Genomic DNA, 53,548 nt, shown 5'->3' with positions numbered 1-53,548 from the left:
AACCTTCCTCGCCATCGGCGCGGTCACCGGTGGCCGGCTGACCGTCGAGACCGATATGGGCCCGCAGCTGACCCTGATCCTCCGCCAGTTCGGCAAGCTCGGGCTGGAGTTCGAGGTCGAGGAGGGCAAGGTCACGGCCACCGGCTGGACCCGCAAGGTCACCGAGCCCTACACCGCCGAGATGCTGCCCAAGATCGAGGCGGCGCCCTGGCCGTATTTCCCGGCCGACCTGTTGCCGCACGCCATCGGCATTTCGGTGGGCTGTACCGGCGACATCCTGTTCTGGAACAAGGTCTATGAGGGGGCGCTCGGCTGGAGCGCTGAGCTCCTGAAGTTCGGCGCCCGCGTGCACCTCTCCGACCCGCATCGCCTCGTGGTGTTCGGCGGCAACCCGCTGCGCCCGGCAACGGTCGAGGCGCCCTACATCATCCGCGTCGTCGTGGCGCTGCTGCTGGCGGCGATCCAGATCCCCGGCGAGTCGCGCATCAAGAATGCCGACCCGATCCGTCGCGCTTACCCGCACTTCGTCGAAAAGCTGACCAAGCTTGGCGCCAAGGTGCGCTGGGAGTAGGGGCGCGACGCGTCCACGAAAGTCATTGTGGAGACCGCACGTGGGATATCTGCTCGGCCTGGTCACGCTGGTGCTTGTATTCAGGTGGGTGCGGGGCCTGGTCGTTTATTTTCTTCGCCGCGATGAGTATGGAAACATCATCAAGACGAAGATGTTCTACGGCGAGGAGGGCGGGACCAAAGAGGTCGGCATAAAGAACCAGCTGTTCTTTTCGTATCCCCTTGGGATCCTGATTGCTGGTTTTCTGACCTACGCGGCGTTCTTCTGGCAGAAGTGAAGGACCTCAAGCGGCCGTGCGCTTGGGGTGGCTCGGGCGAACCCGCGCCGGTCAGTCCGGCTTCGCCATCCAGCGGATGATCCAGGTCGCCGGGTAGAACCAGCTCATCCCCATCACGGCGAAGAAGCCGATGAGCAGCCACCACACCGCGGCGCCCAGGAAGCTCATGTAGATCCACATGCCGAGCACCGACCAGACCAGCAGCGAGCCGAGGATCAGGACGGTGCCGAGGAGTTTGCGGGTGGACTGGGTCATGGCATCATAGCTTCCGATGCGGCATCGCGGCCATTGTAAGGGGGCGCTGCCGGGAGTAGTTCGGGGCCGAAAGGAACCCATCTTGGCTCTCAGCGCAACCGAACAATCCGTCACACCATCAACGCCGGCCACCGACCGGCTGCGGCCAGTTCGCCTCTGGCTCTATGGCATGGCGCTGCTGGTCTTGATCATGGTGGTGGTCGGCGGCGCGACGCGGTTGACCGAATCCGGCTTGTCGATCACCTCTTGGAAGCCGATTTCGGGCACCATCCCGCCGCTCAGCGCTGCCGACTGGCAGGCCGAATTCGACGCCTATAAGCAGATCCCGCAAGGCGTGCAGAATGCCTGGATGGGGATCGAGGACTTCAAGTCGATCTTCTGGTGGGAGTGGGCGCACCGCTTCCTCGGTCGCGTCATCGGCTTCGCCTTCGCCATCCCGTTCGTGGTGTTCCTGTTCCAGCGCCGTTTCAACTGGAGCCTTGCGGCGCCGCTCGCCGGGCTCTTCGTGCTCGGCGGCTTCCAGGGCTTTCTCGGCTGGTGGATGGTCTCGTCCGGCCTGTCGGAACTGACTTCGGTGTCGCAATACCGGCTGGCCGCCCATCTGGGCGCCGCCTCGCTGCTGTTCATCGCACTGATCTGGGTGGCGCGCCGGCTCGAACCCGCCAAGCCCGCCAGTCCCGCCGGCTGGCCGGTCTGGGGGCTGCTGGCGCTGATCCTCATCCAGATCGTCGCCGGCGCCTTCGTTGCCGGGCTCGATGCCGGCATGGGCTATAACACCTGGCCGCTGATGGATGGGGCGCTGATCCCGCGCGGCCTCGATGTCGTCGAGCCGTTCTGGAAGAACTTGTTTGAGAACACCCTCACCGTGCAGTTCATCCACCGGATGATCGCCTATGCTGTGGTGCTCTATGTCGGCTGGCTGCTGTGGCGCCAGTCGAAGCGCGGCGGTTTTGGCGGCGTGCATGGCTGGCTGCCGCGCATCTCGCTGCTGATCCTGCTGCAGGTCGGGCTCGGCATTGCCACGCTCCTCAGCATGGTGCCGATCTCGCTGGCGCTCGGCCACCAGGCCCTGGCCTTCATGTTGGCCGGGCTGGTGACGGCCTATCTGGCGGATACGACGGCGCGAAGGGCCTAGCAGCGGCGCTGCCCCATACTCGCTGTCATCCCCGCGAAAGCGGGGAACTCCGTTCGCGATCGTGCCTCACACGAGAAAACAGAGGTTCCCGCTTTCGCGGGAATGATCCGGTGGGGACGGGTGGCGTTTTGGCAGGTGGCGATGTCGTTTGATTTCAATGACTTAGTATGTGGTATCATAATACCAACTGCGCAAGTAATTGAAATTGAAGGGTAAAATCTTTCCGCTTGACGCTTCCCGGTCGCGTCCGTATATCCGCGCCACGAATACGGGGCAGGGGTCACTCTGCCTGCTTTCAAGGAAAACGAGATGAGCACCTACACGGCGAAGCCGGACGAGATCCAGAAGAAGTGGATCCTGATCGACGCCAAGGATCTGGTGGTTGGCCGTGTCGCCTCCATCATCGCCATGCGTCTGCGCGGCAAGCACCTGCCGACCTACACCCCGCACATGGATACCGGCGACCACGTCGTCGTGATCAATGCCGACAAGGTGAAGCTGACCGGCAAGAAGCTCGATCAGCGCCGGTTCTTCTGGCACACCGGGCATCCGGGCGGCATCAAGGACCGGACCCAGCGTCAGCTGCTCGAGGGCCGTTTCCCCGAGCGCGTGCTCGAGAACGCCGTCCGCCGGATGATCCCGGAAGGCCCGCTCGGCCGCAAGCAGTACGGCAACCTGCGCGTCTATGCCGGTGAGACCCACCCGCATGAGGCCCAGGCGCCCGTGAAGCTCGACGTCGCTTCGTTCAACTCCAAGAATGTGAGGGCCAAGTAATGGCCGAGACCATCAATTCGCTCGAAGACCTGGGCGCTGCCAACGTCGTCGCTGTTGCTGCCGATGCTCCCGTGCACGTGCAGAAGCTCGACGCGCAGGGCCGTGCCTATGCCACCGGCAAGCGCAAGAACGCTATCGCCCGCGTCTGGATCAAGCCGGGTGCCGGCAAGATCACCGTCAACGGCAAGGAGTTCAACGCCTTCTTCGCCCGTCCGGTGCTCCAGATGGTGCTGCAGCAGCCGATCGTCGCCGCCTCGCGCGTCGACCAGTACGACGTTATCGCCACCGTTTCGGGCGGCGGTCTGTCGGGCCAGGCTGGCGCCGTCCGTCACGGCATCTCCAAGGCTCTGACCTATTTCGAGCCCGAGCTTCGCGGTGTGCTGAAGGCTGGCGGTTTCCTCACTCGCGACAGCCGCGTGGTCGAGCGTAAGAAGTACGGCAAGGCCAAGGCCCGTCGTTCCTTCCAGTTCTCCAAGCGCTAACGCTTCGAGTTCACCGAGTTTCGGAAAGGCCCGCTTCGGCGGGCCTTTCCTTTTACAGGTGGTTGATCGGACTCTCACCCGTTCATGAAGAAGCGGAGGGTTGCGGCCGCTCTTACCCCGCGATACCCATTGCCCGCCTTCAGACGAGCAGCCAATGCCGCAGCCCAAGACCGTTCTCATCGTCACCGATGCCTGGCACCCGCAGATCAACGGGGTGGTGCGCTCGATCGAGCTGGTGATCAAGGAAATGGAGAAGCGCGGCATCGCGGTAAAGCTCCTGACTCCGAACGAGTTCAAGACCTTCCCGATGCCCGGCTATGGCGAGATCCGCCTGAGCCGGACGCTGATGAAGCCGGTCTATGCGCGGATCGAGGCCGCGGCGCCCGACGCCATCCACATCGCCACCGAGGGGCCGCTCGGCATCATGGCGCGCCGCTGGTGCCGGAAGCACCGGTTCGCGTTCTCGACCGCCTATCACACGCAGTTCCCAGAATACCTGCGGGCCCGGTTGCCGGTGCCGCTGCGCTGGAGCTACCGCTTCCTGCGCTGGTTCCACGGCGCGGCAAAATACTGCCTCGTCGGCACGCCGCACCTGAAAACGCTGCTCGAGCAGCGCGGCTTCACCAACGCGGTGATCTGGCAGAAGGGCGTCGATACTGAACTGTTCAACCCGGCGCGGCGCGAGCCGCTCGCCTATGAAGGGCCGGTATTCCTCTATGTCGGCCGCGTCGCAGTGGAAAAGAACATCGAGGCGTTCGTCTCGCTCGACCTGCCCGGCACCAAGCTGGTGGTGGGGGGAGGGCCGAGCCTCGAGAAGCTGAAGGCCGAATACCCCGACGTGGTGTTCGTCGGCCCCAAACAGGGCGAGGAGCTGGCGAGGCTCTTCGCCTCGGCGGACGTGTTCGTGTTTCCGTCCAAGACCGACACCTTTGGCCTGGTGCTGCTCGAGGCCCTCGCCAGCGGCACCCCGGTGGCGGCCTTCCCGGTGACCGGGCCGATCGACGTAATCGGCGATGCCCCGGTCGGCGTGCTCGACCACGACCTCAAGGCCGCGGCGCTCAAGGCGCTCGACGTGTCCCGCGATGGCTGCCGCGACTATGCCGAGCAGTTCTCCTGGGCGGCCAGCACCGACCAGTTCCTGCAGTATCTGCCGGTGAAGGGCGACGCTCGTTCGTCTTGACTCTAATTAGAGTGTTTTCTAAATAAGGCTCATCGCAACGCGAGCGGGTCTTATGGGTATCAACGCCGTCTTCGAAGCGCTGTCGCACCCGGTGCGCCGGGAAATCCTCCAGCTCCTCAGGGGCGGGCCGATGTCTGCCGGCGCGCTGGCGGAGCACTTCACGCTGAGTAAGCCTACGCTCTCCGTGCACTTCGCCAAACTGAAAGAGGCCGAGCTCGTTGCCGTCGAGCGACAGGGCACCAGCCTCATCTATCACCTCAACATGTCCATTCTCGAAGAGGCTCTCTCGGGCCTAATGAGCTTTAAGGAGTCCAAGTCATGAGCCCGCTGTTCACCCCGATCCGCATCGCGCTGCTCGTCGCTCTCGTCGCGGCCTTCGCTGCGGGCCTGGCGTTGGTCCCAGCCGGCACGATGCTGCCGGTTCATTGGGGCGTCGGCGGCGAGGCGGATGGGTTCCTGCCGCGCGAGTGGGCACTGCTCATGCCGCTGCTGATGGTGCTATTCGTCTGGGCGATCTTCTTTGTCGTCGCCCGGGTCGCCAAGCCATCCGATGCCGCCGCCGGACGGCACCCCGCCGGCGTGGTGATCACCGCGCTGATTGGCCTCGCCCTGGTGATCGAAGCCGTGACGGTGCTGATCGGCATCGGCGTCGCGGTCAGCATGGTGCAGGTGCTCGGGCTTGCGCTCGGCGTGCTGTTGGTGGTTCTCGGCAACGCCATGCCGAAGTCCCAACCCAACAGCTTCGCGGGCATCCGCCTGCCGACCACATTGGGCGACGCCGCCAACTGGCAGGCCACCCACCGTCTCACCGGGCTGCTCTGCATCATCGCCGGACTCGTGCTGATCGTTTCAGCGGCGCTGCTCCCTCCGTCAGTCCTGATCTGGTGGCTGCTCGGCTGCGTCTTCGCGCCAGTCCTGATCGGCGTCGTGTACTCATTGGCCTACGCCAGACGACAGCGGGCTTGACCATCGGCCGTTGTCGCCACTAAAGCTCCGTAATCCTCGCTCAGGGTTTGGACATGACTCAGGGAGTAGCAGCGCCAATCGCAGCCGCCGGCTTTGTAGCCGCAGCGGTCGCGCGCGCTAGCGCCGCCGCTCGCTAGCTCTCCCCGAGCGCCGCCATGCGGCTGGGGAGAGCGGAACCTACCGAGCCTGGCGATCGTGATCGCCGCTTAACCGAGTCAAAACCATAATTCCGCGATAATCGGCGCCTCACTGAAGGCGCCGCGGCATCAGGGAGCGCTTCCAGGAAAAGTTGCAGACTTTTCCGGTTCGGAAGCGTGACAAGTCCTCTACTGCGTCGCGGGTCCACCGAGGTTCCAATGAACGAAGATTTCCACCGCATCCGCCGCCTTCCGCCCTACGTCTTCGCCCATATCGATCCGATCAAGGCCAAACTCCGCGCCAACGGCGTCGATATCATCGACCTCGGCATGGGCAACCCGGATATGCCGACCCCGCAGCACATCGTCGACAAGCTCAAGGAGACGGTGAAGGATCCGCGCACCCACCGCTATTCCTCGTCCAAGGGTATCCCCGGGCTCAGGAAGGCCCAGGCGAGTTACTACGGCCGCCGCTTCGGTGTGAAGGTGAATCCCGACACCCAGGTGGTCGCGACGCTCGGCTCCAAGGAAGGTTTCGCCAATATGGCTGCGGCGATCACCGCGCCGGGCGACGTGGTGCTCGTGCCCAACCCGACCTATCCGATCCATGCCTTTGGCTTCATCATGAGCGGCGGCGTCGTCCGCTCCATGCCGGCCGAGCCGGACGAGAATTTCATGCGGGCCCTCGATCGCGCCGTGCGGCACTCGATCCCCAAGCCGATCGCGCTGATCCTCAACTACCCGGCCAACCCGACCGCCTATACGGCGTCGCTGGATTTCTACAAGGAAGTGGTCAAGTACTGCCGCGAGCACTCGATCTTCATCCTCTCCGATCTCGCCTATTCCGAGATCTATTTCGATGACGAAGTGCCGCCCTCGGTGCTGCAGGTGGAAGGCGCGATGGACATCACGGTGGAGTTCACCTCGATGTCCAAGACCTACTCGATGCCCGGCTGGCGCGTCGGCTTTGCCGTCGGCAACGAACGGCTGATCGCGGCGCTGACCCGTGTGAAGTCGTATCTCGACTATGGCGCCTTCACCCCGATCCAGGTCGCCGCCGCGTCGGCCCTCAACGGCCCGGACAGCGTCATCGAGGATGTGCGCACCGTCTATCGCGACCGTCGCGATGTGATGGTCGAGAGTTTTGGTCGGGCCGGCTGGCACATCCCGTCGCCCAAGGCGACGATGTTTGCGTGGGCCCCAATCCCCGATCAGTTCGCCCATCTCGGTTCGCTCGAGTTTGCCAAACTGCTGATCCAGGAAACCGGCGTCGCCGTCGCCCCGGGCGTCGGCTTCGGCGAGTATGGCGACCAGTACATCCGCCTCGCTTTGGTCGAGAACGAGCAGCGCATCCGGCAGGCGGCGCGCAACATCAAGAAGTTCCTGCAGAGCCAGCCGAGCCACGGCAACGTCGTGCCCATCACCGTGGCGAAGTAGGGCGGTCAGATCAGAGTTTGCAACGGCCCGGTCAATGACCGGGCCGTTTGCCTTTGTGAACGCCACCATAGCTCCCCTCACTCGGCGTCATCCCCGCGGGGTGTGGCGAACGCCCGAATCCCCTTGCTCCAATAACATGACTGTAGTTATCAGCTTTCAGCTTGGAGGCCATGTCATGTTCCGTCGACTTCTTGTTGCGCTCGCCCTGCTGTTCGCCGCCGCTCCGGCGCTGGCGCAGTCCTTTCCGGTCACCGTCAAGCACGCCTTCGGAGAGACGGTGATCGAGAAGGCGCCCGAGCGGATCGTTACCTGGGGCTGGGGTAACCATGATGCTTTGCTGGCACTGGGGGTGGTCCCCGTGGCCATGCCGTTCTCCACCTATGGCGGCGGCGATAATGGCTTCCATCCCTGGGTGGAAGAGAAGCTGAGGCAGCTCGGCGCGGCGACGCCGGTCCAGCTCGCGGACAGCTCGGACATCCCGTTCGAGCAGATCGCCGCCCAGAAGCCGGATGTGATCATCGCGGTGTTCTCGGGCATCAGCGCCGAGCAGTATGCCCGTCTGAGCCAGATCGCGCCGACCGTCGCCTATCCGGATCAGCCGTGGAGCACGCCGTGGCAGGACGTGACCAGAATCATCGGTCAGATCGTCGGCAAGCCGGCGGAGGCCGAACAGCTGGTCGGCGATACGTTGAGTTTCGTTGCCGACGAGGCGGCGAAATATCCCGAAATCGCCGGCACCAGCTTTGCCGGGGTCAACGACTTCGACGGCTCGATCGCCGTCTATGACGCGCTCGATGCGCGCATGAAGTTCCTCACCGATATCGGCCTGGTGCTGGCGCCCAGCGTCTCCGAGCTCTCACCCAAGGACGGCTCGTTCTATTACCCGCTGAGCTACGAGCTGTTCGACCAGCTCAAGAGCGACATCCTCATCACCTACTACGAGACCCAGGCCGCTTCGGACGAGTTCTTCGCAAAGCCCTACGCGCAGAGCCAGCCGCAGTATCAGAAGGGCGCTTTCGCCTCGCTGGTCGGCGTCGAATATGTGGCCGCTGTTTCGCCGCCAAGTGCGCTGTCGCTGCGCTGGGGCTTTCCGCATTACGCCGAAATCATCGCTGCGGCCGCCCGCAACGCCAGGAAGTGAGATCTCGCATGAAGCTGGTCCTCCACGCCATCGCGGCGCTGTTCCTCGCGCTGCTCGCTTCGCCCGCGCTCTCGCAGAGCTTTCCCGTCACCATCAAGCACGCGCTGGGCGAGACGGTGATCCCGGCCGCGCCACAACGCATTGTGACGCTCGGCTGGTCTTCGACCGATGCCGCCATCGCGCTCGGCACCGTGCCGGTCGGCTTCCCAAGCTTCCGCTCGGCCGGCTTCGACAAGGACATCGTGCCCTGGGTGGAGGAGGGCATCGCCAAGGCCGGTGGCGCCACGCCCGTGACCTTCGACGATAGCGCCGGTGCACCGATCGAAAAGATCGCCGCGTTGAAACCCAACCTGATCCTTGCGGTCTACTCGGGCATCAGCGAGGACGAGTACAAGCTCCTGAGCCAGATCGCTCCGGTTGTGGCTTACCCCGAGCATCCCTGGACGGCGACCTGGCAGCAGGTGATCACCATCTCCGGCGCGGCGATGGGCAAGCCTGCCGAAGCGACGGCGCTGGTCGCCGAGCTCGAGACCTTCATCAGGGCCGAGGCGGCTAAGTACCCAGCGCTGTCAGGCAAGAGTGCCGTGACGCTGATCGACTATAACGGCGCTGCTGCCATCCATTCGGCCGATGACGCGCGCGCCAAGCTGCTGGCGCTGGCCGGGCTGGTGATCCCGCCCAAGCCCCAGGCTGCCGGTGCCGACGAGGGCTTCTGGTATCCGCTGAGCTACGAGAATTTCGACCAGATCCCGGCCGACATCCTGATCGGCTTCTTCAACTCACCCGAGCTGGCTGACGAGTTCTTTGCCCGTCCCTATATCGCAGCCGCTCCGCAGGTGAAGAGCGGCGCCTATGTGAAGATGGACGACCGCATCCTCAACATGTCGGTGATCTCCTCGAGCGCCCTGTCGATCAAATGGGGCATGCCGCGCTACTTCGAAAAGCTCGCCGCGGCGGCCGAGCACGTCGGGAAGTAGTAGCGTTCAAGTAGACCACGGGTTGATCAGTTCAACGCCGCAGCCCTCGAAGTCGCCGTCCCGCGTTGCGACAGCGGCACCACGCGACAAGGCGATGGCCGCGATTTGGGCATCAAGGGGGAGGATGGGGCGCCCAATTCGCACCCTGCCTGCGACGATGCCAGCATAACTTGCCGCGTCTGCCTCGGTGAACGGCAGAACTCGCTCCGCGAAGCGTTCGAGAATTGCCGCCACGAGCTGGGTCAATGCGGCTTTTCGCTTGCCGTCGGCTAGACGTTCGACGCCGAACAGCAGCTCCGCTTTGGTCACGGCCGTGGTCGCAAGGCTCTGGCGAGGTTGTGCATCCATCCAGGCAACGACCCGTGGGTCCGCCTCAACCCTTATCAATTCGGACAGCACATTGGTGTCGAGGATGATCACTCGTCGAAGATATCCGGCAGTGGGCGCGCCGGCCCGCGAGGCGGGAGATCGAGCTCAATGCCGCCAGTTGCTTCCACAAGCTTGCGAATTTCGCTGCCGAGGCCGCCCTCTGTTCTCCCGGGCGCGTCCAGCTCCCGACGAAGGATGACTCTCGCTTCTTCTTCCATCGACCGATTGTTGGCTGCAGCCCTCCGTCGCAGCCGACCCTTGAGATCGTCATCGAGCTTGCGAATGGTGAGTGAACTCATAACAAGCGCTCCGATGCATTCATTGCATGCAATGCTATCACTCCGTGCCCTCGCCATCAATCCTATTGACGGATAGGGTCTTTCCTATCCATAGCTCTCGCACCAATTCCGAGAGCTGTTCTATGTCCGATATCCAGTCGTTCCGCCAATCCGTCGAAGCCTTCATTGCGGCGCGCGGTTGGACCCCGACCCGGTTCGGACGGACCATCGCCGGCGACCCGCTATTTGTGTTCGACCTCAGGGAAGGGCGCGAGCCGCGCTCGGATACCCGGACCCGGATTCTCAAGTCGATGCAGGACCACGCGGACGCTGCGCTCGAGGCGCCGCTGCGTATCGGCGTTGCCGGCCTCGGCAATGTCGGCGCGACGCTGGTCCGCATCATCCAGAAGGATGCCGAGGAGCTGACCCGCAAGCTCGGTCGCAAGATCACCGTCACCGCCGTTTGCGCCCGCTCGCGCAGCCGCGACCGCGGCATCGATGCGAGCAATCTCGAGTGGTTCGACGATCCGGTGGCGCTGGCAAAATCCGACAGCATCGACCTGTTCGTCGAGTTGATCGGCGGCGAGGACGGGCCGGCTTTGGCCGCCGTGAAAGCCGCGCTGGAGATCGGCCGGCCGGTCGTCACCGCCAACAAGGCGCTGCTGGCCCGGCATGGTGTGAACCTCGCCAGGGCGGCCGAGGAATCGGGCGCCCAGCTCGGCTTCGAAGCGGCGGTGGCCGGCGGCATCCCCGTCATCAAGACGCTGCGCGAGGGCCTCGGCTCGGCCCGCATCGCTCGCGTCTATGGCATCATGAACGGGACCTGCAACTACATCCTGACCCGCATGGGCAACGAGGGTATCAGCTTCGCCGAGTGCCTCGCCGATGCGCAGAAGCTGGGCTATGCCGAGGCCGATCCGAGCTTCGACGTCGACGGTTTCGACACCGCGCACAAGCTAGCTATTCTCGCCTCGCTCTGCTTCGGCTGCGAGATCGCGCCGGACGAGATTTTCGTCGAGGGCATCACCAGCATCAGCCAGGCTGATATCAAGGTGGCCGGCGATCTGGGCTACAAGATCAAGCTGCTCGGCATCGCCCAGCGCTCGGCCGACGGCATCGATCAGCGCGTGCACCCGACGCTGGTGCCCAAGACCTCGGCGGTGGCCGGTGTCGATGGGGTGCTGAACGCGGTGGCGCTCGAAACCGACCATGTGCACGAGCTGCTGCTCGCCGGCCCGGGCGCCGGCGGCCCGCCGACGGCGTCCTCGGTGCTCTCGGATATCCTCGACATCGCCCGCGGCACGCGGGTGCCGCCGCTCGGCGTACCAGTGGCGGAGCTGACGCCCTATCGGCGCGCCCCGATCCGCGAGCACGAGGGCGGCTATTACATCCGACTAAATGTCAGGGACGTGCCCGGCGCGTTTGCCGCTATTGCTACCCGCATGGGTGCCGCCGGTATTTCTCTCGAAAGCGTCATCCAGCGTCCGGATTTGCGTGTTAGCGAGCCGGGCGTGACGGGGACCGAGTCCCGCACGGTGGTGCTGCTCACGCACTCCACCATGGAGCAGACCGTCCGCGATGCCCTCCAGGCGATCAAGGGCGACGGCTTCATCGTCGGCGATCCGCAGATGATCCGGATCGAGCAACTCTAGGAGCGCTTTCAGGAAAAGTTGCAGACTTTTCCACCTCGAAAGCGCGACACATCAATGCCCAGGAGCATTTCACCGCTTCAACGAAGCGGTAAAGTGTCCGGGAGCCCTCCCGGCGTTGCGGTTCGGGATGGCGACCGCATAGGCCACGTAATGCCCCGTGCGGCGGGGCAGGGAGTGTTCATGAAGCTCAGCAAGTCCGATACCGACCGGCAGGCGGCCATCGACCGTTCGCTCACCCTCGAACTGGTGCGTGTCACCGAAGCGGCGGCGCTCGCCGCCGCCACCTGGCGCGGCAAGGGCGACGAGAAGGCGGCCGATGCCGCCGCCGTCGAAGCGATGCGCGGCGAGATGGGGAACGTCCACATCCATGGCCGGATCGTCATCGGTGAGGGCGAGCGCGACGAGGCGCCGATGCTGTTCATCGGCGAGGAAGTGGGCGCCGGCGACGGCCCGGAGGTCGATATCGCCGTCGATCCGCTCGAAGGCACGACGCTGTGCGCCAAGAACCAGCCGGATTCGATCTGCGTACTGGCAATGGCCGAGCGCGGCGGGCTGCTGAACGCCCCAGACGTCTACATGCACAAGATCGCCATCGGCGCCGGCTACCCCGCGGGCCTCGTCGACCTCGATGCGGGCGCTACCGTCAACGTCAAGGCGCTGGCCAAGGCCAAGGGCGTACCGGTGAACGAGATCACCGCCTGCGTGCTGGATCGACCGCGCCATGCTGCGCTGATCGATGACCTGCGCACCGCCGGCGTCGCCATCAAACTGATCTCGGACGGCGACATCGCCGGCATCATCCACGCGGTGAACACTGAAGATACCGGCATCGATATCTATCTCGGCTCCGGCGGCGCCCCTGAGGGGGTCCTGGCCGCGGCGGCGCTGCGCTGCATCGGCGGCCAGATGCAGGGCAAGCTGATCCTCGATACTGATGAGAAGCGCGCCCGCGCGCTGAAAATGGGCATCACCGATCCGAACCGGAAATACCGCACCGACGAGCTGGCTTCCGGCGACGTGCTGTTCGCCGCCACCGGCGTCACCGACGGCACCCTGTTGAGCGGCGTGCGCTACGGCAAGAATACGGTTCGCACCAATACCGTGGTGATGCGCTCCTGGAGCCAGACGGTCCGCTGGATCACCGCGGAGCATCACCGCTAGCTTGATTGGGCATAGCGCTTGTGGCGTTCTGCCCGTTCGAGGAGGGCGCTATGGCGAGCAAAGGTGACGTGCAGGTCGAAGCGCTGATGGCGGCGCTCGACCATCCGCTGAAGCCCGAAATCGAAGCGCTGCGTACAACCATCAAGTCCGCAGCACCCGAGTTGGGTGAGCGGGTCAAGTGGAATGCGCCCAGTTACTATCTCGGCCCGCACGACATGGCGGCGTTCAACCTGCGTCAGAGCAGCTTCGTGCAACTGGTGCTGGTGTTCCCGGGAGGCCTGATGATCGAGGATCGGCGCGGGCTGCTCGAGGGCGACTACAAGGATCGGCGCCTGTTGCGGTTCGACTCGATGGCCGGTGTCGAGCACAAGCGGCCGGCGCTGCAGGCAGTGGTCAGGCAGTGGGTGGCGCTGGTTTCGGCGTTACCCTGAAATGAAAACGGGCCGCCCACTGGGCGGCCCGCTCGCATTCGGTAATCGGAAGCTTACGCTTCCTGGATGGCGCTGATCAGCCAGCGGCTGCCGTTCTGGCGCTGGAAGGTCCAGACCTCGGTGGTCTCGGTGACCCGATCGTCGCCGGAGACGATCTCACCGGTGCCGCGGTTACGGGTGACGTCGCGGCTCTCGTAGCGCATCGCCACGCTCGCGTAGTCGGTGCCGTCTTCGCGCCAGGCTTCGGCCACGTCGCCGGCGAGAAGGTTCACATCGAAGACCTCGTTGCGCAGGCCCTTGGAGGCGTTCTCGCCCAGTTCCTCGGCAAGGTAGCCCATCACTTCGGGCGTGGTGATCCGGCGGAGCGCCGCATAGTCCTCGCGCGAGTAGGCGTCCTGCATCTCCTTGAGCTGGCTCTCGAAAGTGCCGAGGTCCTGGTCGGTGATGCCGACCTCATCGCGCCGGCCGGCACGCTGCGAAGCTGCCGAGCGCGGGCCGCGCGGAGCCGCAGCGCCACCGCCGCCACCATAGGTGCGGGCCGTGTTCTGTGCCTCGTAGTTCAACGGGCCGCCGGCCATGGCCGGGCGCTGCTGCCGGCGCCTGAGGAAGAAGCTGACGATAAGGCCGATGATCGCCACCTGCACCAAGAGGGCAAGCATGCCGCCGAAACCGCCGAAGCCGAACCCGAACAGCATGCCGAACAGACCGGAGAACAGGAAGCCGCCGAGCAGCGCGCCGCCAAAACCGCCGAACAGGCTGGGGCGGGCCGGTGTCGTGGCATTACCCACGGTATTCCGCGTCGTGCTGTTGGTCATCGTGTTCTGCACCGGCGCCGTGGTGTTCGGCGACACCTGGGTAGACGGCACGCTCCGCTCGGTACGGATGCCGCGGCTGCCAAAGCTGCCGCCGCGCCGCGCTTCTGCGGTATCGACCGCAACCAGCGAGAAGGCCATGATCAGAGTGGCAAGGAGGGCCGAAAAGCGGAAGCCCTTCGAAGCGAACATTGTGGTTCCCCATGTAAAACGTTGGGGTTGATATGGGGACCTTTGCCACCCGGCGCTAGACCTTTCGTCGCCCGCTTGTCCGTTTTTCATCGGTTCGCCGTCCGGCCCCTTGGCTGCCGCCCTGATCCCGGCGGGAAAACCGCCATGGCACCCTCGACTATCACTTGCTTTCTGCTTACCTCGCGGGGTGATGGACGAGCCGCGCCCCAACTTCCTCGACGTATCGAATTCCGCCTTGGGCCGCGCCTGGGTGGATCGGCTCGATCCGGCGGCAGCGCGGACTGCCGCGGCCATCGGCCAGCGCACCAACCTTTCGGAGATCCTCGCCCGCATCGTCGCCGGGCGCGGGGTCGGCGTCGATGCCGCCGAGATCTATCTGCAGCCGACCATCCGCGAGCTGATGCCCGACCCCTCGACGCTCGCCGGCATGGATGCTTTGGCCGAGCGGCTGGCCAGTGCCATCACCGACAACGAGCCGGTGGCGCTGTTCGGCGACTATGACGTAGACGGCGCCTGCTCCTGCGCGCTGATGGCCCGCTACCTCCGGCATTTCGGGCTCGACCCCCAGGTGCATATCCCCGACCGCATCTTCGAGGGTTATGGTCCCAACACCACCGCGATCGACAAGCTGGTCGACGGCGGCGCCAAGCTGCTGATTACGCTCGACTGCGGCACCACCAGCGATGGCCCGATCGCCCATGCCCGCGAACGTGGCCTCGACGTACTGGTGATCGACCATCACTTGTCCGACGCCGAGCTGCCGCGGGCCAATGCACTGGTCAACCCCAACCGCCCCGATGACATCTCCGGCCTCGGCTACCTCTGCGCGGCCGGCGTCACCTTCATGGTGCTGGTGGCGACCAACCGGCTGCTGAAGCAACGCGGCGACACGGGCCTGCCCAACCTGATGACGATGATCGACCTCGTGGCGCTGGCGACGGTCTGCGATGTCGTGCCGCTGAAGGGGCTGAACCGCGCATTCGTGGCGCGCGGCCTCGAGGTGGCGCGCACCGGTTCCAACCGCGGCATCGGTGCCCTGGCGCTGGCGGCGCGGCTTTCCGGTCCGCTCAATGCGTATCATCTCGGCTACCTGATCGGACCACGCATCAATGCCGGCGGCCGCATCGGCGATGCGGCGCTCGGCACCAGGTTGCTGTCGCTCGACGACGAGCAACAGGCGCTGATGATCGCGGCGCAGCTCAACGAACTGAACTCGGAGCGCCAGCGCATCGAAGTCGAGGCGGTGGAGGAGGCGGCGCGCGCCGCCGAGGCCGAGATCGGCGGCGGCGAGGGGCCGCCCGTGCTGGTGCTGGCCTCGGCCAACTGGCACCCCGGCGTGGTCGGTCTGATCGCGGCGCGGCTGCGCGAGCGCTTCGAACGCCCGACCTTCGCCATCGCGCTGGCCCCCGACGGCACCGGCACCGGCTCGGGCCGCTCGATGCCGGGTGTCGACCTTGGTAGCGCCGTGATCGAGGCGGTAGAGCTGGGTCTCGCGGTGAAGGGCGGCGGGCACGCCATGGCGGCTGGCGTGACACTGAAGCCGGGGCAGCTCGGGCCGTTCCGTGCCCGCGTCACCGACCGGCTGGGCAACAGCGTCAGCGCGGCGCGGGCGCTCACCGCGCTCGAGATCGATGCGGCGATGACGGCGCGGGGCGCCAACCCGCAATTCGTGCATGAGATCGAGCGGGCAGGGCCGTTCGGCGCCGGCAACCCACAGCCGGTGTTTGCCTTTCCGGCGCACAAGGCGAAGTTCGCCGAGATCGTCGGCGCCGGTGGGCATGTAAAGTTCACCTTGACCGCCGACGATGGTGCGCGACTCAAGGCCATTGCCTTCCGCGCCGCCACTACCGCGCTCGGCGAAGCGTTGCTGAGCGCCGGCAACGACACCCCGCTGCACATGGCGGGGACGCTGTCGATCGACCATTGGCAAGGCCGCGAAGAAGCGCAGTTCCGCCTGCTGGATGCGGCGCGACCGGGCGGTCGCTAGCCGCTCGAGCGGGTGCTCTAAGGGTTGAAAGTCATGCTTGCATATCCACTTATGACGACTAAAGTGCTGCCCTAATTCACGGGGAGCCCCGTTGCTCGGTCGCGTCTTTGCGGCCCCGCTGCGGCGCTGGTTTGGCCGCTCGGCGGAGCGGACTTAGTCTGGAATGTTGCGTCATGGATAAGCTTGCGGTTGAAACGAGGGCAGCGTCGCCCACGCCGTGGACCCATCTGCTCTCGACCGTTGCGGCCTTTCTCGGCAAGCGGCTGATCGGCCGCCCCAAGCACGGCGCGGTCACCATCACCTTCCCGAATGGCAAGACCCGCACCTTCGGCGACCCGTCGACCGGGGTGCATGCGCAACTGACGCTGCACAACTTCAAGGTGCTGCAGAAGACCCTGCAGCGCGGCACCGTTGGCTTCGCCCAGGCCTATATCGACGGCGACGTCGAGATCGAGGACCTGACGGCGCTGTTCCGCTATTTCCTGCAGAACCGTGACGTGCTCGATAGCGGCGAGAACTCCTGGTACGGCCGGGCCGCCCAGGACTTCACCTACCACCTGAGTCGGCACAACTCGAAAGAGGGGTCCAAGAAGAACATCTCCGAGCATTACGACCTCGGCAACGACTTCTATGCCGAGTGGCTCGACCCTTCGATGACCTATTCCTCGGCCCTGTTCACCTCCGACGAGCAGTCGCTCACCGATGCGCAGCACACCAAGTACCGCCGCGTCGCCGAGCTGGCTGGCGTCAAGGCAGGGCACCGCGTGCTGGAGATCGGCTGTGGTTGGGGCGGCTTTGCCGAGACCGCTGCCAAGGACTTCGGCGCCGAAGTCTACGGCATCACGCTCTCGGCCGAGCAGCTGAAATATGCCAACGAGCGGCTTGAGCGGCAGGGGCTCGACCAGCTCGCCACCATGCATTTCGAAGATTATCGCGATACCCGCGGCGATTTCGACCACGTCGCCTCGATCGAAATGATCGAAGCCGTCGGCGAAGAGCACTGGCCGAGCTACTTCAAGACCGTGCACGATCGGCTGAAGCCGGGCGGCACCGCGGCGATCCAGGCGATCACCATCGGCGAGCAGGATTTCCACGATTATCGGGCGCGTCCGGATTTCATCCAGCGCTTCATCTTCCCCGGCGGCATGCTGCTGACCAAGACCGCCATGCAGGAGCAGGGCGACAAGGTCGGGCTCATCCTCGAGAATGTCGAGACCTTCCGGCTGAGCTATGCCAGGACGCTGAAGCTTTGGCGCGAGCGCTTCCTCGACCGCTGGAACGACATCAAGAAGCTCGGCTACACCGAGGAATTCCGCCGCAAGTGGGTGTATTACCTCAGCTATTGCGAAGCGGGCTTCTTCGAAGGCTCGATCGACGTCGGCATCTACCAGTACCGGCGGCCGGCCTGAGTAGCTGAAGCGCGATGAAGCCGAGCTGAACAGCTCGGCTTGGATCGGTTCAAAAACCTCCCCCTACGGTGCGTTGTCACCATAGGGAGATGGAGATGGACCGGTTCACCGAATTCGACGCCTGGAGCGTCGGCCACAACTACGAGCAGTATATGGGGCGCTGGAGCCGGCAGCTGGCCGGGCGGTTCCTCGATTGGCTGGAGCCGCCGCGCGGCGCCGATTGGCTCGACATCGGCTGCGGCACCGGCGCCCTCACCGGCGCCATCCTTGAACGGGCGGCCCCGCGCTCGATCCTCGCACTCGATCCGTCAGCGGATTTCGTCGCTTACGCCCGCAGAGCCGTCGGCGATGACCGCGCCAGCTTCATCGTTGGCGACGCCACGGCGTTGCCGGCGACCGCCAGCGTCGATGTCGCTGCTGCAGCGCTGGTTCTCAACTTCGTCCCGGACCGGGTGGCGGCGCTGCGCCAGACGCAGCGAGTGCTGAAACCGGGCGGCATGCTGGCCTTCTACGTCTGGGACTATCCCCGCGGCGGCATGGAAATGATCGACGTGTTCTGGAAGGCCGCGGCAGAAATCGACCCGCACGCCGCCGCGCTCGATGAAGCGTTGCGCTTCCCGTTCTGCACCGACGCTGGGCTGGCGGCGCTGTGCCGCGATGCCGGTCTCGCCGCGCCCGATATCGAGACCATCGAAATCGACACCGAGTTCGCCGACTTCGAGGCCTTCTGGCACCCGTTCACGCTCGGGGCAGGGCCGGCCCCCGGCTATTGCACGAAGCTGCCGGCTGAAGCGCGAGAAGCCTTGCGGCAGCGCCTGGCGAAACGGCTCGGCAACGGGCCGATCCGCCTCGCTGCGCGGGCCTGGGCGGTGAAGGCCCGGCGATAGCGGCAGTGTCAGATGCCGATACCGCCGACCGGCTCGGTTGCGGCGATCGTCTCGAACTTGGCGATCAGCAGCCGGCCGCGCGAGATCGCGTCCTTTACCTGCGGCAATGCCAGCGAAGCGCGATGTGCTTCGCTGCTTTCCCAGACCTCGGTGACATAGATGGCATCGGCGTCATCAGTGGCTTTGGCAACGACGTAGCTGATGCATCCGGCCATGGTGCCGCCCGGCGTCAGGATGGCGATGAGCTCGTCGCGCTTGCCCGGCGCTGTGGTGATCCGGCCGATCAGTCCGTACATCAGCCGCTTCCCACCAGCGTATCCCGATAGAACTTCAGTACCGCATCCGCGTTGACGCCGACCGCGATGCGCTGGCTTGGCCGGCCGTCCCACGCGCCGGGCGGATAGTTCCGTCCATCCGGCTTGATGATGGTCTGCCCGATGGCGATGCCCTCGGTGACCACCCGGATCGCACCCGTCTCCATTTGGTAGAACTCGGGATGCAGCGCCAGCGCCACGGCGCTCGAATCGTGCACATAGAAGCCGTCGAGCCCGGCGCTCTCGCGGTGGAAGTTCTGGTAGAACGCCGAGATGGCGCGAACGAACGCCCCATCCTCGCCGGCGGCGGCTGCGAGTTCGGCCACGTAGGTTCCCGTCATCACTGTCGCCTGCGTCACGTCGAGTCCGGCAATGGCGATCGGCCACGCCGCACCGAACACGATGTCGGCGGCATCCGGATCGCCCCAGATATTGGCCTCGGCCACCGGGGTGACGTTGCCGGTATGGCCGTTGCGGCCGAAGGCGCCACCCATCACCACCACCTGCCTGACCAGCCCGACGATCTCCGGCGCCTCGCGCATGGCGCGCTCGAGATTGGTCATCCGTCCCACCGCGATGATGGTGACCTCGCCTGGGTTGGCCTTCACCAGGTCGATGATCAGCTGATGCGCCGGGCGTGGATCGGCGGCGGCGGTGATATCAGGCAGGTCGATATCGCCCAGCCCGTTCATGCCGTGGACGAAGGTCGGTGGCGCATCCGGCTCGCCCACCAGCGGTGCGCCCGCACCCCCGGCCACCGGCGCGGAGAAACCGAGTTTCTGCTTCAGATACAGGGCGTTGCGCGTCGTCGTCGCGATGTCGGCATTGCCGAACACGGTGGTGACGCCAATAAGCTCAATCCGCTTGTGGCGGGCGAGGAGCAGCAGGGCCATGGCGTCGTCGACGCCCGGGTCGGTATCGTAGATGACTCTGAGTGTTTGCATGCCCGCCATCATGCATGCCCGCGCCCGCCGCGCCAGTCTCGCCACCACGCTGCCCAATACTCTGGCAGCTCTGCCGCATCATGTAAGGCCGTGGGCAGTTGCGGCTCAGCCCGCGCTCGTTAGTTACGAGCGCCAAGTGTTCGGCGCGTTCGAGGACAAGGTCTCGCGCGCCCCTAAGCTTGCATTCGTGAAATTGGGCGCATCTTTGCATAAAATATCCGGCGCCTAGTGCTCTCGTCCCGACGACGCACTTGTGCGAAACTCATTCCAGATGGCAGAACGCCAGCGGAATCGGTGATAACGGTTCCGTGAACAGCAGGGGTGACCTCTCGATGGCCAAGGCGCTCTACCTCGTGATCCAGAGCCGCGATAACTGGTGGGTCGATTTCGAGGGCAAGGCGCACGGCCCGTTCCCCTCCCGCTCCAACGCCGCCCTCGAAGCCCAGTCGCTGGCCCGTTTCCAGGCCCATAGCGGTCGCGAGGCCGAAGTGCTGGTTCCCGACGAGCAGGGCCGCTACTGGGTCGTCTGGTCGAGCCTCTCGGATAACGGCCGGACCTTCAGCCCGTATCGGGTGGCGAGTTAGGCCTGTCTCGAGCGCTTGGCTACCCCTCACCCTAACCCTCTCCCCAGAGGGGAGAGGGGACGTGTGTGGCACGGCCGGTGAGCCCATCGCCCCCTCTCCCCTCTGGGGAGAGGGGCGCCAAGCACGCTGCGCCAACCCCTACTTGATCAGCTTCCGCGGCACCTTGCGCACGAAGATCTCCTCGTGTCCGTCCTCATGCGCCCGGGTCATCCGGTGGACGCCGTCGAGGATCAGCCAGCGGCCCTTCAGCCGGGTGATCTCGATCGGGAACACCAGGCTCGCCGCCCGCACCCGCCGATATTCCCTGTCATAGCGATAGGGCGAACGCAGCACCTGGCGGGGCGTCAGCGCATAGCGGTGCCCGTCGAGTTCCCACAGCGGCACATCGAGGTGCCAGAGCAGCTTGTCGATCGGAAACGCTTCGGACGGCAGGTCCAGCGCCCACAGCGCCTCGACGTTCCAATCGAAGGCGTACCAGTACTCTTCGATGGCCGGCGGCAGCTCGATCACGTCCCGGTCTCGCGTGTTGGCGGCTAAGCCATAGCACCGATTGGTGAAACCCGCATGACTCACGGTCGTGAGCCGGAAACATGACTTGACTAATCAGCATAGCGCGCTGATAGGTGACCCGAACAATCAACATATCTGGGTCCCCGCCAATGTCCCTCAAGACGCTTGCCGCAACTGCTTTTGCGACACTCCTGCTCTCGGTGCCCGGCGCCGCTTTCGCAGAGGCTTGGACCTATGCCGATGGTTCAGGCACCACGGTGACTGTGGACCACGTGCCGACGCGCATCATCGCTAGCCAGGACGCGGCTGCCGGCTTGATCCCGCTCGGCATTCGTCCGGTAGGCATCTATGCCGACAGCGCTATCGCCGATGCCAAGGCGCTCGAAGGGCTTGACCTCACCGGCGTCGAGATCATCGGCGAGGCTTGGGGCGAGGTCAGCATCGAGAAGGCCGCGGCCCTGAAGCCGGACCTGATCGTCGGCGAGTGGTGGCCGCTCGACAATACCTGGAGCGGTGGGGCCGACGTGGTCAACGCCTTGAAGCCGCTGGCGCCGATCACTGGCCCGAAGCAGGGCGCTTCGATCGTCACCCTGATCGAGGATTACGAGAAGCTGGCCGCGAGCCTTGGCGCCGATCTCGCGGTTCCTGAGGTTGCCGCCGACAAGGCCGCTTTCGAGACCGCGCGTGACAAGTTCAAGGCGGCCGTTGCCACGAAACCCGATCTCTCGGCCCTTGCGGTCTGGGCCGGCACTGACGCGCTCTATGTTGCCGCCACCGAAGGTTCGTCCGAGCTGATGGATTTTGCCTCGTGGGGTCTCAAGCTGATCGACCCGGTAATTGCCGATGACCGCGGCTACTGGGAGACGCTGAGCTGGGAGAACATCGACAAGTACCAGCCCGACCTGATCCTCGTCGACAACCGCTCCAAGATCACCATGGAGACCGCCAAGGCCCAGGCCACCTGGACCACGCTGCGCGCCGCCGCGGCAGGGCAGGTGGCCGACTGGCCGGCGTTCTGGCTGCGCAATTACGCCGCCTATGCCACGGAGCTCGATAAGCTCAGCGCCGCCATCGCCGCTGCCGACGTCAGCATCGGCGACTAGAGTATGTCGCCGGGCGGCACATCGGCGGGCCTGCCGCCGGCAGCCCGCGCCGGCGGCTTCGTGCTGCTGGCGCTGGCGCTCGTCGTCGTGCTGGCGCTCTCGATCACCGTCGGCGCCCGACCGATCGCGCTCAGCGACATCTGGAACGCGCTGACGGCGTTCGACGCGACGCAGACCAACCACAAGATCATTCTCGACCTGCGCCTGCCACGCACCCTGGTCGGCCTCCTGGTCGGCGCGGCGCTCGGGCTCTCCGGCGCGATCCTCCAGGGCGCGACCCGCAACCCACTGGCTGACCCCGGCATCCTCGGCATCAATGCCGGCGCAACGCTCTGCGTGGTGCTCGGCATCTCGGTGTTCGGCATCACCCAGCTCTCCGGCTATGTCTGGCTGACCTTCCTCGGGGCAGGGGCGGCGATGCTGGTAGTCTACCTTGTCGCCTCGCTCGGCCGCGAAGGCGCGACCCCGGTGAAGCTGGCGCTGGCCGGCGCCGCAGTCACCGCCGCGCTGACCTCGGTCACATCAGCCATTCTCATCACCAATGTCCAAACCCTCGACCAGATCCGCTTCTGGCAGGTTGGGGCACTGACCGGCCGCACCACCGACATCCTGCTGCAGGTGGCGCCGTTCATCCTTGCCGGTATCGTCCTGGCGCTGCTCACCTCGCGCATCCTCGATGGCCTGGCGCTGGGCGATGATGTGGCCCGCGGTCTCGGCCTCAAGGTGCAGCGCGGTCGCGCCATGGTCGGCTTCGCCGCGGTGATCCTCGCCGGCGCCGCCACTGCTGCCGCCGGACCGATCGCCTTTGTCGGCCTCACTGTGCCGCATCTCGCCCGTGCCTTCACCGGCCCGAACTACCGCTGGATCCTGCCCTACTCGATGCTGCTGGCTCCCATCCTGCTGCTCGGCGCCGACATTGTCGGCCGCATTATCGTGCCGCCGGGCGAGCTGCAGGTCGGCATCGTTACGGCGGCGCTCGGGGCGCCATTCTTCATTGCGCTGGTGCGGCGCAGGAAGCTGGCCGAGCTGTGAGCGCCGCCTCGAGCTTTGCCCCGGTCGGCGCCGTCGTCGCGGTGCGCAGGCGCCTGCAGCGCCGCTATGGCCTCGTCGTGCTCGGACTGGCGCTGCTGTCGCTGGCGGTGGCCAGCCTTTCGATGTCGATCGGCGACTACCCGCTGCCGCTTGCCGACGTGGTGCGCTCGCTGCTCTCGCCCTTCACCGGCAATGCCGATGCGGCGAACGATTTCATCGTCCTCGGCGTGCGCTTGCCGCGCGTCATGGCCGGGCTGCTGTCGGGGGCGGCGTTCGGGCTCTCCGGCATCATCTTCCAGACCATCCTCCGCAACCCGCTCGCCAGCCCCGACATCGTCGGCATCACCACTGGGGCGAGCGCCGCGGCGGTGCTGGCGATCATCATCTTCAAGTGGTCGGGGCTCGGCGTCTCGGTGATGGCCTGCGGCGGCGCGGTACTGACGGCCCTGCTGATCTACGGGCTCGCCTGGCGCAACGGCGTCACGCCCTACCGGCTGGTGCTGATCGGCATCGGCATGGCGGCGCTGGCCGGGGCGGTGGTGTCGTATCTCTTCACCCGCGCCCGCATCATGGAAGTGCAGGAAGCGCTGAGCTGGCTCACCGGCAGCCTCAACGGCTCGACCTTCGAGAACCTCACCCCGCTCGCCATCGCGCTCCTTGTTCTGGCGCCGCTGGCGGCGCTGCTGTCGCGTTCGCTGCGCACGCTGCAGATGGGCGACGACGCGGCGCGGGCGCTCGGCACCCGGGTCGAGTTCTCCCGCCTCGGCCTGATCCTCGTGGCGGTGCTGCTCGCTGCTTTCGCCACGGCCGCCGTCGGCCCGGTATCGTTCGTCGCCTTCATCGCCGGGCCGATCGCCCGGCGCCTGCTCGGCCCGTCCGGCAATGCGCTGCTGCCGGCGGCGCTGGTCGGCGGGCTCGTCACCAACGCCGCCGATTTCGTCGCCCAGCACATGCTCGGCCGCAACCAGTTGCCGGTCGGCGTCGTCACCGGCGCGCTCGGCGCCGTGTTCCTCATCTACCTGCTTGCCGCCGCCCATCGTTCGGGCCGCGGCGGCTGATCGGAGGCCCAAGATGACAGTGAACCACCAGCTCTCGGCCGCCGACCTGACCCTCGGCTATGGCGATCGTACTATCGTCGACAAGCTGAGCATCGACATCCCACCCGGCAAATTCACCGTCATCGTCGGCGCCAATGCCTGCGGCAAGTCCACCTTGCTGCGCGGCCTGGCGCGGCTGCTGACCCCGAGCGCCGGCACGGTCTATCTCGATGGACGCGCCATCCACCAGATGCCGACCCGCGAGGTCGCGACGCTGCTCGGCGTCCTGCCGCAGACCCCGGTAGCGCCCGACGGCATCACCGTTGCGGACCTCGTCGGCCGCGGCCGCTATCCGCACCAGGGCTGGTTCCGCCACTGGGTCGCCGCCGATGACGCAGCGGTCGCCACGGCGCTGCAGGCCACCGATACGCTCGATCTCGCCGGTCGCGCCGTCGATGAACTCTCCGGCGGCCAGCGCCAGCGCGTCTGGATCGCCATGGCGCTGGCGCAGGAAACCGAACTGCTGCTGCTCGACGAGCCGACCACCTTCCTCGATATCAACCACCAGGTCGAAGTGCTGGACCTCCTGACCGACCTGGTGCAGCAGCGCGGCCGCACCGTGGTTGCCGTGCTGCACGACCTCAACCTCGCCTGTCGCTACGCCGACCACATCGTCGCCATGCGCGACGGCAAGATCGCGGCCTCCGGCCCGCCGGCCGAAGTGGTGACGGCAGCGCTGGTGAAGTCGGTATTCGGCATGGACGCCGAAGTGTGTGACGACCCGGTGTCGCACACCCCGATGATCGTGCCGGTCGGTCGGCACCGGGTGAAGCCGCGGCTGAAGGCGGCGGCGGAGTAGGGTGGGGGCCGCAGCGTGGGGCCACCCCCACCCTCATTCCCTCCCCACAAGGGGGAGGGAGGCAGATCGAGTTCGCTGCATCCTCAGTTGGCGTCTCCCTCCCCTTGATGGGGAGGGATCAAGGGTGGGGTGGGGCTGCGTCAGCCGGACGTTCAGCTAGTCCTGGCGCTCGTCGCGCCGGGCGAGGAACTCGCGCACAGCGTCCCAGAACAGTGGTTTGTTGACGGCCTCGTGGCCGACATTGGCGATGATGGAAAGCTCGCCGGCGCCGAGGTGCCGGTAAAGCCGGTTGGCTTCCTCAGCGCCACCAAGGTGGTCGCGGTCGCCCATGATCACCAGCGTCGGCGCCGAGATCGAGGCCAGCTGGCGCTCGCTGTAATTGGGCAGGGTGAGCCACAGCTCGGAGATCTGGCTGAGAAACGCCTTCCAGTAATCCGGACCATAGTGATGCATGTGCGTCACCTTGATCTGCTCGAAATACGGACCGTACTCGGCCGCGACGCGATCGAAATCGACCTTGCCCGGCGCCGGAAACCCCCAGCCGTGCAGCCCCTCCAGATAGGCCTCGGTCGGCCGGCTGATCGTGCCGCCCAGCACCAGCGCTCCCGCCTTGCCCGGATGCCGGAGCCCGAATTCCAGCGCCGTCTGCCCGCCATCGCTATAGCCGATGATCAGCGGTTTCCTGAGACCGAGCGTTGCGATGAAGCCGGCGACATCGTCGGCGAACTGCGCGTAGCTCATCTTCTGGGCGGGGTTGTTGGTCCTGCCGTGTCCGCGGGTATCGAGCGCGAAGACGCGATAGCGGTCGGCCAGCCGCGGCATCGCCGCGCCCCAGGAGTCGGCGGTCGCCGTGCCCCCGTGCAGCAGCAGCAGCGGCTGCCCGCGGCCTTCCTCGAGGTAGTGCACCTCGAGGTCGCCGATCATCACGCTATGCGATTTGGCGCTCATTGCTCGTCGAGCCACTTTCCCATCAGGTCGATGATGTAGTTGGTGCCCGCCTCGCGATCGGCCATCTTGTCGAGCCCGTCGAGGAAGGCGCCGTCTTCCTTCACCACCATGCGGGTGCCGGCGGCATCCGGGAAGAACTCGACGGTCGCCAGCGACACCGAAATGCGCGCGCCGTTCTTCAGCATCTCGTAGGTGTAGATGATGCGGTTGTCCGGCACGAGGTCGCGATAGGTGACGTCGAACACATAGGTGTCGCCGCCCATCTCAGCCTCGTTGAACTCGCGGCCGCCGACGCGGAAGTCGAACACGTCCTTCGGCTTGTCCGGGCTCGGCGAGCCGAACCACTGGCGCTTGAACTCGGGATTGGACCAGGCGGAGTACACCTTGCTCGGAGCATGCTTGTACTTGCGTTCGACGGTGAAGCTGCCGTGGGCGATGGAACGTTCGGTCATTTGGGTTTCCTCTGTCTAGGCTTGGTTGATGACATTGAATTCGAGGTGGGTGACGCCGGGCGAAGCCGTGACCACCCGGGTACGGGCGAGCTCGATCTGAGCATCGCCAAGTCTGTCGAACAGGCGCGTACCGCCGCCAAGCAGCACACTGACCACCTGGACGCGGATTACGTCGGCGAGGCCGGCGCGCAGCACCTGCTGAGCGGCGGAAGCGCCCATCACCACCACGTCCTTGTCGCCTGCCGCCTCGCAGGCCTGCCGCACGGCGCTCTCCACTCCGTCTGTGACGAAGCGGAAGCTGGCGCTTTTCATCTGCTGTTCGGGCTTGGGGTTGTGGGTGAGGACGAACGACGGCACCGGGTAGGGCGTGTCGTTCCAGTGCTGCAGCCCCACATCATAGGTGCGACGGCCGACGATCGTTGCGCCGACCGTGCTGAAAGCCAGATCGATCTCGGCCGCGTCCTGGGCCTCGGTGCTGCTGTAGCTGCCATCGCCGGCCTTGGTGCCGCTGCCGGCGAACATCCATTGGTGCAGGCGCTCGCCGCCCACCCCCATGCCATCTCGAACCGAGACGTTCGGGCCGGCCACATAGCCATCGAGCGACATCGAAAAACTCAACACGACTTTGGCCATTCGATCCTCCTGGGCAAAGCTCGCCCGTTGCCGGAAACGCTGTCTCCGGCCGATTGTCTCAGTTCTGTCGTCCATGACGCGCTTGTGGGGCGCTACTTCACCGGCTTGTCCGGGCCGCTGGGCAGCGCGTCGAGGAACGCCCCCAGCCGATCCAGCCGGTGCTCCCAGCCGATGCGTCGATCATTGATCCACTTCTCGGCCATGCTGAGCGCTCCCGTGTCGATGGTGCAGGTCCGCACCCGTCCCACCTTCTGCGTCGTCACCAGCCCGCTCTGTTCCAGCACTTGCAGGTGCTGCACGATGGCGGGCAGGCTCATCTTGAACGGCTCGGCCAGCTCGCTGACCGATGCGGATCCCCGGCTCAGTCGTTCGATCATTCGCCGCCTGGTCGGGTCGGCCAATGCCTGGAACATGAGATCGAGGGGCTCTGTCTCTTGGTTAAGCATGATCTTAAGTATCTTGACGCAGTGGCGCTGTCAATACCTAAGTCAATGCTTAAGTGTCTAGTTGGCTGAGATGCTGACGGCCTGAACGGTCCAGGCGCTGGGCGGCTGGTCATCGATACGCTTGACCGAAATCAGCTTGGGCGGTCCGCTCAACTGGCCAAAGTAACTGGCAAAAGCCGAGTCCGCCGCGTCGCGACCGATACCGATCCGCATGATGCCGTCGATGGGGCAGAGCCGCGTGGCGTCGAACAGGTACCAGCGATCGCCGAGATAGGCCTCGAACACGGCGTGGAAATCCTGCGGGATCAGATCGAGCGCATAGGCCGAGACAAATCGGGCAGGGATGCCCAGCGCCCGGGCGAAGGTGATGCCTAGATGCGCGAAGTCACGGCACACGCCGGCCCGCAGCGTAAAAGTGTCGTAGGCCGAGGTGCTGACGTCGCTGGAACCTTCGAGATAGTCGACGTTCTCGAAAATCCAGTTGCAGATCGCCGTCACCTTTTCGTGGCCGTTGGCGATGTCGCCGAATGTGCGCCAGGCGAACCGCCCGAGTTTGTCGGACTGGCAGTAGCGCGATGGCGACAGGTGGCCGAACACGTCGAATGGCAGTGCCGCGACGGGTACCTGTGCGATCTGGCCGGGGTCGCCGACGAACGGCATCGTTTCGATATCAGCCGTGTAGCTGATCTGGTGTTGGCCGAAAGGTAGCACCATGCGGCGATAGCGATTGCCCGTCTCCGGCACCACATGCGAGTCGGTCGGCACGCCGCTCGAGATGCTGAACCGTTCGGCAAGAATATTCTGGCCGGCATTGCGCTGCGCCTCGATATTAAGGATCAGCGTCGTATCGGTCGCCACATCGTATTGCAGGCTGCAGTTCACGGAAAACTTCATCGCACCACCCAGTTGTATGCGCCTCAATTCGGGGCAGGTCGGGAAGTTCCGCGGAACCGCCGCGACAGTTCGACTGTTCTGACCAGGGGAACAAAAGCGGAAGCGGCGATGACTGTTCTGAGAGTACGCCACACCACGACGTACAGCTACGCACGGCCAGTGCGCTTTGGCCAGCACCGGGTGCTGTTCCGCCCGCGCGATAGCCACGACCAGCGGCTGCTGAGCTCAGCGATCACCGTGTCTCCGGACGCAGAGATCCACTGGATCCACGACGTGTTCGGCAACTGCATCACCGTCGCGGAGTTCGGCGAGGCGGCCAGCGAGCTGCGCTTCGAGACCGATATCATGCTGGACCACACGCCACTGACTGTGCCGCGGTTCAAGACTGAGGAGCGGGCCAAGTCGTGGCCGTTCGAGTATGACGCCGAGACGCTGCCCGACCTTGCTCCCTACATGCGGCCGCACCATCCGGCGCCGGAAGTCGAGGCGTTTGCCAGAAAGTTCGCCCATTCCGGCGTGGCGATGGAGACCGGACACCTGCTGATGACCATGACCGCCGGCATCCGGGAGAGTTTCAGGTACTCCCGCCGCACCGACCCTGGCACGCAGCTGCCGCTGCAGACGCTGACCACTGGCACCGGCACCTGCCGCGACTTCGCACTGATGATGATCGAAGCTTGCCGCAGCCTCGGTTTCGCCGCGCGTTTCGTTACCGGCTACATCTATGTGCCGTCGCGGGATACGGGCATGGCCATGCGTGGCGGTGGCGCCACCCATGCCTGGGTACAGGTTTTCCTCCCCGGCGCCGGCTGGGTCGAGTTCGACCCGACCAACGGCATCATCGGCAACAAGGATCTGATCCGGGTTGGCGTCGCGCGGGAGCCGAGGCAGGCCAAACCGCTCAGCGGCAGCTTCATCGGCGACCGTGCGGATTATCTCGGCATGGACGTACAGGTGAACGTCACTGCCGATGGTGGGCGTCACAAAGTGCAGGTCGAGGCTGAGGCAGCGGGGCGGCGGCTGCGCGAGGCCAATGCAGCGAGCCTTGCCGGACAGAATTAGCCTTCCGGACCATTGCGCAGGCGGACCAAGTCGTTACACCTCGGGGCCGCAACAATCGGACTTCGGGAGAGCACGAGAATGGCCGGCAGCGTCAGGTGGGGGATATTGGCAACCGGCTGGATTGCCGAGCAGTTCGTGAAGGACCTGAACCAGCACGGCCATAAGGTGACCGCAGTCGGCTCGCGTAACCATCAGAGCGCCGACAAATTCGCCGCCGAGTTCGGCGTCCCCAAGGCGCATGGCAGTTACGAGGCGCTCTGCGCCGACCCCGATGTCGACGCCATCTATGTCGCGACGCCGCACCCGATGCATGCCGACAACGCCAGGCTGGCGCTCAACCACGGCAAGCACGTGCTGATCGAGAAGGCCTTTACCGTCAACGCCCGTGAGGCACAGGAAATCGTCGATCTCGGCGCCGGCAAGGGCCTCGTCGTGCTCGAAGCCATGTGGACCCGCTTCCTGCCGCATATGCTGCGCATCCGCGAGATCGTCCGCTCGGGCGTCTTGGGCGAGATCCGCTCGGTGGTCGCCGACCATACGCAGGACCTGTCGGATGACCCCAAGCACCGGCTCAACGCGCTGGAGCTCGGCGGTGGAGCGCTGCTCGACCTCGGTATCTACCCGATCTCATTCACCTTCGACGTGCTCGGCGCGCCCAAAACCATCGCCGCCACCGCGCGGCTCAAACAGACCGGCGCCGACGGCACCGTCGCGACCATGTTCACCTATGAGTCCGGCGCTATCGCGCTGACGCTGTCCGGCAGCGACACGGCCGGGCGCAACATCGCCATTATCCACGGCACCGAGGGTCGCATCGAGATCGACAAGGTCTGGTACACCCCCACCAGCTTCCGCCGCTACGACGCCGGCAACAGCGTGGTCGAGGAGTATGTCTCGAAGGTCGAGGGCCGTGGCATGCAATACCAGGCTGCCGAACTCGAACGCCTCGTCGCCGAAAAGCAGACCGCCGGCACCATCCTCTCACCCTCGGAGAGCGTCGCCATCATGGCCTGCCTCGACACCATCCGGCAGCAGATCGGGCTGAAATACCCGACCGAGTGATCCGCCTTTCCCTGTTCGATCTCATATTCGGAGGAAACTGATGAAGTATCGCTATCTCGGCCGCAGTGGCCTGTTGGTCTCGCGCCTTTGCTTGGGCACCATGACGTTCGGCAATTCGCAGTGGGGCTGCGACCAGGAGACCTCGAGCGCCATCGTCAAACGCTTCGTCGAAGGCGGCGGCAACTTCATCGATACCGCCAACGGCTATTCCGGCGGCGCATCGGAGACCATGCTCGGCGTGGCGCTGAAAGATCACAGCCGCGACCAGCTGGTGATCGCCACCAAATGCTGGTTCCCAGCCGACCCGGCAGTGACCTCGCGCGGGCTGAGCCGCAAGCACATCGTCGAGGCCTGCGAGAAGAGCCTGAAGCGGCTCGATACCGACTATATCGACCTCTACCAGTTCCACGGGCCCGACCCCTACACCCCGATCGAAGAGAGCCTCCGCGCCGCCGACGACCTGATCCGCGCCGGCAAGGTCCGCTATCTCGGCTGCTCGAACTTTTATGGCTGGCAGATCGCCAAGACCAACGGCGTCGCTGCCCTCAAGGGTTATGAGCCGCTGGTTTCGGCGCAGCACCTCTACAACCTCGTCCGCCGCGACATCGAGCGCGAGATCCTGCCGGCCTGCGACGATCAGGGCCTCGGCATGATCTGCTGGAGCCCGCTCGCCGCCGGCATGCTCACCGGCAAGTACCGCGGCGAGGATAAGCCCGACGAGAAATCCCGCATCGGCCAGCAGGCGGCGATCACCCTGCCGCGCTACTGGTTCGAGGATTCGCTGAAGATGATCGACAAGGTCGTCGAAGTGGCCGGCCGCCTCGGCCGCACCCCGAGCCAGGTGGCGCTGAGCTGGCTGCTTGGTGACACGAGGGTCACCGCCGCCATCATCGGCGCCCGCCGCGTCGACCAGGTCGCCGAAAACCTCGACGCCGGCGATTTCGACTTGCCGGTGGAGGTGCGTCAGGAACTGACCGACGCCATGCCGCTGAAGCTCGGCTACCCCTACGAATGGATGGACACCAATCTGCCGGGCACGTTCGGCAAGGCCGAGCTGGAGCCCACGCACACGCAGCGGCTGCCCTAATCCTCCCCCGCCACGCGGGGGAGGATCACTGAGAGGCCGGCGCCCTAGTTCCAGTCCGGCTCCCCGGCAAACCGGTGCCCGCTGATCCAGTCCTGATCCAACTCCACCCCCAACCCCGGCGCCATCGACACCTGCATCTTGCCGTCCCTGACCTGCAGCGGATTGGGCGACGCCCAGGCGAGACTGTCCGCCCGCCGGGTGCACTCGATGCGCGGACAGTTGAACACCGACGCCGCCAGCTGCTGGCTCGCCGCATTCATCAGCAGCCCGCTGACATTGTGCAGCGTGATCGGTGTGCGATAGAGCGCCGCGAGGTCGGCGATCTTTTTGGTGCCGGTGATGCCGCCCGAGCTGATGATGTCGGGCTGCAGGCAATCGACCGCCTGGTGCTGGAGGAACGGCAGCGCCCCCTCCGGCAGTTCGATATTCTCGCCGGTCATGATCGGGATGTTGGTCGAACGCCTGAGCGCCAGCCAGTTCTCCGAAAAGCCCGGCTGCAGCGGATCTTCGTAGTAGATCGGCTTGATCGCCTCCACCGCCTCGGCCACCGCGATGGCGCTTGGCGCGTCGAGCTCGTTGTGGCAGTGGACGATGATGTCGATCTCGTCGCCGAGGTGCTCGCGCGCCAGCTCGTAGGATCGTCCGATCTTGCGGATATCGCCGGGCGACAGGCTCGGCGCGTATTCTTGCATCGGTATGCCGATAGCGTCGTGAATATCGACCTTGAAGGTCTTGAAGCCGTGTGGATCGGACTTCAGGTCGGCGGCCGCTTCGGCCCAGGCGCCGGCATCGGTCAAATCGAAATGCGGGCAGTGCGAATAGAGTTCGAGCTCGGTGCGGAATGCGCCGCCGAGCAGCTTGTGCACCGGCTGGTTGAGCAGTTTCCCGGCGAGATCCCAGAGCGCCATGTCTAGCCCCGAGCAGATCATGATGTGCGCCGGGCGCTGCCGGTAGGCGTAGAACAGGTTGTGGTGGTGCACCCCGATATCGAGCGGATCCTTGCCGATCAGCTGAAGATGCGGCAGCCGTGCACCGCCCTCGGCGTGGGTGAGCAGCGCCGCCCGCACCAGGTCGCCATCGAGGTCGCCGCATTCGCCATAGCCGGAAATGCCGGCATCGGTGTCGATGCGGATCAGGCAGAAGCCGCTGTCGAGCCGCAACGCCTTGATCGCGGTGATCCGCGCCTGTCCGCGATCCCCCTCCGACAGATGACCCACAGCCGACATCGAATACTCCCCTCTGTTTGCCGCTCTCTATAGCGGGGAGGGGCGGGGCGGCAAAGGCCGTCAGATGCCTCGCGCACCGCGTTCCGGGATATCGAGTCCCAGATGCGAGCGCAGCGTCGTGCCCTCGTATTCGGTGCGGAACAGCCCGCGCTGCTGCAGGATCGGCACCACATCCGAAAAGAACAGCCCGGAGCCTTCGGGGTGGTAGGTCGGCATCACCACATAGCCGTCGCAGGCGTCCGCCAGAAAGCGCTCAGCCATCTGGTTGGCGATCTGCTCCGGGCTGCCGGTCAGCGTCCAGTGCCCATCCGAGCGACCGGTGAGTTTTACCAGCTCGCGCAGCGTCCACCCGTCATTGAGAGTGAGATCGGCAAAGATCTTGTAGCGGCTCTGCCGACCCTGCACCGCCGACACATCCGGCAGCGCCTCGCGCGGGATCGGTTTGTCGAGATCGAAGCCGGACAGGTCGACGCCGGGGATATAGCTGTTGAGCTTCCTCAGCGACGCCTTGATGTCGATGAACTCGCCCAGCTCCCGCTCCGTAGCTTTTGCCTCCGCCTCGGTCGCCCCGATGATCGGGGTGATGCCGAGCAGCAGCTTCACCCGGCGCGGATCGCGGCCGGCGGCGCTGACGCGGGCCCGCATGTCGCGGGCGAATTCGAGGCTGTCCTCCAGCGTCTGCTGCGCCGTGAACACCCCCTCGGCCGTCTCGGCGGCAAAACCGCGGCCGATCGGCGAGGCGCCGGCCTGGAACAGCACCGGCCAACCCTGCGGCGGGCGCTGGATATTGAGCGGCCCGGCCACGTCGAAGAACTTGCCGTGGAAATCGGTCGGCCGGATGTCGGCGATGTCGCCGAACTGCCCGCTGGCCCGGTCGATCTTCAGCGTTTGCTGGTCCCAGCTGTCCCATAGGCGCTTGGCAATCTCGACGAACTCGGCCGCCTGGGCATAGCGCACATCCTGGTCGGGCAGGGGCGTTGCACCATAGTTCTTCTCGCCAGTGGCCGAGGTGACGATGTTCCAGCCGGCGCGGCCGCCCGAAACGCGATCGAGCGAGGCGAACTGCCGGGCCACCGTATAGGGCTCGGAGAAGCTGGTCGAAACGCTCGACACCAGTCCGACCCGGCTGGTGAAGGCCGCGAGATACGAGGTCAGCACCACCGGCTCGAAGGCGTTGAGAACCGGGTTTACCCCGAGCGCCTTGGGGTCGAGCGAGGGGATATCGGCAAAAAAGATCGCGTCGATCTTGGCCGCCTCGGCTGCCTGCGCGAACGCCACGTAGAAGCCCGGCGTATTGGCGAGCTCGATATTGCTCCCCGCTCGGCGCCAGGCGCCCTGCTGGTTGCCGCCGCCCGAAACGAGCACGGCGATGTTCATCTTGTCATGGCCGGAGGGCCGGGCGCTGGGCATCATCGAGGTCCTGGTGGAAATGGCTTGGGCGCCGGCTGCTGCCGGCGCCCGCATGCGGATCGATCCGGCGATCAGCTCTTCGGCTTGGGTTGCACCCAGTTCGAGGCGTTCTGGCCGATATTGACGCCCGGCGCCTCGAGGTTGAGGTCGGAGATGTTGTAGGCGGTGAGGATCTCGGCGTACTTGCCGTTGTCGAACAGGATCTGCAGCGCCGCCTCGATGGCGCTGGCGAGCTCGGTGTTCCCCTTGTCGACGATGAAGCCGATATAGAGGTCGCCCAGTTCCGGCGCCGGCACGAGGATCTGGCCCGGGTTCAGCCCAGCCGCCTCACGAAAGCGCCCCACGGCGGTGGCCGAGATATCGGCGCGCGGCAAGCGGCCCGACTGGATCGCCTGGTCCTTGGCGGTGGCATCGGGGAACTCGATGAAGTTGGCCGGCTTCAGCCCCTTGCTCTCGCACTGCGACAGCGCCTTGAAGATGATGTTGGTGGTGCCCTGCACCACGCCGAGATCGCGCCCGCAGAGGTCGAACACCGTCTTGATGCTGTCCTTGTCGGCTTCGTCGATCAGCAACTGGAAGGTGAGCCGGGTGTGGTCGATGAAATCCACCTGCTCGCGGCGCAGGTCGTTGTCGCCGAGATCGCCCAGCGACACATCCGAGCGGCCTGACTTCACCCCGGCGATCAGCTGCTGGAACGGCGCTTCGGTATAGACCGGTTTCACCCCGAGGATTTCGGTCACCGCGTTGAACAGCTCGATCTCGTAGCCGGTGAACTCGGTGGTGCCTTCCTTGAAGAACGAGTGCGGCGCGTAGACGGTCGAGGCGCCGACGTTGAGCACCCCGGCATCGCGGTACTTGGCCGGCAGCAGGGCGCGGGCCGCCTCGGCTGCGGCATCCTGGGCGACGGCCTGAGCGGCGAACAGCGGCGCCGCCACGGCGAGCGTCAGGCCGGCGGCGCGTAGCCCCTTGGTTACGAGTGATGAGAGCTTGGTCACAGTCAGTCTCTTTCTTGCATGATGGGCGTTTGCCCGGTTGTTCAGGCGCGGTCGCGCCGGCCCTCGGCCGGAGCGAACCTGAAATGATCCTTGAGGAACTCGGCGGTGCGCGGCTGGCGCGGCCGGCTGAAGATCTCGCTTGCCGGTCCGTCCTCGATGATGCGGCCGGCATCCATCACCGCGATCCGGTCGCCTGCCTCCTCGGCAAAGCGCATCTCGTGGGTGACGACCACCATGGTCATGCCGTCGCTGGCGAGGGCCTGCATCACCCCCAGCACCTCGCCCACCAGTTCGGGGTCGAGCGCACTGGTCGCCTCGTCGAACAGCATTACCCTGGGGGTCATCGCCAGCGCCCGCGCGATGGCGGCGCGTTGCTGCTGCCCGCCCGAGAGCTGGCTGGGGTAGCTGTCGTGTTTGTCGGCGAGCCCGACCCGCGACAGCAGGTCGGTCGCGCTGCGTGTGGCGCTGGCACGGCTCGCGCCGAGCACCTGTACCGGCCCCTCGATGACGTTCTCGAGCACCGTGCGGTGCGAAAACAGGTTCACATGTTGCGACACCAGCCCGACCCGGCTGCGGAATGCTGCAGCCTCCCGCCCGGTCCACGGCTTCAGCACGCCGTTGCGCTCGGTATAGCCGACCCGCGTCTCGTCCAGCACCACGGCGCCGCTGTCGAAATCGGTGAGCGCATTGAGGCAGCGGAGCAGGGTGCTCTTGCCCGAGCCGGAGGGCCCGATGATGCAGCGCACTTCGCCCTGCCGGACATCGAGATTGACCCCGTCCAGCACCCGGTTGGCCCCGTAGCTTTTGGTAACGTTACGCACACGGATCAGGGCCGGCGCTTCCGTCGCGACGCGTAGGTCGGGAGGAGCGTAGTTCATCGCGCCACCCCGGCCGCAAAACGCCGCTCCAGGAGGCCCTGGACGATGGTGAAGATGATGGTCAGCACCAGGTACCAGATGCTGGCGACGATCAGCAGCGGGATCACCTGGTAGTTGCTGGCATAGATTCCCTGCGCTCGGGTCATCAGGTCGCCGACGCCCACCACCGAGACCAGTGAGGTGGCCTTCAACAGGTTGATCATGTCGTTGCCGAGCGGCGGGATGATCGATTTGGCCGCCTGCGGCGCGATCACCCGGCGGAACGCCTTGGCCCGCGTCATCCCCAGCGCGATCGCTGCTTCGACCTGGCCCGGCTGCACCGACAGCAGCCCGCCGCGAATGATCTCGCCCATATAGGCGGCCTGATTCAAGCCGATGGCGATGAGGCACGCCACCAGCGGGCTCAGGAGCACATTGGTATCGCCATAGAGCCCGATATCGGTGAACGGGATGCCGAAGCCGAGCTCAGGAAAGAAGGTGCCGAGATTGTACCAGATGAGGATTTGCACCAGGAGCGGCACCGCCCGGAACAATCCGAGATAGCCCACCGCGATGGTCTTGATCAGCGGGTTGGCCGACATCCGCATCAGCGCAATCACCAGCCCGCCGACGAGCCCGATGACAGCGGACAGGAAGGTGATCAGCAGCGTCGTGACGAGGCCCTGCAGGATGATCGGCGCGGTCAGGAACTTGCCGATCGAATCCCAGCGCATCGCCGGGTTTGTGGCCACTACCGATACCGCATAGGCGGCGATCAGCCCCGCCACAGCCCAGACGAGGCCGCTCCGCACCCGATGCCAGTGGCCCGAACGCGGACGCTCCACCGGTCGATCCTCGAGCGGCACACTGCCCCGTTCGGCGATATCGAGCGTCAGTTGCGTCAAGCCCAGCCCCCGCTGCATCCGGGAAGGATACAGTGTTGATTAAATCGACTGGATTAGTAGTCTATGTGTTGGAACCGGTCGAGGAACTCCGGCAGCGCGCCGGTCGCAGGCGACGAAAAAACCTGCCCTCGGAGAACGTTAGCTTAGGACGGACGTTTCAATCGGGACGTTTTGCGTCGTGACCAACCCGCAAGGAAGCACGCATGAACGAAGCGCATCCACGCCTCTCCATCCTCATTATCGGCGGTGGCGCCAGCGGCGTGCTGCTCGCCGCGCACCTCCTACGCAGCGCCGCCGATATCCGCGTCACGCTGGTCGAGAAGCGCCCGAGCCTTGGCCGCGGCGTCGCCTATTCGACCCGCCAGCTCGATCACGTGCTGAATGTCGCCGCGCCCGGGATGAGCGCCTATGCCGATGATCCCGACCACTTCTGGCGCTGGCTGCGCGACCGGAAACTCGTCACCGAAGCCGAACGCTTCGTCTTCGTGCCGCGCCGCCACTACGGCAGCTATCTCGCCGACGTGCTGGCCGAAGTCGAAGCCACGGCGCCCGGCCGGCTCCACATCGTCCACGACGAGTGCATCGACGTCCTGACGACCGGGGCAGGGGTGGAAGCCAGACTTGGAAGCGGCGCCAGCCTGATGGCGCATGCCGCCGTACTGGCGGTGGGGCACGAAACCAACCCGGCCCGCGCCAAGGGCATTGCCGTGCGCGTCGGCTCCGACGCCGATACGCCGCTCGATCCCGATGCCCCCGTATTGCTGCTCGGCTCGGGCCTCTCGATGGTCGATGCCTGGCTGTCGCTGGCCGAAGCCCAGCATCGCGGCCCGATCACCGTGGTCTCCCGTCACGGTCTCCTGCCCAAGGCACACCGCCAGGTGGCGCCGATCCCGCTCGAGGCGGCCGACGTGCCCTTCGGCACCGAGCTCCACTATTTCACCGCCTGGTTCCGCGATTTGGTCGAGGAGGCGGCGGAGCGTGGCGAGGATTGGCGCAGTGTCGTCGATGCGCTCAGGCCGTTCAACCAGCGGATCTGGCAGAACTGGTCGCTCGGCTCCCGCCGCCGCTTCCTCAGCCATGTCCGCCCGTTCTGGAACATCCACCGCCACCGCCTGCCGCCCGACCTGCACACGCGACTGGAACAGGCAGTGGGGGCAGGGCAGGTCCGCCTCGTCGCCGGCACCTACCTCGATATCGAACGGCGCGGCGCCGAGGTTCGCGCCACCGTGCGCCGCAAGGGCGCCAGCAATCTCACCTTCTTCGACGTCATCAGAGTCTACGATTGCGGCGGCATCAGCGTCGACGTCGAGCAATCGAGCAACCCGGCCATCCGCGCCCTTCTCGCCCGCGGCGACATCCGCCCCGACCCGCTCCACATCGGGCTTGAGGTCGACACCGACTGCCGCACCATCGACCGCTTCGGCACGCCATCCGACCGGCTGCTGGCGGTCGGGCCGCTGACCCGCGGCACCTTCTTCGAGATCGAGGCGATTCCGGATATCCGGGTGCAGTGCGCCGAACTGGCAAGACGGGTGCTGGGCGAAGCCGCCGCCCGCGCCTTTGGCTGAGCCTCAGTTCCTCGACGTCTTCTGCGTCCACATGCCGAGCCGATTGGTTACGGCCACAAGGAAGGAAATCGACCACCCGATCATGATGATGCCGCTGAGCCCCTCGAGCGACGCGAAGAGCTGCCAGGGCTCCTCGGTCTGCACCACGCCGCCGCCAATCGTCGTGAACGTCGCTGCCGAAAAATAGAGCGCCGTATGCACCGAGTCGATCGCACCGGTGACGACATAGATCGCCGCGTAGACAGCGATCTGCACAAGGTGCAGCACGAACAGCAGATACACCACGAGCCCCATAATGGTGATCTGCCACGTCTGCGCCATCCCCTCGGGCCGTGCGCTCAGGCGGGTCACCAGCCGCGAGATCATGCTCAATCCGGCAATCTGCATCAGCACTGCCGCCGTGAGGCCCACGGCCAACCAGCCGAGCTGCAGCAGAATGATCGAAGTCACCGAGCCCTCCGGGAGACAGTCGCCGTCAGCGGAAGAATTGAACGGCGGCCACCCACGGTCAAGGGCACCGACGACCTCACCGATCGGGGGAGCGGGAGAACTGCCAGGGACGATAGACTCCCGGCGCGCCATACGGAGCTCTGGACGCTACTTGCGGCCAGACTCACCAGGAGCGGCCATCAGCACTTGTACGCGGTGCGGCACGCACCAGGTGCGCACCAAGGGCAAGCCTTGTGCGGCCGGAACACTAGCTGGTGCTGGCGATGGGGCGTCCTTCCAAGGGGCGTGCGCAGCCGCCCCTCGCAAATCGAGATCAACTACCGATCATCCCGTCGTGATTGCACGAAGCCCCGGAAAATAGGTGGAGATAGGAGTTTCTACTTCGTCTGCGTTTTCGAGCGCGCGACGGATCTGAGAGGAGATCTCGGCCTGATAGGTCGCGATACGCGGCACCAGGCTAAAGATATCTGTCGTATCGATAACGATTGTTCGCATCTGATTGATGTCGAACGGGATGCTATCTGCCTTGCGTATGAGTTGGACGATGGGCAGCCGCATCATGTGTCGAATGGCCAGTTCGTAGAACACATTTGGATTATGATAGGAGAGATCTACAACCACCAGACGTGACCGGACTATGTACTCGATTATCTGCTTCGTGATTACTCCTGGTTTATCGATACCGTCGGCGCGCACTACCGTTAGTTGAAAGGACTGAATCGCGGGTTCAAGAAAAGTTCCAAGGAAGAGGTCGGAATGTTTCCGCTGCTCGCTATCCGGACCGCCTATGGGAGTAATGTAGAAGCAAGTCGAGTCGAATTGCGCATGTTCAGCTGTGACCACCGCGCCGCTTACCCTTGTCGCCGGCGGCCCGAAGCTCGGCTGGTTGGCAGCGGTGGACGACGGTTGCAGCTGATCTAGTGCATGGTCCTTGGATACGATGCGCTCGGCTCCCGAAAGCGTAGCCAGAAGCCCAACGAAGCGGAGGTTGAGAATGAACGTGTCTATTGCCTCCTCAGCGGCCGTGGCGTCTGCGCCAAGTTCCTTCGCGGCATCGATAAGCGCAGCCTTGGCCGGCAATGATCGGCCGACAAACCTCTCGTGGAGCTTGCCGAAGATCTCGATGTCCTCGATCGCTAGCTTGATGCGCGCTCGAAGCTGGTCACGCGGTGAGATACCAGGATCAACGGAGCGCAGGCCATCTGGCGTTAGTTCCAGCATGTCGGCCTGATACCCGCCCTTTATGAGAGCGTACTTGTTGGCGTTGATGATCAACTGTCGGCTGGAACCGCTTTCAGGCGATTTGTCGAGATGATGGAACAAGCTGAGGCGCCTGACTGCCTGTCCGCTGCCGAACTCGAACACCTGTCGTGCAAACTCTAGCGGCTCCTCAAATGGCGCGGCCGGAAAGTTTCTTACCACGCGTCGACGACGGCCGACCTCGGCAGCAACCTTCTCGTTCACCGCTTCTACGTTCTTGCGGACCACGTCGCCGGCCGGTCTTTCAGCATTCTCCGCCTTGCCATCTGCAACTTTCGCGGCTTTAGCCCTTGGCATGTTGTCCCCCATGACTTGGCGTACCTTAACCAGGATACTGTTGTTGCACTAGATGCGGCACCACATAGGCGAGGTCTGCGATCGTCGCCGAATTGTGCTTCATTGGTTTGTCATTTATTACACCGTCGTAGCCGCGCAACGCGGTCGTTCAAAGGAAGCGTCGGTTGTCGAAGAAAAAATCATCCCAGCCGCCCAAACAGGGCGCATTCAAGATTAGCACCCCTCGCGCGCCGGCCCACAAGGTATTGGCAAACAAAAAGGTACACATATTCGTCGATGATCAAAACCTGTTTTGGGGGATCGTCAACTCGGGCGGCGGAAAGGGATTCCGGATCGACATTGGGTTGCTTACGCTTGCCGCTTGTAAGGACACCAATGGACAGGCGCGTTTCATTGAAAGTGCGTATGTTGCTGGCGTCATACCGGATGACGACTACTTCTGGGAAATCTGGAAGCAGCACAATTTCACCGTCAACCGAGGCTTTCTCGGGACGAACAACCGGTCAAAACAAGACGATGCATACCTCATTCGAGACATGACAAAGACCATATGCCGATCGGAGGCGCCTTCGACCATTGTCCTAATCGCGGGGGACGCCGACTATGGCCCTGCGCTTCAGTTTGCTGTCGAGGAAGGGTGGCGTGTTGAGGTCTTTACCACTGGTCGTGGCGTATCAGCGGCACTGGAGCCGTACGTCCACGAGTTCAGGATAATTGACGAGAGCCAAATCAAACTCCAGCGCTGAAGGTATCCCAGCGCGCTTTCCCCGCAACGGCAATCCCAAAGCAACTGAAGCTAGAAGAATTGGCGCGCCCAAGGGGAATCGAACCCCTGTTCCCGCCGTGAGAGGGCGGTGTCCTGACCGCTAGACGATGGGCGCGGAGGAACTCTTTATCGGCGATGAGCGCCGTACCGTCAACCACCAGCCCATGAGGGGAAAGTGGCGCGCCCTAGGGGAGTCGAACCCCTCTCTGCACCGTGAAAGGGTGCCGTCCTAACCGATAGACGAAGGGCGCCGCGGTGGCGTCCGTATAGGGAGGTTCATTCGGGCTGGCAAGGGTGTTTTTCGAAGAAACACGCGCTTATGTCAGCCCCTGTGGAAGCTCAGCAGCCCGAGAAGGTGACGGGCTTCTTCCAGCCGCGCGGCCGGTCGCGCACGTCGACATGGATGAAGCCACGGCCCGGGTAGCAGCCGAGGCCGCCGACCTGCTCGTTGCGCAGGGCGAAGGCGACGAGCTGGCCCTTGCTGACGCCTGGGATGAAGAAATCCACCGCCATACAGCGCATGTGATAGCTCGAATCCTCGCCGCCGCCGATGATGTTGCGGATCGGATCGCGATAGCCGGAGTTGACCACGATCTTCTTGCCGAACCGGCGCTCGAACGAGCTGATCACCGAGCGCAGTTTCGGCGAGATGCAGGAATTGTCGACATCGGTCGACGACAGGAACATGCCGGCCCGCTGCACGTAACCCTTGTAGGAGGCGCCGCCCCCGCCGCCGCCCAGGAAGAAGCAGCCACTCAGCAGCAAGGCGCTTGCGAGCGCCGCAATCAGTCGGATCATTCGTCACTTCCCATGCCGCGCGTCAGGGCGGTAGCAGAACGCCGGCCCTTGCCCGGCCGGCGCTCGCGAGGAAGCTACAAAGTCTTGGCTAACCGCCCGCTAAGCCGATTGGTTACCGGTCGGTTACCCCGAAGGTTTACCAGGCGCCGGTATTCGGCATCGACAGCCACGGCTCGGCGGGGGCGAGGGCGGCGCCTTCCTGCAGGATCTCGACCGAGATGTTGTCGGGCGAGCGGACAAACGCCATGCGGCCGTCGCGGGGCGGGCGGTTGATGGTGTAGCCGAGCTTCTGCATATGGGTGCAGAACTCGTAGATGTTGGCGACCTCGTAGGCGAGGTGACCGAAATTGCGGCCGCCGGTATAGACCTCGGGGTCCCAGTTGTAGGTGAGCTCGACCGGCGTCTCGTGCTGGCCCTTGGCGGCGAGGAAGATCAGCGTGTAGCGGCCCTTCTCGTTCTCGGTGCGACGGATTTCCTCGAGCCCGAGGCCGTCGCGATAGAATTTCAGGCTCGCTTCGATGTCGGTGACCCGCACCATGGTGTGGAGATACTTCACGTCTGGTCCTCCCGGAGAGTGTGCTCGGGTGCGGCCTACAACGGCTGGCCGCCCGCATCAAGTTGGACACTCGTCGACAACACACGGCTCATCGAATACCGAGCTGGAAGCGCCGGTATTGCCGGTCCTCCAAAGCGGTTGCGAAAAACCCCTGACAAAATCGTAAACGCTTCTTAACTTCCCCGGCTGAATCGGACACAGTGCCTCATGTGTGGCGTACCCCGAACAGCGGCGGGGCGAGTACGAAAAGGCTTGAGGCATGGGGGCCAAGTTTAACGCCGACGGTGACGAGCCCGGGTTCCGGTCCGACGAGACCGGCCCGCTCGGACAACACCCGGCATCCGACCACGGCGGCGACGCCAATCTCGATGTCATCGAGGTGGTTGGGTCGATCAAATGGTTCGACGTTTCCAAGGGGTTCGGCTTCATCGTCCCCGACGATGGTCGCCCCGATGTGCTGCTGCATGTGACCTGCCTGAGGCGGGACGGGTACCAGACCGCCTATGAGGGCTCGCGCATCGTCGTCGAGGCGCTGGCGCGCCCGGGTGGGCTGCAGGCTTTCCGCATTCTCTCGATGGACGATTCGACCGCCAAGCACCCGGCGCAGATGCCGGCGCCGCGTACCCATGTCACCGTCGAGCCGACCAGTCGTCTCGAGCGCCTCGAGGTGAAGTGGTTCAACCGCATCCGCGGCTTCGGCTTCCTCTCGGCCGGCGACGGCGCTCCGGACATCTTTGTCCACATGGAGACGCTGCGCCGCTTCGGCATCACCGAACTGCGCCCCGGCCAGCACGTCCTCGTCCGCTACGGCACCGGCCCCAAGGGCCTGATGGTCGCCGAGATCCGTCCCGACGGCTGGGGCGACGCGCCGTCCTCGCACTAATCTCGCGCGCCTCCCCGCGTGGCGTGGAGGCAGCCGTATCATGCGTGGTGGAGGCCGGTTGTCGGGCCGCTATTGCGGCTGGATGAAGCCGTTATGGCTCGAGGCGAACTTCCAGCCTTCGGCGTTGCGCTTCAGCACATAGAGCTTGGTGCCCTCGAGCTCGCCCTCGACCCGTGAGCCATCGGCATGCACGGGCGTAGCCCGCACATTGACCGCGGCGACGTCGTCATCGACGAACAGCACGTGCTCCACTTTGTAGGTGGCGTGCACGTCGCCCAGCGCTGGGGTGAGCACCCGACGGGTGAAGGCGTCGATCTCGTCGCGCCCGGTCAGCCGCACGCCGCCGCCCGTCACCCACACCGCATCGGGCGAGAACAGCGCGATGAAATCGTCGGGGCTGCGGTTGCGCTGCGACGCTTCAACCGCGGCAACAAAGCGGTGGATGGTCTCGATATCGGCAGTCCGCTGGGCATTCATCTGGGTTTCCTTCCATCTGGGATGCCAAGCTTGTCGGACCTCAACCACCGTTGAGGTCAATAGCCTTTCGACGCTGTTCCCTAACGCGTCTCTTACGCTGTTCTCTAACGCGCCTCTTGACGCTGTTCCCGAACCCGGGCCGCTCCGCTAAGCTGTCGCCAGTTCGCACTAACCCCCCAAGATCCCATGAACATCCTCCGGGCCCTGCATGGCGCCTTCATCGCCCTCCTGCTCCTGACGCTCACCGCCTGCGCCTCTGATGACCGGCTGGTCATCGAGTCGCGCAACGGCAACCATCCCTTCACCGTCGAGGTGGTGGATACGCCAGAATCGCGGGCCAAGGGCCTGATGTATCGCGAAGCCCTGGCGCCCGATGCCGGCATGCTGTTCGATTTCAAGGAAAGCCGCGAAGTCAGCTTCTGGATGAGCAACACGCTGATCCCGCTCGACATGGTGTTCATCACCGCCGAGGGGTTGGTGGCCAATATCCACGCCAACGCCCGGCCGCTCGATCTGACCTCGATCCCGTCCGATGGTCCGGTGATGTTCGTGCTGGAAATTCCGGGCGGCCGCGCCAAGGAACTGGGCATCGCCGCCGGCGATCGCGTCGTGCACGATCGCATCAAGAACGGCGCTACAGCCGGCTGATTACCATGCAGTCGAGCACCGCCACGAGGTGGAGGCTGGCGCCGGCGACGACGAAGCCGTGCCATACGGCGTTGTGGAAGGTCAGACGCTCCCACAGGTGGAAGATCAGCCCGACGCTGTAGCAGAGCCCGCCCGCCACCAGGAGCCACAGCGCGACGCCGGGCAGGTGCGAGGCGAGCGCCTGGAACACGAACACACCGCTCCAGCCGATGCCGAGATAGAGCACGATCGCGCCCCGCCCGAAGCGGTGCGGCACGAACAGCTTCAGCGCCATGCCGGTAAGCGCCGCGCCCCAGATCAACAGCCCGATGATGATGCTCGAGGGTGTTGCGCCCAAGAGCACCAGGAACGGCGTATAGGTGCCGGCGATGAACAGGAAGATCGCCGCCTGGTCGAGCCGCGCCAAAGTACGCTTCGCCGGCGAGGCGATCGGGCAGAGGTTGAAGGCAAGCGAAATGCTGAGCACCAGCAGCAGGCTGCCGACATACAGCACCAGCGCCGGCAGCTCGTTCGGCGCCGTCTCGTAGCCGGCAAAGGCCAGCAGCACCGCCCCGAGCGCCACGGCGACGACGATGCCGATGCCATGCACCACCCCGTCCGCGATCAGCTCGGGCAGGGAAAAGGGGCGGCCCCGGGTCCACCAGGTTCGGGCAATGGTCGTCTCGGTCGTCACGGCGCTTCAGGGCTCTCTCACAAGCGCTTTCAGGAAAAGTTGCGGACTCTTCCGGTTCGAAAGCGCGACAAAGGATAACGGCGCAGAGCGCTTCGACTTTTCGTCGAAACGCTCCGAAGCAAATAAGCTGTGACAATCCCGTCATCGGACTGTCACAGTCAACCCATTCCGCACTCCGGCCGCTTGACACGTAACGCAGTTGTTACAACTGTCCGCGCACTCCATTGTTTCGGAAGACGAAATGAGTCTCGCCGACCTCTATTCCGCCCTCGCCGATCCCACCCGTCTCCGGGTGCTCGAGCTGCTGCACGACAAGGCCCGCCCGGTGCATGAGCTGGCGGCCGCCTTCGATATCAGCCGCCCGGCCATCTCCCGGCACCTGAGGGTGCTGAAGGAAGCCGGGCTGGTGCAGGAGGTGAAGCAGGGGCGCGAGAACCTTTACTCGTTCCAGCGCGACGAGCTGAAGCCCGGCATGGCCTGGCTGGAAACGCATCAGAAGAAGCCGGGCAGGGCGAGGAAGGCTGCGGTGGCGGTAGCTGTCGCCCCCGAAGCTCCAGAAACCGTCGAAGCGCCGGTACGTCCCCCTGAGCCGATCGCGCCTGAGCCGATCGTCGCAGCTCCGGTGGTTGCGCCGGAGCCCGTTCTGGTCGCACCCGAGCCGGCTCCGGTGCCCATGGTCGCAGCTTCCGAACCGCCCCCGGAGCCGATCATTGTCGTCAAGTCCAAGGCCCCGGCCAAGCCGCGCGTCGCCAAGCCGAGGGCCGAAGCAGAACCCGTTGCCCCGCCGCCCAAGCAGACCCCGCAGCTGTCGTTCTTCGATCTCTAGGCTGCTGGTCCCAACTCACCGGTGTCATCCCAGCGAAAGCTGGGACCCCGCGGCGAGGGCTCTTGCCCTCGTCCGCTCGCAGCCTGTGCCAGCCGATGGATGGGTCCCAGCTTTCGCTGGGATGACATCGAGTGTGTGGCGCGCCTCGTGGTCCTCGCCCCTTCACGGCCCCGGCAGCACCTCGTCGATCCGGGCGGTCAGGTAATACCCCAGCAGCCCCGCCCATTCGCGCAGTGCGAGACTGCTCACCGAGATGTTCTCGGTCGATTGGTCCGGCTTGATCCGCACCCCTTCGGCGCCGCTCGCCAGGTAATCCGCCGGCCACGGGATGACAGGGAAATCGGCCTTGCGGAACAGCCCCACCGCTCGCGGCATATGGAAGGCCGAGGTCACCAGCAGCCAGGTCTCGCCCGCGCTGACCTTTGCCAACTGCTTGGCGAACTGCGCATTCTCCTCGGTGTTGCGCGACTGGTCATCCATCAGGATGCGCTCGGGCGCGATCCCGAACGCCTCAAAGAAGCGCTTGCCCGCCAGCGCTTCCGGCTCCTGCTGCACCAAAGCCGCCGGCCCGCCGGCAATGACGATCCTGGCGTTCGGGTGGTGCAACGCCAGCCGCAGGGCCTCGACGAACCGGTCGCCGGAGCGGTTGAACTCATAGCCGCCGCGCACCGAGTTCACCTCGCCATCCATGCCGCCGCCCAACACCACGATGCCGTCGACCCGAGCCGGCTCCGCCGGCCGTTCGAACCGCTGCTCGAGCGGGGTGATCAGCACATAGCCGAAGGTGGTGAAAGAGCAGAGGAGCAGCAGCAGCAGCGCCAGCCCGACCAGCATCCGCGAGATCCACCGCCGCCTGAGCCAGCTCAACGCCAGCCCGGCCACCAGGAGCAGCACAACCAGCGAAAGCGGCTGCACCAGGAGCCAGAAAATCCGCGTGAGATAGGGGAACACGGCAGGGTCCTCCCGGAGCGTTTTCAGGAAAAGTTGCAGACTTTTCCGGTTCGAAAGCGCGACAAGTCAAACGCTTGGAGCGTTTCATCGCTTCAACGAGCGATGGAGCGCTCCAGTGTGGCGCGCACCCTGCCATTGCTGCCGGGAGTCGGCAAACCCAAGGCCTGACAATCGAGACCGATTGCGCTACACCCGCGCCACGGCCTCGTAGCTCAGGGGATAGAGCAGCAGCCTTCTAAGCTGTTGGTCGCAGGTTCGAATCCTGCCGAGGTCGCCACCCGCCCAACCAGCGTTGGTCATCCGCCAGAGGAGCGCGAGCTCCTCTCCGCTAGCGGCTTGGTGTGAAGCTCAGCCTGTTCCAGCGTCACCCATCCTCACATCGCGGTTGCTGACACCACCGGGCCCGCCCGCGACGGCCGGTATAGTGGCGTGACCCCCTCAGGTTACTTGGGGTGGCAACCAACACGAACCATGCGGCCAATCTCTCAGCCCTGAACCTGCGCCCATCACTAAGGGTTTGAATCGATGTCGGTTTGGCGATCGACCTGTGGGAGTCGAAAAGAAGGCTGTTATTTTGCGAAGATTTGGGTTTTTCTGTCACTGGCGACCTTAGTCCGTATCAGAGATACTTTGCCGGTCGAAATGGAGGGCACGATGGCTGCCGAGGGTGCAAGGAGTTCAGGCAGGTTGGTCCTTGGGCGTGCCTGGTACTGGCTGGGCGCCTTCGTGCTGTCGGGGATGCTCTGGCTGCTGATCATCTGGGCTGTTTCGAGTCTTACCAGCGCCGGAGAGGTTAGCGTGCGCCAAATGATTGGCGACGCTCGGTATTGGCCCCCGGCATGTGAGCAGTCGGTGTGCGTGCTGACCGGGCTCGGCGGCATTGTCCAGGTCTGGGAGCGGCACGTCGACAAGTACAAGGGGCTTGGGCGAAGCTTCGTTGTCGAAGGCATGTGCGCCAGCGCTTGTGAGATCGCCGCGCGCAGGGCAGGGGCGCGTATCGCCCCGGGAGCTACGCTGATCGTTCACGAACCGAGCCCCGCTCGATGGTCATAGATCGCGGGGCCCCGATCCTGCACCCACGATGTGCGATCGCTGCGGGTGTCGAGTGCCACGTCAATCAACTTTGCAATGGGTAAGCGGGGTTGACGGTGCGTCCCAGTCAATGGGCGCTGCAAGCCTCTTCGCCCCGAGAGTTGGTGCGTGGGCCGCGACGAGCCGGCCGACCTGCCGACGCCGCCATCCGTTCTTTCTCGGCGCTCCCTGACTGCCGGCGCCGGTCGCAACCACCGGTGCATGGTGCAAGACCATTTTCCTTGCACAACCAGCGACATACCGACCTTAGTCGGGATTGTGGCAGTGTCGGGCATGGCAGCTAATTGCCATGCCCGACACTGCGTCCACACTCGCTATCGGGTGGGCCGGATGCTGCTCTTTGTCGGACGGCATCCGGTTCCCCCTGTTTGGCCCTGCAGCGCCTTCAGGACGTTCGAAAACGCCACAAGACCAAAACTAATGCTTGCGCCAGACCTGTACGTCCTCCTCGGCGACAAGTCGCAGCCCGTCGCTGTTTTCTACATAGACCGACGCCGTCTCGCCCAATGCCCGCAGCATCCGGGCTGCGAACAGCGCGTCCGAGATGGCCTCATCGCGCTGCGTGTAGGGGCGCGGACCCGAGGCCGTGTCGAGGTCGCGGCCGGGGCTGGCGATTCGCCAGCCGGCTCCGTCGTGCCGCACCAGAATTCTCACCGTCGTCATAAACTGCTCTCCGATCGGCCCTGAACGTCCGAATACGGCTCGCGGTTGCCTGGAACGCCTCAGGAAAAAGCCAGTCCCCACAAAGGCGGGGATTGCGGACTTTTCCACCTCGGAAGCGCGACAAATCAAAGACCTAGCCTAGCCGCGAACGGCGGCAGCAATGAGGTTAGCTGCAGTGGTGTTGTGCTGGCGTGATGCAGCTGTTCTGTCGCCCTGCATCAGGGCCTGAGGCCGCGCCCCAGCAGCAGCTGGTAGGTGGTCAGCCGGTGGCCGAAGCGCTCGGCGTCAACCGGCCCGAGGTCCTCGACGCTGTCGAAGCGATCGGCGAAGCCGCTCGGCGGCGCGCCGGCCGGCGCGACGATGATCACGTTCTTGCCCGTATCCGGCAGCTCTTGTCGCCAGAGGCGGAACTGCCCCGGCTGGCCGCTGAGGTCGATTACGTTGCCGTCGCTGCCCAACCCAAAGGCCAGCTTGGCGGTGTTGCCGTAGGTGGTGGAGGCGATCAGCGAGGCGCCGTGCAGCGCTGCGGCGGCCTTGGCCGCGGCTGCCAGCTGCTCCTGCCCGAACGTCTCTACCGCCTCGCGGTCCCGGACGCCGAGCAATTGGGTGGGCAGTGGCGCCGCCAGATAATAGAGCGTCGCCAGGCTCATCAGCAGCATGCCCCAGGCGAGGTGCAGTCGGATCGCCCAGCGCGAGCGCACGAACAGCGGCGCGACGATGACGAACGGCAGAAAGCTCAGCACCAGCCAGTGCGGCTTCACCTGGTTTGCCGCGGCGCTCCAGCTGGCGAGCGCCAGCATGCCGACACTCGAGAGCAGGGCGGTCCACCGCCCCAGCAACTGGTAGGCGCCCTGCGGCCCGGCAAGCTCGCGACCGAACAGGAAGCGGAACAAGCCCCAGGCGAGGAATGGCGAGACGTAGAACAGCGACGCTGTGAGCACCGAGGTCACGCCGTCGAGCGAAAAGTGGCTGCCGCTGGCATTGAACCGCCCGGCAGTGTGGAAACCGACGCTGACGAAATGGTGCTGGGCGTTCCACCACGCCACCGGCAGGGTGATCGTCACCGTCAGCAGCCCCGCCAGATAGAGGTGCGGCGAGCGGAGCAGGCGGCGAAATTCCAGTTGGCCGACGATCACCACCAGCAGCCCCAGGGCGATGAACACCGCATTGTACTTGCTGAGTCCGGCCAGTCCCATGAACAGGGCGCCGAGGTAGAGGTCGCGCAGCCGGCCCTCGCCACCATTGCGCAGCGCACCCAGATACTTACCCAGCTGCAGCATCGACAGTGCCGAAAAGCAGATCAGCACGTGGTCGGGATAGTTGAGCGTCGTCAGCGCATTGAGCAGCGGCGAGGCACAGAACAGCGCCAGCCCGACCCAGAAGTGCCGCTCCGGATCCTCGGGAGCCAGCCACTCGGCGCTGCGGGCGAGGCCGTAGACCAGCACGCCAAAACTCAGCAGCGCCGGCAGGTGCACCGCGATCGGGGTCCAGCCCAGCAGCAACGCCGCTGCTCCGCCGGCCCATCCGACCAGCGGCGCATGGTCGAGATACGACCATTGCAGGTGCGCTCCCCACAGCCAGTAGTAGGCCTCGTCGATGTTTGGCGGCACGAACAGCGCGTAGACGAGCTTGAGAACGAGGAAATACGCCACCGCCAGGCGCGGCAATACAAGGTCGCGCCGCGCCATGCGCAGCTCAACGGCCGACCCGCCGGCTTTGGCTATCCCCCAGTCCACGATGCGTCCCGTGCCCCCCGGCAACGGCGCATCATTTGCACCTCGTGCCCCGGGCCGCAAGCGTCTTAGCCGGCGCGGCGCGTGCTCTCGCGTATGACCAGGTCGGAGTTGAGCACCACGTGGATGGGCTCGTCCTCGGGGGCGATACCTTCGATGATGTCGATCAGCGAGCGGGTGGCCATCCGGCCGATCTCCTCGCGCGGCTGCCGCATGGTGGTCAGCGGCGGATCGAAGAAGCGCGCCACGGCGATATCGTCGAAGCCGACCACCGAGATGTCGCGCGGGCAGTCGAGCCCCTCGAGCCGCAGCCGGTGGATCAGGCCGATGGCCATCTCGTCATTGCCCGAGAATACCGCCGTCGGCAGTTTGCCGCTGGCGAGCAGGTGCTCGGCTGCGGCAGTACCCGACTCCATGTTGTAGGTGCCGGGGAACAGCCATTCCTCGCGCACCGCCAGCCCGGCCTCCTGCATCGCCTCGGCAAAGCCGATGAAGCGCTCGTTGGTCGACTGGTTGCGCGATGGCCCGATGATGTGGCCGATCTCGGTGTGCCCGAGCTCCACCAGGTGCTTGATCGCCCGCTTGGCCGCCAGCCGGTTGTCGGTGATCACCGAGTGGATCTTGGCATCGGGGATCTCGTCATAGGCGGCCACCAGCGGCAGGGCGACGCCATCGTCGCGCAAGCCATGCAGCCGGTTGGTGTCGAGCGAGCCGTCGAACAGCAACAGCCCGTCGGCGCGGTTGGAGAGCAGGTAGTCGCTGAGCCAGCGGTTCGGGTCATCGCCGATCCGGCTCGCCACCAGCACGCTGTAGCCGCGTTCGGCCGCCTCGCGGATCACCGCGTCGACGATGGTCGAGTAGAACGGGTTGCCGATGTTGGGCGCCGCCATCAGAATCGTCCGCGCTGCCTTGAGCCGGAGCGATCGGGCCGCCTGGTTGATGGTGTAGCCGGTGTCGCGCACCGCAGCATAAACCCGCTCACGCGTTGTCTCCGTCACCCTTTCGGGCGAACTGAGCACACGGCTGACTGTCGCCGCGGACACACTTGCGTGACGGGCAACGTCCTGAATCGTCGGTGTTTTTCTTGCCAGGACCATGAGTTCGCAGCGCTCCCTCGCCGCTGCTCGCCCGCTCTGTCTAGATCGACCTTGACAGCCGCGCAAGGAATGTCTGAAACTCCTGCAATCGATTGCATTGACCTTCTGCAAGGGGTTGTGTAATCGATTACACGCAGCCAGCACCGGAGCTTTCCCAACAAGAGGGGCCCCTGCGCGGCTGGCGCAAATTTCGCGAGGGGCGTTTTGCTCCTGGGTGAACGTTGGGAGGATTACATTATGAAGTCAGTCGTGTCGGTGGTGGCCCTGGTGGCTGCCGCCTTGCTTGGCAGCACCTCGGTGCGCGCCGCGGACGTTGAAGTCATTCACTGGTGGACGTCGGGTGGCGAACAGGCCGCCGTGTCGGTGTTCGCCCGTGAGTTCGACGCCCTGGGCGGCGACAAGTGGGTCGATACTGCTATCGCCGGCGGCGAAAATGCCCGTTCGGCCACGTTGCAGCGCATTCTCGGTGGCGATCCTCCGGGCGCGGCGCAGTTCAACCCCGGCCGTCAGTACGAAGAACTGATCGCCGGCAACATGCTGCTCGATCTCACCGATCTGGCGACGAAAGAGAACTGGGCTGGCTTCATCCGTCCGGCGTCCATCTCCGAGGCTTGCCTTGTCGATGGTCACTGGTGGTGCGTGCCGGTCAACATCCACTCGTGGAACTGGGCCTGGGCTTCGGTCCCGGCATTCGAGAAGGCCGGCGTGCCGCTCCCGACCAGCTTTGACGACTTCCTCGCGGAAGCTCCGAAGCTTCAGGAAGCCGGCATTATCCCGTTCGCCATCGGCGGCGAAAGCTGGCAGATCAACGGCGCCTTCGGCGTGATCCAGACCTCGCTGCTCGGCCTCGAGAAGCGCGAAAAGATCCTGAAGGACAAGGACCTCGAGCTGGCCAAGGCAGAGATGCCGGCGGTGTTCGAGAAGTTCCGTCAGTTCAAGCAGTTCTCCGATGCCGGTTCGGCGAACCGCAACTGGAACGACACGACCAACCTCGTCGTGACCGACCAGGCGGCCCTGCAGATCATGGGTGACTGGGCCCGTGGCGAGTTCGGTGTCGCCGGTGAGAAGGCCGGCGTCGATTACGCTTGTCTGGCTCTGCCGATCGATCACCCGACCGTCTCCACCGGCGGCGACATCTTCCTGTTCCCCAAGCAGTCGGATCCGGCTGTCGAAGCGGCTCAGCTGAAGATGGCTTCCATGATGGTCAACCCGCAGGTCCAGGCGCTGTTCAACAACGCCAAGGGCTCCATGCCGATCCGTGACGACGTCGATATGTCGCTCGCTGACGACTGCATGAAGCGCGGCCTCGAGATCATCAAGGACCCGGCGAACATTGCCGTGGATGCCGGCCGCTGGCAGTCGAACGACACCACCGGTCAGATGAACGACCTCGTCGCCCAGTTCTGGGCTGACGACACGATGACTGCCGCGGCAGCCGCCGAGCAGTACGTGACGATCCTCCAGAACGCCGACTGATCTGGTGCTATGATGTCCGGGCGGTGCCAAAAGCACCGCCCGGCTCTTTTTTCGGCGTATCCGGGTGGGCAGGGGATCCGGTGCCGGTTGTTTCAACAACGCGGGGAGTGAACCATGACCCAGATCGCCGAACCGGGCGAGCGAGCGGCGCCTGGTTTTGCCGGCACAGCAGCGGAGCACAAACCGCGCACGCGCCGGAAATTCAACATTCAGTCAGTGCTGGGCACCACGCCGATGATCGTCACGGCGGTCGGGGTGTTCGTGATCTGCATCATCTTTTCGATCATCTGGTCGTTCACCAATTCCAAGTTGTTCCCGAACTTCAACTTCATTGGCCTGGCTCAGTACGAGCGGCTGTGGGCGAACGATCGGTGGAACATCTCGGTCCGCAACCTCGCCGTGTTCGGCGTGTTGTCGATCGGCGTCAGCATGGTGTTCGGCTACCTGCTCGCGGTCTTCATGGA

General features: G+C 65.0%; 61 protein-coding genes and 3 tRNA genes (2 of these 64 running past the window's edge). 35 read left to right on the top strand and 29 right to left on the bottom strand.

Annotated elements, in window-relative coordinates; translation table 11 throughout:
• Both ASC68_RS11370 and ASC68_RS11365 read left to right on the top strand, forming a co-directional pair.
• Positions 1-571 carry the 3' end of a UDP-N-acetylglucosamine 1-carboxyvinyltransferase gene (locus ASC68_RS11370; protein WP_055878859.1) on the top strand. 716 nt of this gene lie to the left of the window's left edge, so only the last 571 of its 1,287 coding nucleotides appear in the window; its start codon lies beyond the left edge, outside the window; it ends in the stop codon at positions 569-571.
• Between the two features lie 40 nt (positions 572-611).
• Complete coding sequence (locus tag ASC68_RS11365) at positions 612-848, top strand: hypothetical protein (RefSeq protein WP_055878857.1); 237 nt, start codon at positions 612-614, stop codon at positions 846-848.
• Between the two features lie 51 nt (positions 849-899).
• Here ASC68_RS11365 and ASC68_RS28310 read toward each other — a convergent pair whose 3' ends face one another.
• A complete protein-coding gene (locus ASC68_RS28310; RefSeq protein ID WP_055878854.1) occupies positions 900-1,103 on the bottom strand; it encodes a DUF2842 domain-containing protein in 204 nt (67 codons plus the stop codon).
• 82 nt (positions 1,104-1,185) lie between these two features.
• On the opposite strand from ASC68_RS28310, the gene ASC68_RS11355 reads away from it, so the two are divergent.
• From ASC68_RS11355 to ASC68_RS11315, 9 genes are all read left to right on the top strand, one after another.
• Positions 1,186-2,238 (top strand): COX15/CtaA family protein, encoded by a 1,053-nt coding sequence (locus ASC68_RS11355; RefSeq protein WP_055878850.1) that lies wholly within the window; start codon positions 1,186-1,188, stop codon positions 2,236-2,238.
• Positions 2,239-2,547: 309 nt separating this feature from the next.
• Positions 2,548-3,012, top strand: a complete 465-nt coding sequence (rplM, locus tag ASC68_RS11350) for a 50S ribosomal protein L13 (protein WP_055878849.1) — start codon at positions 2,548-2,550, stop codon at positions 3,010-3,012.
• Positions 3,012-3,494 (top strand): 30S ribosomal protein S9, encoded by a 483-nt coding sequence (rpsI, locus tag ASC68_RS11345; protein WP_055878846.1) that lies wholly within the window; start codon positions 3,012-3,014, stop codon positions 3,492-3,494. The genes rplM and rpsI overlap by 1 nt, the downstream gene beginning before the upstream one ends.
• 154 nt (positions 3,495-3,648) lie before the next feature.
• Positions 3,649-4,674, top strand: coding sequence for a glycosyltransferase family 1 protein (locus tag ASC68_RS11340; RefSeq protein WP_055878844.1), 1,026 nt, complete (start codon positions 3,649-3,651; stop codon positions 4,672-4,674).
• A gap of 52 nt (positions 4,675-4,726) precedes the next feature.
• Positions 4,727-4,996 (top strand): autorepressor SdpR family transcription factor, encoded by a 270-nt coding sequence (locus ASC68_RS11335; RefSeq protein ID WP_248310527.1) that lies wholly within the window; start codon positions 4,727-4,729, stop codon positions 4,994-4,996.
• Positions 4,993-5,640, top strand: coding sequence for an SdpI family protein (locus tag ASC68_RS11330; protein WP_055878842.1), 648 nt, complete (start codon positions 4,993-4,995; stop codon positions 5,638-5,640). Before ASC68_RS11335 ends, ASC68_RS11330 begins: the two co-directional genes overlap by 4 nt.
• Before the next feature lie 356 nt (positions 5,641-5,996).
• Positions 5,997-7,214 (top strand): LL-diaminopimelate aminotransferase, encoded by a 1,218-nt coding sequence (locus ASC68_RS11325; RefSeq protein WP_055878839.1) that lies wholly within the window; start codon positions 5,997-5,999, stop codon positions 7,212-7,214.
• 175 nt (positions 7,215-7,389) lie between these two features.
• Complete coding sequence (locus tag ASC68_RS11320; protein ID WP_055878836.1) at positions 7,390-8,355, top strand: iron-siderophore ABC transporter substrate-binding protein; 966 nt, start codon at positions 7,390-7,392, stop codon at positions 8,353-8,355.
• 8 nt (positions 8,356-8,363) lie between these two features.
• Positions 8,364-9,332 carry an iron-siderophore ABC transporter substrate-binding protein gene (locus tag ASC68_RS11315; RefSeq protein ID WP_055878833.1) on the top strand — a complete coding sequence of 323 codons (969 nt, stop codon included), beginning with the start codon at positions 8,364-8,366 and terminating at the stop codon, positions 9,330-9,332.
• A 6-nt stretch (positions 9,333-9,338) separates the two neighbouring features.
• Here the strand turns inward: ASC68_RS11315 and ASC68_RS11310 are convergent, their stop codons facing one another.
• Positions 9,339-9,752: a type II toxin-antitoxin system VapC family toxin gene (locus ASC68_RS11310; RefSeq protein WP_055878831.1), complete on the bottom strand. Its 414-nt coding sequence runs from the start codon at positions 9,750-9,752 to the stop codon at positions 9,339-9,341.
• A complete protein-coding gene (locus ASC68_RS11305; RefSeq protein WP_055878828.1) occupies positions 9,749-10,000 on the bottom strand; it encodes a hypothetical protein in 252 nt (83 codons plus the stop codon). Before ASC68_RS11305 ends, ASC68_RS11310 begins: the two co-directional genes overlap by 4 nt.
• 290 nt (positions 10,001-10,290) lie before the next feature.
• On the opposite strand from ASC68_RS11305, the gene ASC68_RS11300 reads away from it, so the two are divergent.
• The 3 genes from ASC68_RS11300 to ASC68_RS11290 all read left to right on the top strand — a co-directional run bounded on the left by ASC68_RS11300 (position 10,291) and on the right by ASC68_RS11290 (position 13,223).
• A complete protein-coding gene (locus ASC68_RS11300; protein ID WP_055879853.1) occupies positions 10,291-11,631 on the top strand; it encodes a homoserine dehydrogenase in 1,341 nt (446 codons plus the stop codon).
• A 180-nt stretch (positions 11,632-11,811) separates the two neighbouring features.
• Positions 11,812-12,792, top strand: coding sequence for a class II fructose-bisphosphatase (gene glpX / locus ASC68_RS11295; RefSeq protein ID WP_055878826.1), 981 nt, complete (start codon positions 11,812-11,814; stop codon positions 12,790-12,792).
• Between the two features lie 50 nt (positions 12,793-12,842).
• Entirely contained in the window at positions 12,843-13,223 is a 381-nt protein-coding gene (locus ASC68_RS11290; RefSeq protein WP_055878823.1) for a DUF1801 domain-containing protein, read from the top strand.
• 53 nt (positions 13,224-13,276) lie between these two features.
• On the opposite strand, the gene ASC68_RS11285 is transcribed toward ASC68_RS11290, so the two are convergent.
• Complete coding sequence (locus tag ASC68_RS11285) at positions 13,277-14,227, bottom strand: TIM44-like domain-containing protein (RefSeq protein ID WP_082528081.1); 951 nt, start codon at positions 14,225-14,227, stop codon at positions 13,277-13,279.
• Between the two features lie 190 nt (positions 14,228-14,417).
• Between ASC68_RS11285 and recJ the strand changes: the two genes are divergently transcribed.
• The 3 genes from recJ (at position 14,418) to ASC68_RS11270 (ending at position 18,510) form a co-directional block, all read left to right on the top strand.
• On the top strand, positions 14,418-16,214 hold the full coding sequence (gene recJ / locus ASC68_RS11280; protein WP_055878821.1) for a single-stranded-DNA-specific exonuclease RecJ: 1,797 nt from the start codon (positions 14,418-14,420) through the stop codon (positions 16,212-16,214).
• 173 nt (positions 16,215-16,387) lie between these two features.
• Positions 16,388-17,623, top strand: coding sequence for a cyclopropane-fatty-acyl-phospholipid synthase family protein (locus ASC68_RS11275; RefSeq protein ID WP_082528080.1), 1,236 nt, complete (start codon positions 16,388-16,390; stop codon positions 17,621-17,623).
• A gap of 95 nt (positions 17,624-17,718) precedes the next feature.
• Entirely contained in the window at positions 17,719-18,510 is a 792-nt protein-coding gene (locus ASC68_RS11270; RefSeq protein WP_055878818.1) for a class I SAM-dependent methyltransferase, read from the top strand.
• Between the two features lie 8 nt (positions 18,511-18,518).
• On the opposite strand, the gene ASC68_RS11265 is transcribed toward ASC68_RS11270, so the two are convergent.
• Positions 18,519-18,806 (bottom strand): antibiotic biosynthesis monooxygenase family protein, encoded by a 288-nt coding sequence (locus ASC68_RS11265; protein ID WP_055878815.1) that lies wholly within the window; start codon positions 18,804-18,806, stop codon positions 18,519-18,521.
• Positions 18,806-19,768, bottom strand: coding sequence for a nucleoside hydrolase (locus ASC68_RS11260; protein WP_055879845.1), 963 nt, complete (start codon positions 19,766-19,768; stop codon positions 18,806-18,808). The genes ASC68_RS11265 and ASC68_RS11260 overlap by 1 nt, the downstream gene beginning before the upstream one ends.
• Here ASC68_RS11260 and ASC68_RS28645 point away from each other — a divergent pair.
• Entirely contained in the window at positions 19,767-19,997 is a 231-nt protein-coding gene (locus ASC68_RS28645; RefSeq protein ID WP_156387312.1) for a hypothetical protein, read from the top strand. The two genes, ASC68_RS11260 and ASC68_RS28645, sit on opposite strands and share 2 nt — an antisense overlap.
• A gap of 79 nt (positions 19,998-20,076) precedes the next feature.
• Positions 20,077-20,352 (top strand): hypothetical protein, encoded by a 276-nt coding sequence (locus ASC68_RS11255; RefSeq protein WP_156384587.1) that lies wholly within the window; start codon positions 20,077-20,079, stop codon positions 20,350-20,352.
• A gap of 138 nt (positions 20,353-20,490) precedes the next feature.
• Here the strand turns inward: ASC68_RS11255 and ASC68_RS11250 are convergent, their stop codons facing one another.
• Positions 20,491-20,862: a hypothetical protein gene (locus tag ASC68_RS11250; protein WP_055878810.1), complete on the bottom strand. Its 372-nt coding sequence runs from the start codon at positions 20,860-20,862 to the stop codon at positions 20,491-20,493.
• A gap of 149 nt (positions 20,863-21,011) precedes the next feature.
• On the opposite strand from ASC68_RS11250, the gene ASC68_RS11245 reads away from it, so the two are divergent.
• From ASC68_RS11245 to ASC68_RS11230, 4 genes are read left to right on the top strand one after another with little or no spacing between them, the layout of a single operon-like run.
• Positions 21,012-21,965, top strand: coding sequence for an ABC transporter substrate-binding protein (locus tag ASC68_RS11245; RefSeq protein WP_055878807.1), 954 nt, complete (start codon positions 21,012-21,014; stop codon positions 21,963-21,965).
• A 3-nt stretch (positions 21,966-21,968) separates the two neighbouring features.
• Positions 21,969-22,997 (top strand): iron chelate uptake ABC transporter family permease subunit, encoded by a 1,029-nt coding sequence (locus ASC68_RS11240; RefSeq protein ID WP_055878805.1) that lies wholly within the window; start codon positions 21,969-21,971, stop codon positions 22,995-22,997.
• Complete coding sequence (locus ASC68_RS11235; protein ID WP_055878802.1) at positions 22,994-24,055, top strand: iron chelate uptake ABC transporter family permease subunit; 1,062 nt, start codon at positions 22,994-22,996, stop codon at positions 24,053-24,055. The genes ASC68_RS11240 and ASC68_RS11235 overlap by 4 nt, the downstream gene beginning before the upstream one ends.
• A 13-nt stretch (positions 24,056-24,068) precedes the next feature.
• A complete protein-coding gene (locus ASC68_RS11230) occupies positions 24,069-24,893 on the top strand; it encodes an ABC transporter ATP-binding protein (protein WP_055878801.1) in 825 nt (274 codons plus the stop codon).
• A gap of 156 nt (positions 24,894-25,049) precedes the next feature.
• On the opposite strand, the gene ASC68_RS11225 is transcribed toward ASC68_RS11230, so the two are convergent.
• The 5 genes from ASC68_RS11225 to ASC68_RS11205 all read right to left on the bottom strand — a co-directional run bounded on the left by ASC68_RS11225 (position 25,050) and on the right by ASC68_RS11205 (position 28,266).
• Positions 25,050-25,841 (bottom strand): alpha/beta hydrolase, encoded by a 792-nt coding sequence (locus tag ASC68_RS11225; RefSeq protein WP_055878798.1) that lies wholly within the window; start codon positions 25,839-25,841, stop codon positions 25,050-25,052.
• Positions 25,838-26,293 (bottom strand): SRPBCC family protein, encoded by a 456-nt coding sequence (locus ASC68_RS11220; RefSeq protein ID WP_055878795.1) that lies wholly within the window; start codon positions 26,291-26,293, stop codon positions 25,838-25,840. Before ASC68_RS11220 ends, ASC68_RS11225 begins: the two co-directional genes overlap by 4 nt.
• Before the next feature lie 15 nt (positions 26,294-26,308).
• A complete protein-coding gene (locus ASC68_RS11215; protein ID WP_055878792.1) occupies positions 26,309-26,926 on the bottom strand; it encodes a dihydrofolate reductase family protein in 618 nt (205 codons plus the stop codon).
• Between the two features lie 92 nt (positions 26,927-27,018).
• Complete coding sequence (locus ASC68_RS11210; RefSeq protein WP_055878789.1) at positions 27,019-27,372, bottom strand: metalloregulator ArsR/SmtB family transcription factor; 354 nt, start codon at positions 27,370-27,372, stop codon at positions 27,019-27,021.
• Between the two features lie 57 nt (positions 27,373-27,429).
• Positions 27,430-28,266, bottom strand: coding sequence for a transglutaminase family protein (locus ASC68_RS11205; protein ID WP_055878786.1), 837 nt, complete (start codon positions 28,264-28,266; stop codon positions 27,430-27,432).
• Positions 28,267-28,374: 108 nt separating this feature from the next.
• Here ASC68_RS11205 and ASC68_RS11200 point away from each other — a divergent pair, with 108 nt between their 5' ends.
• From ASC68_RS11200 to ASC68_RS11190, 3 genes are all read left to right on the top strand, one after another.
• Positions 28,375-29,328, top strand: a complete 954-nt coding sequence (locus tag ASC68_RS11200) for a transglutaminase family protein (RefSeq protein WP_082528078.1) — start codon at positions 28,375-28,377, stop codon at positions 29,326-29,328.
• A gap of 78 nt (positions 29,329-29,406) precedes the next feature.
• On the top strand, positions 29,407-30,390 hold the full coding sequence (locus ASC68_RS11195) for a Gfo/Idh/MocA family oxidoreductase (RefSeq protein ID WP_055878784.1): 984 nt from the start codon (positions 29,407-29,409) through the stop codon (positions 30,388-30,390).
• 40 nt (positions 30,391-30,430) lie between these two features.
• Positions 30,431-31,477, top strand: coding sequence for an aldo/keto reductase (locus tag ASC68_RS11190; protein WP_055878781.1), 1,047 nt, complete (start codon positions 30,431-30,433; stop codon positions 31,475-31,477).
• A gap of 44 nt (positions 31,478-31,521) precedes the next feature.
• On the opposite strand, the gene ASC68_RS11185 is transcribed toward ASC68_RS11190, so the two are convergent.
• From ASC68_RS11185 to ASC68_RS11165, 5 genes are read right to left on the bottom strand one after another with little or no spacing between them, the layout of a single operon-like run.
• A complete protein-coding gene (locus tag ASC68_RS11185) occupies positions 31,522-32,703 on the bottom strand; it encodes a mandelate racemase/muconate lactonizing enzyme family protein (protein WP_055878779.1) in 1,182 nt (393 codons plus the stop codon).
• 60 nt (positions 32,704-32,763) lie between these two features.
• Positions 32,764-34,167, bottom strand: coding sequence for an NtaA/DmoA family FMN-dependent monooxygenase (locus tag ASC68_RS11180; protein ID WP_055878776.1), 1,404 nt, complete (start codon positions 34,165-34,167; stop codon positions 32,764-32,766).
• A 17-nt stretch (positions 34,168-34,184) separates the two neighbouring features.
• Positions 34,185-35,108, bottom strand: a complete 924-nt coding sequence (locus ASC68_RS28970) for a transporter substrate-binding domain-containing protein (protein WP_055878774.1) — start codon at positions 35,106-35,108, stop codon at positions 34,185-34,187.
• Between the two features lie 41 nt (positions 35,109-35,149).
• The gene (locus ASC68_RS11170; RefSeq protein WP_248310526.1) at positions 35,150-35,986 is read right to left on the bottom strand and encodes an amino acid ABC transporter ATP-binding protein; all 837 of its coding nucleotides are present in this window, start codon (positions 35,984-35,986) and stop codon (positions 35,150-35,152) included.
• Positions 35,983-36,870, bottom strand: coding sequence for an amino acid ABC transporter permease (locus ASC68_RS11165; RefSeq protein WP_197421166.1), 888 nt, complete (start codon positions 36,868-36,870; stop codon positions 35,983-35,985). Before ASC68_RS11165 ends, ASC68_RS11170 begins: the two co-directional genes overlap by 4 nt.
• Positions 36,871-37,073: 203 nt before the next feature.
• Between ASC68_RS11165 and ASC68_RS11160 the strand changes: the two genes are divergently transcribed.
• Positions 37,074-38,438, top strand: a complete 1,365-nt coding sequence (locus ASC68_RS11160) for an FAD/NAD(P)-binding protein (protein WP_055878768.1) — start codon at positions 37,074-37,076, stop codon at positions 38,436-38,438.
• A gap of 3 nt (positions 38,439-38,441) precedes the next feature.
• Here the strand turns inward: ASC68_RS11160 and ASC68_RS11155 are convergent, their stop codons facing one another.
• Both ASC68_RS11155 and ASC68_RS11150 read right to left on the bottom strand, forming a co-directional pair.
• Positions 38,442-38,888, bottom strand: coding sequence for an ion channel (locus ASC68_RS11155; RefSeq protein ID WP_055878765.1), 447 nt, complete (start codon positions 38,886-38,888; stop codon positions 38,442-38,444).
• A 324-nt stretch (positions 38,889-39,212) separates the two neighbouring features.
• Entirely contained in the window at positions 39,213-40,457 is a 1,245-nt protein-coding gene (locus ASC68_RS11150; RefSeq protein ID WP_248310525.1) for a hypothetical protein, read from the bottom strand.
• A gap of 152 nt (positions 40,458-40,609) precedes the next feature.
• On the opposite strand from ASC68_RS11150, the gene ASC68_RS11145 reads away from it, so the two are divergent.
• A complete protein-coding gene (locus ASC68_RS11145) occupies positions 40,610-41,191 on the top strand; it encodes an NYN domain-containing protein (RefSeq protein ID WP_082528076.1) in 582 nt (193 codons plus the stop codon).
• A gap of 60 nt (positions 41,192-41,251) precedes the next feature.
• On the opposite strand, the gene ASC68_RS11140 is transcribed toward ASC68_RS11145, so the two are convergent.
• The 4 genes from ASC68_RS11140 to ASC68_RS11125 form a co-directional block, all read right to left on the bottom strand.
• A tRNA-Glu gene (locus tag ASC68_RS11140) sits at positions 41,252-41,326 on the bottom strand.
• A gap of 61 nt (positions 41,327-41,387) precedes the next feature.
• A tRNA-Glu gene (locus tag ASC68_RS11135) sits at positions 41,388-41,462 on the bottom strand.
• An 88-nt stretch (positions 41,463-41,550) separates the two neighbouring features.
• On the bottom strand, positions 41,551-42,009 hold the full coding sequence (locus tag ASC68_RS11130; RefSeq protein WP_055878762.1) for a D-Ala-D-Ala carboxypeptidase family metallohydrolase: 459 nt from the start codon (positions 42,007-42,009) through the stop codon (positions 41,551-41,553).
• A gap of 136 nt (positions 42,010-42,145) precedes the next feature.
• Positions 42,146-42,565, bottom strand: coding sequence for a VOC family protein (locus ASC68_RS11125; RefSeq protein WP_055878759.1), 420 nt, complete (start codon positions 42,563-42,565; stop codon positions 42,146-42,148).
• A 259-nt stretch (positions 42,566-42,824) separates the two neighbouring features.
• Between ASC68_RS11125 and ASC68_RS11120 the strand changes: the two genes are divergently transcribed.
• A complete protein-coding gene (locus ASC68_RS11120) occupies positions 42,825-43,448 on the top strand; it encodes a cold-shock protein (RefSeq protein WP_082528075.1) in 624 nt (207 codons plus the stop codon).
• 69 nt (positions 43,449-43,517) lie between these two features.
• On the opposite strand, the gene ASC68_RS11115 is transcribed toward ASC68_RS11120, so the two are convergent.
• Positions 43,518-43,925 (bottom strand): SgcJ/EcaC family oxidoreductase, encoded by a 408-nt coding sequence (locus tag ASC68_RS11115; RefSeq protein ID WP_055878756.1) that lies wholly within the window; start codon positions 43,923-43,925, stop codon positions 43,518-43,520.
• A gap of 186 nt (positions 43,926-44,111) precedes the next feature.
• Between ASC68_RS11115 and ASC68_RS11110 the strand changes: the two genes are divergently transcribed.
• Positions 44,112-44,573 (top strand): DUF192 domain-containing protein, encoded by a 462-nt coding sequence (locus ASC68_RS11110; protein ID WP_055878753.1) that lies wholly within the window; start codon positions 44,112-44,114, stop codon positions 44,571-44,573.
• On the opposite strand, the gene ASC68_RS11105 is transcribed toward ASC68_RS11110, so the two are convergent.
• Positions 44,560-45,246, bottom strand: a complete 687-nt coding sequence (locus tag ASC68_RS11105) for a hemolysin III family protein (protein WP_055878751.1) — start codon at positions 45,244-45,246, stop codon at positions 44,560-44,562. The two genes, ASC68_RS11110 and ASC68_RS11105, sit on opposite strands and share 14 nt — an antisense overlap.
• Before the next feature lie 241 nt (positions 45,247-45,487).
• On the opposite strand from ASC68_RS11105, the gene ASC68_RS11100 reads away from it, so the two are divergent.
• The gene (locus ASC68_RS11100; protein WP_055878746.1) at positions 45,488-46,072 is read left to right on the top strand and encodes a metalloregulator ArsR/SmtB family transcription factor; all 585 of its coding nucleotides are present in this window, start codon (positions 45,488-45,490) and stop codon (positions 46,070-46,072) included.
• A 162-nt stretch (positions 46,073-46,234) separates the two neighbouring features.
• Here the strand turns inward: ASC68_RS11100 and ASC68_RS11095 are convergent, their stop codons facing one another.
• Positions 46,235-47,023 carry a YdcF family protein gene (locus ASC68_RS11095; protein WP_055878744.1) on the bottom strand — a complete coding sequence of 263 codons (789 nt, stop codon included), beginning with the start codon at positions 47,021-47,023 and terminating at the stop codon, positions 46,235-46,237.
• A gap of 201 nt (positions 47,024-47,224) precedes the next feature.
• On the opposite strand from ASC68_RS11095, the gene ASC68_RS11090 reads away from it, so the two are divergent.
• Together ASC68_RS11090 and ASC68_RS11085 are read left to right on the top strand one after the other, a co-directional pair.
• A tRNA-Arg gene (locus ASC68_RS11090) sits at positions 47,225-47,300 on the top strand.
• 377 nt (positions 47,301-47,677) lie between these two features.
• Positions 47,678-48,076 (top strand): hypothetical protein, encoded by a 399-nt coding sequence (locus ASC68_RS11085; RefSeq protein ID WP_055878741.1) that lies wholly within the window; start codon positions 47,678-47,680, stop codon positions 48,074-48,076.
• A gap of 456 nt (positions 48,077-48,532) precedes the next feature.
• On the opposite strand, the gene ASC68_RS11080 is transcribed toward ASC68_RS11085, so the two are convergent.
• The 3 genes from ASC68_RS11080 to ASC68_RS11070 form a co-directional block, all read right to left on the bottom strand.
• Positions 48,533-48,778 carry a hypothetical protein gene (locus tag ASC68_RS11080; protein WP_055878738.1) on the bottom strand — a complete coding sequence of 82 codons (246 nt, stop codon included), beginning with the start codon at positions 48,776-48,778 and terminating at the stop codon, positions 48,533-48,535.
• Positions 48,779-48,996: 218 nt separating this feature from the next.
• Positions 48,997-50,466 carry a glycosyltransferase family 39 protein gene (locus ASC68_RS11075; RefSeq protein ID WP_055878735.1) on the bottom strand — a complete coding sequence of 490 codons (1,470 nt, stop codon included), beginning with the start codon at positions 50,464-50,466 and terminating at the stop codon, positions 48,997-48,999.
• Between the two features lie 113 nt (positions 50,467-50,579).
• Positions 50,580-51,608, bottom strand: coding sequence for a LacI family DNA-binding transcriptional regulator (locus ASC68_RS11070; protein ID WP_082528074.1), 1,029 nt, complete (start codon positions 51,606-51,608; stop codon positions 50,580-50,582).
• Positions 51,609-51,845: 237 nt separating this feature from the next.
• Between ASC68_RS11070 and ASC68_RS11065 the strand changes: the two genes are divergently transcribed.
• Both ASC68_RS11065 and ASC68_RS11060 read left to right on the top strand, forming a co-directional pair.
• The gene (locus ASC68_RS11065; protein ID WP_055878729.1) at positions 51,846-53,084 is read left to right on the top strand and encodes an ABC transporter substrate-binding protein; all 1,239 of its coding nucleotides are present in this window, start codon (positions 51,846-51,848) and stop codon (positions 53,082-53,084) included.
• A 114-nt stretch (positions 53,085-53,198) separates the two neighbouring features.
• A protein-coding gene (locus ASC68_RS11060) for a sugar ABC transporter permease (RefSeq protein WP_082528073.1) crosses the window boundary here: on the top strand, positions 53,199-53,548 show its 5' portion. It continues 607 nt past the right edge of the window; only the first 350 of its 957 coding nucleotides appear in the window; its start codon is at positions 53,199-53,201; its stop codon lies beyond the right edge, outside the window.

Origin of the sequence: Devosia sp. Root105 (genome assembly GCF_001424865.1) — a bacterium.
Lineage (GTDB): Bacteria > Pseudomonadota > Alphaproteobacteria > Rhizobiales > Devosiaceae > Devosia_A.
The sequence above is the reverse complement of the archived record's forward strand: the minus strand, read 5'-3'. Positions and strand labels throughout refer to the sequence as shown.

Excerpts from the sequence above, each read along its gene's own strand:
- ASC68_RS11305 (WP_055878828.1), bottom strand. The coding sequence starts at position 10,000 with ATGAGTTCACTCACCATTCGCAAGCTCGATGACGATCTCAAGGGTCGG.
- ASC68_RS28310 (WP_055878854.1), bottom strand. The coding sequence starts at position 1,103 with ATGACCCAGTCCACCCGCAAACTCCTCGGCACCGTCCTGATCCTCGGC.
- ASC68_RS11120 (WP_082528075.1), top strand. The coding sequence starts at position 42,825 with ATGGGGGCCAAGTTTAACGCCGACGGTGACGAGCCCGGGTTCCGGTCC.
- glpX (WP_055878826.1), top strand. The coding sequence starts at position 11,812 with ATGAAGCTCAGCAAGTCCGATACCGACCGGCAGGCGGCCATCGACCGT.
- ASC68_RS11270 (WP_055878818.1), top strand. The coding sequence starts at position 17,719 with ATGGACCGGTTCACCGAATTCGACGCCTGGAGCGTCGGCCACAACTAC.
- ASC68_RS11195 (WP_055878784.1), top strand. The coding sequence starts at position 29,407 with ATGGCCGGCAGCGTCAGGTGGGGGATATTGGCAACCGGCTGGATTGCC.
- ASC68_RS11085 (WP_055878741.1), top strand. The coding sequence starts at position 47,678 with ATGGCTGCCGAGGGTGCAAGGAGTTCAGGCAGGTTGGTCCTTGGGCGT.
- ASC68_RS11275 (WP_082528080.1), top strand. The coding sequence starts at position 16,388 with ATGGATAAGCTTGCGGTTGAAACGAGGGCAGCGTCGCCCACGCCGTGG.
- ASC68_RS11130 (WP_055878762.1), bottom strand. The coding sequence starts at position 42,009 with ATGATCCGACTGATTGCGGCGCTCGCAAGCGCCTTGCTGCTGAGTGGC.
- ASC68_RS11260 (WP_055879845.1), bottom strand. The coding sequence starts at position 19,768 with ATGCAAACACTCAGAGTCATCTACGATACCGACCCGGGCGTCGACGAC.
- ASC68_RS11245 (WP_055878807.1), top strand. The coding sequence starts at position 21,012 with ATGTCCCTCAAGACGCTTGCCGCAACTGCTTTTGCGACACTCCTGCTC.
- ASC68_RS11210 (WP_055878789.1), bottom strand. The coding sequence starts at position 27,372 with ATGCTTAACCAAGAGACAGAGCCCCTCGATCTCATGTTCCAGGCATTG.
- ASC68_RS11320 (WP_055878836.1), top strand. The coding sequence starts at position 7,390 with ATGTTCCGTCGACTTCTTGTTGCGCTCGCCCTGCTGTTCGCCGCCGCT.
- ASC68_RS11185 (WP_055878779.1), bottom strand. The coding sequence starts at position 32,703 with ATGTCGGCTGTGGGTCATCTGTCGGAGGGGGATCGCGGACAGGCGCGG.
- ASC68_RS11170 (WP_248310526.1), bottom strand. The coding sequence starts at position 35,986 with ATGAACTACGCTCCTCCCGACCTACGCGTCGCGACGGAAGCGCCGGCC.
- ASC68_RS11200 (WP_082528078.1), top strand. The coding sequence starts at position 28,375 with ATGACTGTTCTGAGAGTACGCCACACCACGACGTACAGCTACGCACGG.
- ASC68_RS11220 (WP_055878795.1), bottom strand. The coding sequence starts at position 26,293 with ATGACCGAACGTTCCATCGCCCACGGCAGCTTCACCGTCGAACGCAAG.
- ASC68_RS11115 (WP_055878756.1), bottom strand. The coding sequence starts at position 43,925 with ATGAATGCCCAGCGGACTGCCGATATCGAGACCATCCACCGCTTTGTT.
- recJ (WP_055878821.1), top strand. The coding sequence starts at position 14,418 with ATGGACGAGCCGCGCCCCAACTTCCTCGACGTATCGAATTCCGCCTTG.
- ASC68_RS11150 (WP_248310525.1), bottom strand. The coding sequence starts at position 40,457 with ATGGGGGACAACATGCCAAGGGCTAAAGCCGCGAAAGTTGCAGATGGC.
- ASC68_RS11285 (WP_082528081.1), bottom strand. The coding sequence starts at position 14,227 with ATGTTCGCTTCGAAGGGCTTCCGCTTTTCGGCCCTCCTTGCCACTCTG.
- ASC68_RS11335 (WP_248310527.1), top strand. The coding sequence starts at position 4,727 with ATGGGTATCAACGCCGTCTTCGAAGCGCTGTCGCACCCGGTGCGCCGG.
- ASC68_RS11225 (WP_055878798.1), bottom strand. The coding sequence starts at position 25,841 with ATGAGCGCCAAATCGCATAGCGTGATGATCGGCGACCTCGAGGTGCAC.
- ASC68_RS11325 (WP_055878839.1), top strand. The coding sequence starts at position 5,997 with ATGAACGAAGATTTCCACCGCATCCGCCGCCTTCCGCCCTACGTCTTC.
- ASC68_RS11300 (WP_055879853.1), top strand. The coding sequence starts at position 10,291 with ATGCAGGACCACGCGGACGCTGCGCTCGAGGCGCCGCTGCGTATCGGC.
- ASC68_RS11315 (WP_055878833.1), top strand. The coding sequence starts at position 8,364 with ATGAAGCTGGTCCTCCACGCCATCGCGGCGCTGTTCCTCGCGCTGCTC.
- ASC68_RS11070 (WP_082528074.1), bottom strand. The coding sequence starts at position 51,608 with ATGGTCCTGGCAAGAAAAACACCGACGATTCAGGACGTTGCCCGTCAC.
- ASC68_RS11180 (WP_055878776.1), bottom strand. The coding sequence starts at position 34,167 with ATGCGGGCGCCGGCAGCAGCCGGCGCCCAAGCCATTTCCACCAGGACC.
- ASC68_RS11290 (WP_055878823.1), top strand. The coding sequence starts at position 12,843 with ATGGCGAGCAAAGGTGACGTGCAGGTCGAAGCGCTGATGGCGGCGCTC.
- ASC68_RS11265 (WP_055878815.1), bottom strand. The coding sequence starts at position 18,806 with ATGTACGGACTGATCGGCCGGATCACCACAGCGCCGGGCAAGCGCGAC.
- ASC68_RS11205 (WP_055878786.1), bottom strand. The coding sequence starts at position 28,266 with ATGAAGTTTTCCGTGAACTGCAGCCTGCAATACGATGTGGCGACCGAT.
- ASC68_RS11075 (WP_055878735.1), bottom strand. The coding sequence starts at position 50,466 with ATGGCGCGGCGCGACCTTGTATTGCCGCGCCTGGCGGTGGCGTATTTC.
- ASC68_RS28645 (WP_156387312.1), top strand. The coding sequence starts at position 19,767 with ATGCCCGCCATCATGCATGCCCGCGCCCGCCGCGCCAGTCTCGCCACC.
- ASC68_RS11160 (WP_055878768.1), top strand. The coding sequence starts at position 37,074 with ATGAACGAAGCGCATCCACGCCTCTCCATCCTCATTATCGGCGGTGGC.
- ASC68_RS11110 (WP_055878753.1), top strand. The coding sequence starts at position 44,112 with ATGAACATCCTCCGGGCCCTGCATGGCGCCTTCATCGCCCTCCTGCTC.
- ASC68_RS11230 (WP_055878801.1), top strand. The coding sequence starts at position 24,069 with ATGACAGTGAACCACCAGCTCTCGGCCGCCGACCTGACCCTCGGCTAT.
- rplM (WP_055878849.1), top strand. The coding sequence starts at position 2,548 with ATGAGCACCTACACGGCGAAGCCGGACGAGATCCAGAAGAAGTGGATC.
- ASC68_RS11340 (WP_055878844.1), top strand. The coding sequence starts at position 3,649 with ATGCCGCAGCCCAAGACCGTTCTCATCGTCACCGATGCCTGGCACCCG.
- ASC68_RS11100 (WP_055878746.1), top strand. The coding sequence starts at position 45,488 with ATGAGTCTCGCCGACCTCTATTCCGCCCTCGCCGATCCCACCCGTCTC.
- rpsI (WP_055878846.1), top strand. The coding sequence starts at position 3,012 with ATGGCCGAGACCATCAATTCGCTCGAAGACCTGGGCGCTGCCAACGTC.
- ASC68_RS11065 (WP_055878729.1), top strand. The coding sequence starts at position 51,846 with ATGAAGTCAGTCGTGTCGGTGGTGGCCCTGGTGGCTGCCGCCTTGCTT.
- ASC68_RS11080 (WP_055878738.1), bottom strand. The coding sequence starts at position 48,778 with ATGACGACGGTGAGAATTCTGGTGCGGCACGACGGAGCCGGCTGGCGA.
- ASC68_RS11240 (WP_055878805.1), top strand. The coding sequence starts at position 21,969 with ATGTCGCCGGGCGGCACATCGGCGGGCCTGCCGCCGGCAGCCCGCGCC.
- ASC68_RS11215 (WP_055878792.1), bottom strand. The coding sequence starts at position 26,926 with ATGGCCAAAGTCGTGTTGAGTTTTTCGATGTCGCTCGATGGCTATGTG.
- ASC68_RS11190 (WP_055878781.1), top strand. The coding sequence starts at position 30,431 with ATGAAGTATCGCTATCTCGGCCGCAGTGGCCTGTTGGTCTCGCGCCTT.
- ASC68_RS11330 (WP_055878842.1), top strand. The coding sequence starts at position 4,993 with ATGAGCCCGCTGTTCACCCCGATCCGCATCGCGCTGCTCGTCGCTCTC.